General features: G+C 66.0%; 33 protein-coding genes. 23 read left to right on the top strand and 10 right to left on the bottom strand.

Annotated features, from left to right (window positions below; all coding sequences use genetic code 11):
* The coding region (locus JS533_RS07390; RefSeq protein WP_241513798.1) for an NADP-dependent phosphogluconate dehydrogenase at positions 1-712 on the top strand (712 nt) is incomplete at its 5' end.
* Positions 713-782: 70 nt separating this feature from the next.
* Here the strand turns inward: JS533_RS07390 and JS533_RS07385 are convergent.
* Positions 783-2,420 carry a DNA polymerase III subunit epsilon gene (locus JS533_RS07385; protein ID WP_420838636.1) on the bottom strand — a complete coding sequence of 546 codons (1,638 nt, stop codon included), beginning with the start codon at positions 2,418-2,420 and terminating at the stop codon, positions 783-785.
* Positions 2,421-2,524: 104 nt separating this feature from the next.
* A complete protein-coding gene (locus JS533_RS07380; protein ID WP_241513796.1) occupies positions 2,525-3,442 on the bottom strand; it encodes a LysR family transcriptional regulator in 918 nt (305 codons plus the stop codon).
* A gap of 160 nt (positions 3,443-3,602) precedes the next feature.
* Here JS533_RS07380 and JS533_RS07375 point away from each other — a divergent pair, with 160 nt between their 5' ends.
* Positions 3,603-4,952: an MFS transporter gene (locus JS533_RS07375; protein WP_241513795.1), complete on the top strand. Its 1,350-nt coding sequence runs from the start codon at positions 3,603-3,605 to the stop codon at positions 4,950-4,952.
* Between the two features lie 310 nt (positions 4,953-5,262).
* Here JS533_RS07375 and JS533_RS07370 read toward each other — a convergent pair whose 3' ends face one another.
* Complete coding sequence (locus JS533_RS07370) at positions 5,263-5,790, bottom strand: NAD(P)H-dependent oxidoreductase (protein ID WP_241513794.1); 528 nt, start codon at positions 5,788-5,790, stop codon at positions 5,263-5,265.
* Positions 5,791-6,112: 322 nt separating this feature from the next.
* Here JS533_RS07370 and JS533_RS07365 point away from each other — a divergent pair, with 322 nt between their 5' ends.
* Entirely contained in the window at positions 6,113-6,511 is a 399-nt protein-coding gene (locus JS533_RS07365; RefSeq protein WP_241513799.1) for a cupin domain-containing protein, read from the top strand.
* 93 nt (positions 6,512-6,604) lie between these two features.
* Here the strand turns inward: JS533_RS07365 and JS533_RS07360 are convergent, their stop codons facing one another.
* Entirely contained in the window at positions 6,605-7,279 is a 675-nt protein-coding gene (locus tag JS533_RS07360; protein WP_274619201.1) for an NADPH-dependent F420 reductase, read from the bottom strand.
* Positions 7,280-7,558: 279 nt separating this feature from the next.
* Between JS533_RS07360 and JS533_RS07355 the strand changes: the two genes are divergently transcribed.
* Both JS533_RS07355 and JS533_RS07350 read left to right on the top strand, forming a co-directional pair.
* Positions 7,559-8,083, top strand: a complete 525-nt coding sequence (locus tag JS533_RS07355) for a PadR family transcriptional regulator (protein WP_241513792.1) — start codon at positions 7,559-7,561, stop codon at positions 8,081-8,083.
* Positions 8,084-8,166: 83 nt separating this feature from the next.
* Positions 8,167-9,672 (top strand): DHA2 family efflux MFS transporter permease subunit, encoded by a 1,506-nt coding sequence (locus tag JS533_RS07350; RefSeq protein WP_241513791.1) that lies wholly within the window; start codon positions 8,167-8,169, stop codon positions 9,670-9,672.
* Positions 9,673-9,676: 4 nt separating this feature from the next.
* Here the strand turns inward: JS533_RS07350 and JS533_RS07345 are convergent, their stop codons facing one another.
* A complete protein-coding gene (locus JS533_RS07345) occupies positions 9,677-11,098 on the bottom strand; it encodes an MDR family MFS transporter (protein WP_241513790.1) in 1,422 nt (473 codons plus the stop codon).
* Between the two features lie 426 nt (positions 11,099-11,524).
* Between JS533_RS07345 and JS533_RS07340 the strand changes: the two genes are divergently transcribed.
* Entirely contained in the window at positions 11,525-12,625 is a 1,101-nt protein-coding gene (locus tag JS533_RS07340) for an aldose 1-epimerase family protein (protein WP_241513789.1), read from the top strand.
* Between the two features lie 198 nt (positions 12,626-12,823).
* Here JS533_RS07340 and JS533_RS07335 read toward each other — a convergent pair whose 3' ends face one another.
* Entirely contained in the window at positions 12,824-13,495 is a 672-nt protein-coding gene (locus JS533_RS07335) for a TetR/AcrR family transcriptional regulator (protein WP_241513788.1), read from the bottom strand.
* 306 nt (positions 13,496-13,801) lie between these two features.
* Here JS533_RS07335 and JS533_RS07330 point away from each other — a divergent pair, with 306 nt between their 5' ends.
* From JS533_RS07330 to JS533_RS07320, 3 genes are read left to right on the top strand one after another with little or no spacing between them, the layout of a single operon-like run.
* Entirely contained in the window at positions 13,802-14,503 is a 702-nt protein-coding gene (locus JS533_RS07330) for an ABC transporter ATP-binding protein (RefSeq protein WP_241513787.1), read from the top strand.
* Between the two features lie 14 nt (positions 14,504-14,517).
* The gene (locus JS533_RS07325) at positions 14,518-17,373 is read left to right on the top strand and encodes an ABC transporter permease (RefSeq protein WP_241513786.1); all 2,856 of its coding nucleotides are present in this window, start codon (positions 14,518-14,520) and stop codon (positions 17,371-17,373) included.
* A 59-nt stretch (positions 17,374-17,432) separates the two neighbouring features.
* Positions 17,433-18,005 carry a TetR/AcrR family transcriptional regulator gene (locus JS533_RS07320; protein WP_241513785.1) on the top strand — a complete coding sequence of 191 codons (573 nt, stop codon included), beginning with the start codon at positions 17,433-17,435 and terminating at the stop codon, positions 18,003-18,005.
* 91 nt (positions 18,006-18,096) lie between these two features.
* On the opposite strand, the gene JS533_RS07315 is transcribed toward JS533_RS07320, so the two are convergent.
* Complete coding sequence (locus JS533_RS07315; RefSeq protein WP_241513784.1) at positions 18,097-19,053, bottom strand: DUF3737 family protein; 957 nt, start codon at positions 19,051-19,053, stop codon at positions 18,097-18,099.
* A gap of 316 nt (positions 19,054-19,369) precedes the next feature.
* On the bottom strand, positions 19,370-20,377 hold the full coding sequence (locus JS533_RS07310) for an aldo/keto reductase (protein WP_241513783.1): 1,008 nt from the start codon (positions 20,375-20,377) through the stop codon (positions 19,370-19,372).
* 298 nt (positions 20,378-20,675) lie between these two features.
* Here JS533_RS07310 and JS533_RS07305 point away from each other — a divergent pair, with 298 nt between their 5' ends.
* The 4 genes from JS533_RS07305 (at position 20,676) to eda (ending at position 24,947) form a co-directional block, all read left to right on the top strand.
* Positions 20,676-21,758: an AEC family transporter gene (locus tag JS533_RS07305; RefSeq protein WP_241513782.1), complete on the top strand. Its 1,083-nt coding sequence runs from the start codon at positions 20,676-20,678 to the stop codon at positions 21,756-21,758.
* Positions 21,759-22,000: 242 nt separating this feature from the next.
* Complete coding sequence (locus JS533_RS07300) at positions 22,001-23,011, top strand: hydroxyacid dehydrogenase (protein WP_241513781.1); 1,011 nt, start codon at positions 22,001-22,003, stop codon at positions 23,009-23,011.
* Between the two features lie 199 nt (positions 23,012-23,210).
* Positions 23,211-24,212, top strand: coding sequence for a sugar kinase (locus tag JS533_RS07295; protein WP_241513780.1), 1,002 nt, complete (start codon positions 23,211-23,213; stop codon positions 24,210-24,212).
* Positions 24,213-24,281: 69 nt separating this feature from the next.
* Complete coding sequence (gene eda / locus JS533_RS07290; protein ID WP_241513779.1) at positions 24,282-24,947, top strand: bifunctional 4-hydroxy-2-oxoglutarate aldolase/2-dehydro-3-deoxy-phosphogluconate aldolase; 666 nt, start codon at positions 24,282-24,284, stop codon at positions 24,945-24,947.
* Positions 24,948-25,125: 178 nt separating this feature from the next.
* Here the strand turns inward: eda and JS533_RS07285 are convergent, their stop codons facing one another.
* The gene (locus JS533_RS07285; RefSeq protein WP_241513778.1) at positions 25,126-26,223 is read right to left on the bottom strand and encodes a LacI family DNA-binding transcriptional regulator; all 1,098 of its coding nucleotides are present in this window, start codon (positions 26,221-26,223) and stop codon (positions 25,126-25,128) included.
* A gap of 232 nt (positions 26,224-26,455) precedes the next feature.
* Here JS533_RS07285 and JS533_RS07280 point away from each other — a divergent pair, with 232 nt between their 5' ends.
* The 4 genes from JS533_RS07280 to JS533_RS07265 all read left to right on the top strand — a co-directional run bounded on the left by JS533_RS07280 (position 26,456) and on the right by JS533_RS07265 (position 33,651).
* On the top strand, positions 26,456-28,591 hold the full coding sequence (locus tag JS533_RS07280; RefSeq protein WP_241513777.1) for a glycoside hydrolase family 36 protein: 2,136 nt from the start codon (positions 26,456-26,458) through the stop codon (positions 28,589-28,591).
* A 63-nt stretch (positions 28,592-28,654) separates the two neighbouring features.
* The gene (locus JS533_RS07275; RefSeq protein WP_241513776.1) at positions 28,655-31,063 is read left to right on the top strand and encodes an alginate lyase family protein; all 2,409 of its coding nucleotides are present in this window, start codon (positions 28,655-28,657) and stop codon (positions 31,061-31,063) included.
* Between the two features lie 19 nt (positions 31,064-31,082).
* A complete protein-coding gene (locus JS533_RS07270) occupies positions 31,083-32,750 on the top strand; it encodes a glycoside hydrolase family 43 protein (protein WP_241513775.1) in 1,668 nt (555 codons plus the stop codon).
* A 13-nt stretch (positions 32,751-32,763) separates the two neighbouring features.
* On the top strand, positions 32,764-33,651 hold the full coding sequence (locus JS533_RS07265; RefSeq protein WP_241513774.1) for a sugar phosphate isomerase/epimerase family protein: 888 nt from the start codon (positions 32,764-32,766) through the stop codon (positions 33,649-33,651).
* Between the two features lie 318 nt (positions 33,652-33,969).
* Here JS533_RS07265 and JS533_RS07260 read toward each other — a convergent pair whose 3' ends face one another.
* Positions 33,970-34,935 (bottom strand): YdcF family protein, encoded by a 966-nt coding sequence (locus JS533_RS07260; RefSeq protein ID WP_241513773.1) that lies wholly within the window; start codon positions 34,933-34,935, stop codon positions 33,970-33,972.
* A gap of 309 nt (positions 34,936-35,244) precedes the next feature.
* Between JS533_RS07260 and JS533_RS07255 the strand changes: the two genes are divergently transcribed.
* The 6 genes from JS533_RS07255 to JS533_RS07230 all read left to right on the top strand — a co-directional run.
* Entirely contained in the window at positions 35,245-36,591 is a 1,347-nt protein-coding gene (locus JS533_RS07255) for an ABC transporter substrate-binding protein (protein WP_241513772.1), read from the top strand.
* A gap of 139 nt (positions 36,592-36,730) precedes the next feature.
* Positions 36,731-37,675 (top strand): carbohydrate ABC transporter permease, encoded by a 945-nt coding sequence (locus tag JS533_RS07250; RefSeq protein WP_241513771.1) that lies wholly within the window; start codon positions 36,731-36,733, stop codon positions 37,673-37,675.
* Between the two features lies 1 nt (position 37,676).
* On the top strand, positions 37,677-38,564 hold the full coding sequence (locus tag JS533_RS07245) for a carbohydrate ABC transporter permease (RefSeq protein WP_241513770.1): 888 nt from the start codon (positions 37,677-37,679) through the stop codon (positions 38,562-38,564).
* Between the two features lie 37 nt (positions 38,565-38,601).
* Positions 38,602-39,438 (top strand): alpha/beta fold hydrolase, encoded by an 837-nt coding sequence (locus JS533_RS07240; protein ID WP_241513769.1) that lies wholly within the window; start codon positions 38,602-38,604, stop codon positions 39,436-39,438.
* 84 nt (positions 39,439-39,522) lie between these two features.
* Positions 39,523-40,656 carry a LacI family DNA-binding transcriptional regulator gene (locus JS533_RS07235; protein ID WP_241513768.1) on the top strand — a complete coding sequence of 378 codons (1,134 nt, stop codon included), beginning with the start codon at positions 39,523-39,525 and terminating at the stop codon, positions 40,654-40,656.
* Between the two features lie 90 nt (positions 40,657-40,746).
* On the top strand, positions 40,747-41,418 hold a 672-nt coding region (locus tag JS533_RS07230), incomplete at its 3' end, for a GH39 family glycosyl hydrolase (protein ID WP_241513767.1).

Raw genomic sequence — 41,418 nt, 5'->3', positions numbered from 1 at the left:
CGGCACGCCCACCGAATCGACGATCGCGCGGCTCGGCGAACTGCTCGAACCCGGCGACATCGTCGTCGACGGCGGCAACTCCAAGTACACCGAGGATCGCGAGCACGCGGCCGCGCTCGCCGAACGCGGCATCGGATTCCTCGACTGCGGCGTCTCCGGCGGCGTGTGGGGCGAGGCGCGCGGCTACGCGCTCATGATCGGCGGCTCCGACGCGGACTACGAGCGCGTGCGCCCGATCTTCGAGGCGCTCAAGCCGGAAGGCGAATACGGCCTGGTGCACGCCGGCCCGGTCGGCGGCGGCCACTTCGCGAAGATGGTGCACAACGGCATCGAATACGGCATGATGCAGGCGTTCGGCGAGGGCTTCGCCACGATGATGCGCTCCGAATACGTGACCGATCCGGCCGCGACGATGGACTCGTGGCGCGAAGGCTCCGTGGTGGCCAGCTGGCTGCTCGACCTGTTCGACAACGCCACCGAACACGATCCGTCGCTCAAGGGCGTGCCGGCCGTGGCCAACGAGTCCGGCGAGGCGCGCTGGATGGTCGAGGCGGCGCTCGAACTCGGCGTGCCCACGCCGGCCACCGCGGCCGCCCTGTGGCAGCGGCAGACCTCGCGCGGCGGCGCGGACGACATCCTGCGCGTCGTGACCGCGCTGCGCGCCCAGTTCGGCGGGCACGTCACCAAGGTCGACGAGATCGCCACGCACTGAGCGGGCGGTCTGACGACAGGGCGGTCTGTCGGTCGGGCGGTCTGCCGGCAGTCTACCGGCGGCAGACCGCCTACCAGCGACGGCGCCGGCGGTAGTTGACGATGCGCTTGCCGCCGACGCCCGCCTTGCCGCCCGGACCCCACGGTCCGCGCGCCTCGGCCTTGAGCTGCGTGAGGTGATGCTTCATCGCGAGCAGCATGATATGCGTGTCCTCAAGGCCCAGATGGCGTTCCGCGTCATCCTCGCGCAGCGCGCCCTGACGCTTGGCGTACGCGTCGAGCGTGTTGTCGCCGTCCGGATGGCCCTCGCAGGGCACCGAACCCTCGTCCCACAGGCGGCTCATCGGCAGCGTGTCGATGATCGTCACATGCCCGTTGCGGTACGCCTCCGCATAGCCGGCCACGTTGAGCATGAAGAAGCTGTGCTCGAACGTGGCCATATGCGCCACGAACGGCTGCGTGGTCAGACGCCTGAGCAGGTCGGCCTGCGCGGCCGGATCCTCGTCGAACAGCGGGAACCCGGCACCCGTGCGCTGGCTGATGTCGATGCCGGTCAGCTGGATGATGAACTCATTGCCGTGCCGCGCCGCCTCGGGGGTCACGCCGAACGAGAAGCGGTGCTGGTCGTACGCGTCGCCGGACTCGTAGTAGTCCTTGTCGTACCGGTAGTCGTCGGGCAGCTGGGTCGGGCGCGACGACTTCATGTTCATGTATTCGAAGCCGACGTCGATGATGTACGCGCGGTACGGTTCGGTGCCGTTTGTCTCCAGGTCGATGCCCATCACGTTGTCCACGTCGCGGCCGGGCAGATACACCTCGCGCCAGTAGTCCTTCGGCGCGGCGGCGGCCCGCGCGGCCACATGCTCGGCCGCCGCGTGACGCGACTTCTCGTAACGCATCTCCGGCACCGCGGTTTCGTCGACGTGCTCCTGTTCGACGTTCGGCACGGCCGGATTGTCGTCGTTGATGACCGGCTGTCCCTCGATCAGATAGTCCGGACTGCCCGCGTCCGAACTCGAATCGGCCGGCGCCGACTCGTCCGGGCCGGCCTCGACCGAACCGTAATGCTTCTCGTCCGCCTCGAACAGCGCCATCCGGCGTTCGTGACGGGACTCCTCGCGCTTCTCGCGGTCAGCCTTGCGCTTCTCCGCACGCGCGTTGACGATCTCGGCCGTGCGATCCTGCACGTCGGCCAGATCGTCGTCGGTCAGTCCGCTGCCGTCGGCCGCGTGCAGTACGGGCACGGTCACGCGCTCGCGATCCTCGTCCGTCACCGTCCACAGTCCCTCCGCGACGCCGCGGTCGCGCAGCAGGTCGATCTGATCGGTGAGCCGACGGTCCGCGTACGCGAGCGCGCGCGGCAGCTCGTACGTCTTGATATGACGGTCGAAATCGCGCATGAACACCATGCTCATCTTCGCGATGATCGCCTCGAGCCGGTCGCGGATCTCCAGATCGGCCTTGAGCAGGTCATGCACGCCGATCGCCGCGCCCGGCTCCAGATCGGCCGCGGTCGCGACGCCGATGCCGTGCTCGAGGTCGAGCGAACGCACCCAGTCCCAATCGATGTCGTGGTCGTCGGCGTCGCGCAGCATGATGTACGCCCACTGGCCGATGGTCTCCTTGGCCTTGGTCAGCCACGCGCGGTCGACGCCGTTCGCGTTGTTTTCGTTCGGATTCTGCTGATTGTCTTCTTGTTCGCTACCCATATTATTCATCTTCATGATCGTCGTGATCGTCATGGAATCATTCCCCACGACTTCTATGGTAGCGCTCACAGCCGATGGCGTTTCCGGCTGTTTCGACGGTCCGATCACCGGCCGGGCATCGACGCCGCGAACCGCCGGTTGAGTTCGGCGATGCGGGCGACGAACGCGGCGACGGCGGGGGAGGGATCGAGCGGGTAGAGCAGGCCGTACGAGAGCTCGAGCGGCGTGGGCCAGTCGACGGGAACGTTGACGAGCTGGGGGTGCACGTCGTTCCACATCGGCTTGGAGATGAGCAGGTCGCCGGACTGCGCGCAGTCGTTGAGCGTGTCGAGGTCGTAATGGTCGATGTCGACCAGCGTGATGCCGGGATATGATTCGAGCAGATCGCGCGTCGCGTCGTTGCCGCCGTGATGACGGCGGATGGTGCGGATGCGCTCGCCGGCGAGATCGTCGAGCGTGAGCCGCGCACGGCGGGCGAGCGGATGATTGCGCGGGACGGCGACGCACAACGGCTCCCGGTCGAGGATCAGCGTGCCGCACACGCCGTTCCAATAGCCGGCGTCGAACGCGGTGGAGACCATGTCGATGCCGTCGCCCAGATGGTCGATGATGTCGTCGATGGCGGTCGTGTCGTCGGGGATGGGGACGAGCTCCAGCCTGAGCTCCGGATGATGGCCCGCGTCTCGTTGCCACAGGTCGAGGATGCGACGGCCGGAGCGCAGGATCGAAACGCCGAGACGGACGACGTCGATGTCCGATTCGGCGCCGCGCCGGCGTGCACGGCGCATGATCTCCTCGCATTGGCGTACGATCAGGCGGGCGTCGTCGATGAACTCCTCGCCGGCCGGCGTGGGCGCGACGCCGCTGCGCGACCGGACGAACAGCGTGAGGCCGTATTCCCTCTCGAACGTGTTGACCTGTTTGGCGAGCGCGGGCGTCGAAATGTGCAGCCGGCGTGCGGCCTGCGCGAAACTGCCGGTGTCCGCCGCGGCGATCACCGCGTCAAGCCTGCGATCGTACATGCGTGCCCCCTTCGTATCAACCAACGGTTTATACAGAATAAACCATAAGCACGCGCAAACCCAGTCACGGCAACGGACCGCCACACTATCATGTACTGCGCAACAACTAAGAGATCACGCATCGAGATCACGCATCGAGTCACCCATCATGGAGCAGCACGTGTCATCCGAATTCTCCTCGGCGACGCCCATCGCCGCCACCGCGGCCGCGGCCATCGCCTCGTTCCTCGCCGGCATGGACGTGCTCATCGTCAACGTCGCCCTGCCCACCATCGCGGCCGACCTCGGCGGCGACATGGCCGTCCAGCAGTGGGTCGTGGACGGCTACACGCTGCTGTTCGCCGCGCTGCTGCTGCTCGCGGGCAGCCTGTCCGACCGGTTCGGCGCCAAACGCGTGTTCCTCATCGGCGCGGCCCTGTTCGGCGCGGCCTCGCTGTTCTGCACCTTCGCATGGTCGATGGGCGCGCTCGTGTTCGGACGTTGCGCGCTCGGCGTCGCGTCCGCGCTGATCCTGCCGGCCTCGATGGCGCTCATCAACGAAGCCAACCCGAATCCGCGGCGGCGCGCGTGGGCGCTCGCATTATGGGGCGCGGGCGGCGCTTCGGCCTCCGCCGTCGGCCCGCTGCTCGGCGGACTGCTCACGCCGATCCACTGGAGCTTCGTGTTCGCGATCAACGTGCCGTTCTGCCTGCTCATCCTCTCGCTCGCCCCACGCATCGCAGCCTCGCCGCGCCGGCCGATCCGCTTCGACTGGATCGGTCAGACGCTCGCGTTGATCGGATTGAGCGTACTGGTCGCCGGCATCATCGAAATCGGTTCGATCGGACTGGCCGCGCCGGCGACGCTCGTGCTGCTGGAGGTCGGCGTGGCGGCGCTCGTTCTGTTCGTCATCAGCCAAAGCCGGGTCGCGGCTCCGATGATGCCGCTCGGCCTGTTCCGCATCCGCGGCATGCAGGTCGCGCTGCAGATCGGTTTCATCATGATCTTCAACTGGTACGGCATGGTGTTCATCTGCACGATGTTCCTGCAGAACGAGCTGCACATGGGCGCGTTCGCGGCCGGACTCGTATTCGTGCCGTCCGCGTTCGTCACGATCGCCGGCAACCTGCTCGGCGGGCGCATCATCACCGCGCACGGCGCGCGCTTCTCGATCACGCTGGGACTGTCGATCATGATCGTCGGATTCCTGTTCGAATTCCTCACCCCCGCGCCGATCCCGGTATGGGTGATCGCGGCCGGGCTGAGCATCGTCGGCTTCGGCGCGGCCATCACCACGCCCGCCGCGGCCGGCGTCGTGCTGCGCTCGGTCGACCCCGCGCAGGCCGGCATCGCCTCCGCCATGTTCAACACGTTCCGCCAGGTCGGCGGTGCGATCGGCGTGGCCGTGTTCGGCGTCATCGCCACGTTCCTGCCGTCGCTCACCGCGGCGCTGCGATCCGTCTTCCTCGCCTCCGCGCTGCTGCTCGCGTACGTGCTCGTCTTCGAGCTGACGCGATGGCGGGAACGGTAGCGGCGGCAGAATAGTCAGCAGGAAACCATAGGGAAACCACGGAAACCCCGGAAATTCAAGGAAAGGAACCGCCATGGCCGTCATCGCCGCGCTCGACACCGGCCATAGCTGCTTCGGCGGGCGCAACGACGGCTACAGCGTCGAATCGTTCCTCAGCATGGGCGAGAAGTGGCGCCGCTGAGCCGCCGCCGAATTGCCGGAAAAGCGAACAGGGTCCGGTTTCCGGGACGTCCAGACGACGATCCCGGGAACCGGCCCCTGCGTATATGCGTATGCGTGCGCGTCGCGTCCTTGCGGACGTGCCGCCGCGTTACTTGGCGAGTGCCGCCTGATAGTTCTTCGCGGCCTCGGCCAGCGCCTCATCGGTGATGCCGAACGCGCCGAACGTGACGAACGGCTTGACCCACGTCGCGCTGATGTAGTTGGCGGTGCCCTGGAACGGGACCAGCACCTGGTCGATCACGAACTTGTTCGCGCCGTCCGGCTGGTAGTTCGCCTCCGGGGAGCCGGTGGAGACGGCCACCTGGAACTCCTTGCCCTCGAACGCGTGGCCCTCGGAGCCGTACGCCCAGCCGTGCTGCAGCACCTCGTCCTCCCAGGTCTTGAGCAGCGCGGGGGAGGAGAACCACCACAGCGGGAACTGGAAGACGACGCGGTCGGCCGCCTCGATGGCCGCCTGCTCCGCGGCGACGTCGATCTTGCCGTCCGGGTAGAGCGCGTACTCGTCGCGCACGGTCACGTTGTCGAGCTCCGCAGCCGCGTCGGCCAGCGTCTTGTTGACATGGGACTGGGTGTTCAAGCCGGGGTGGAACACGAGCACCAGGGTCTTCTTGGACATGATTTGCGTCTCCTTGTTATTGGGTTATTGGCGTGGTCTTCCGGTCCGGAATTGCTTCCGGAATACCGCCGGAACGACACCGGATCGCTGCCGGAGTGCGACCGGAATACCACGAAACGAGCTATATCTATCGGTATTACTTTCTCAGACGACACGCCGTTGCGGCAAGCGTGTACGTTCTGGGCGAACGTGGCGGCTCATTGGTCCGCGCATGTTCGCGGACGTGCGTTGACTTCGAGCGCTCGAAGTTCGTAACGTCGGTGATGAACCCGCCGATCGACCGATCGGCCATCGGTACGGAACCATCATGGGAGGAGTCATCATGGACAATCCGAGCGCATTCCCGCTGGGCGAGCCGAACGACGCGTTCGCGCAGTACTTCGACGGCCAGAGCTATCTCGCGCCGCTGGCTGCGGACGATCAGGTGTCGGTCGCGAACGTCACGTTCGAGCCGGGCTGCACGAACCACTGGCACATCCATCACGGCATCTGCCAGATCCTGCTCGCCGTGGGCGGGCGCGGCTACTACCAGATCGAAGGGCAGGGGCCGGTCGAGCTCAAGCCCGGCGACGTGGCCTACATTCCGCCGGACACCAAGCACTGGCATGGCGCGGCGCCGAGCGAATCGTTCGCGCACGTGGCCGTCATGCCCAAGGCCGAGGGCGCTTCGACCGAATGGCTCGAGCCGGTGGACGAGGACTCCTACCGCGCGCTGGCGTGAGTCGCTGTGGGCGACGTAAGGCCGTAGGTCGGCATGATCGTTCGATCGTGCCGACCTACGGCCTGTTTGTTGTCTGAGCCGTTACTTGACGGCCTACTTGACGACCTTGAAGCCGCCGGTCCACGGGGTCTGCTCGGTCACGCCGAGGATGATCTGCAGCGCGCCGTAGCCCTCGAGGTACTGCGCGCGCTTGAGCGGGCCGGCGTCCACGGTCTTGAGCCCCGCGGCCTCGATGAACGCGGCGACGGCCTTCTTGGCGTCCTCGCCGTCGGAGGCGAGCTGCACGACGGTCGGCGCGCCGTCGTTGACGCCGGTGGCCAGCGTCGCGGCGAACGTGGTGTTGAAGCCCTTGACGACGGTGCTGTCCGGCAGCTTGGCGGCCACGTATTCGGCGGCCGACTTGAAGCCCTCCGGCAGGGCGAGGTCGAAGGTGGTGAAGTCGATCGGGTTGGACACGTCGACCACGGTCTTGCCGGCCAGCTGGTCGGCGTAGGCGGCGAGGACCTCGTCGTAGGCCGGGAACGGCAGGGCGAGCACGACGATGTCGCCGTTGATCGTGGCCTCGCCGAACTTCGCGCCGGTGACGCCCGTCGCGGCCGCTGTGGCCTTGTCGGGGTTGCGGTCGATGACCTGCACGCTCGCGCCGGACTTGACGGCGATGCCCGCGACCGCGGAGCCGATGTTGCCTGCGCCGAAGATGGTGATGGTGCTCATGGTGGTGTTCCTTTCGGTGTGTGCCTGCGCCGCATGCCGTGTGTGGTGTGCCATGTGTGGCGTGCCGTGCGCGTTGGCGGTTGGTTGCTGGTTGGTCGGATGGTTGGTTTGTTTGTTTGTTGTTACGACCGCCGCGGTGGAGGTTCGTGGTGCCGTTGCGTTCGCGTTGATGCCAGTATGCACCTCGGTACGAGATATTTCAAACTGAGATATATCGGAAAGATTTATGATGCGTGCGTGATCGTTGGAATTCCGGCGATTGCGCGTCGTTGTGCGCCGGCCGAGCTCGGCGTGTCGTTCCGAGATATCTCGAATTGAGATATCATGGTCGATATGATGAACACGATAGAACTCATGACGCTCGGCTTCCTGAGCGAGGAGCCGTTGTGCGGATACCGCCTGCGCAAGAAGATGGAACAGCTGCAGGGCTACATGCAGGCCGTCTCCGACGGCACGCTCCACACGGTGACGAACAAATTCGTCAAGGCCGGCTACATCGGCGAGACCTTCAACGTGGTCAACGGCCGCCGCCTGCGCGAATTCCACCTCGAACCCGCCGGCCGCGAAAAACTCGTCGACGAGCTCAAAAACACCAGCGGCTACATGCTCACCAACATCACCAAATGGGCCGTCGTCATGTCGTTCCTCTCCGTCATCCCCGACGAGGCCGACCGGCGCGCCGTGCTGCGCCGCCGTCTCGACCTGCTTGAATCCGACGTACGCCGGCTCTACAGCGACGGCGAAGGCCCGATCGACAACGATCAGGTCACCGACAAGTACCGCCGCGCGATCATCACGGTCCACGACGCGGAAATCGACGCCGAACGCCAGTGGCTCAGGCAGGAACTCGGCGAGTGAGTTTCGTGTAACATTCGCCGGTACGATGGCACCTTGTTTGATATGCAACAATCACCGATGCCGCCGGGAAATGGAGAACGCGCATGACGGGACAAGACAGGGAAGCCGCAGCCGGCGAACGACAGGAGCGAAACGGTGCGGGAGCCGCGGCGAAGACGCCCCCGGCCAACGGCAAACGCCCCGTACCGGTCTCCATCGTCATCTGCGTGGTCGCGCTCGCGATCCTCACCTTCCTCGGCATCCTGTCCGAAACGTCGCTCAACATCGCCTACTCCACGCTCATGCAGGAGTTCTCGGTCGACGCATCCACGGTGCAATGGCTCACCACCGGCTACCTGCTGCTCCTGTCGGTCGCGATCCCAAACTCGCCGTTCATGGTCCGCCGCTTCGCCACCAGAACCTTGTTCGTTGCGGCGGTCGCGATCTTCACCGTCGGCACGCTGATCGGCGCGTTCGCCGTCAACTTCCCGATGCTGCTCGCCGCGCGTCTCGTCATGGCGCTCGGCACCGGCATCTCATTGCCGCTCATCACCAACATCATTCTCGACAAGGCGCCGCTCGAACAACGCGGCGCGATGCTCGGCATCGTCAGCCTCGTCACCTGCGCCGCGCCGGCCATCGGCCCGGTGTTCGGCGGCGTGGTCATGGAATGGCTCGACTGGCATTGGATCTTCTACACGATGCTGCCGTTCCTGGCCGTCTCGTTCGCGCTCGGCATGGCCACGGTGCCGGAGATCCGCCACCCCGGCGACCGCGAGCAGGCGACGATCAGCGTGCCGTCGCTGCTGCTGGTCGCGGTCGGACTCGCCGGCCTGATCGTCGCGGTGAGCTTCTTCGCCGGATGGAACGGCGACTGGCGGTTCTGGCTGACGCTGGCCGCAAGCGTGGCGGTACTGGCCGTGTTCGCGATCGTGCAGCTGCGCATGACGCGTCCGCTGGTCGAGGTGCGCGTGTTCGCCTACCCGGGATTCTCGCTCGGCATGCTGATCCTGCTCATGGCGTCCGGCGGCGTGCTCGGCCTCAACTTCATGCTGCCGATCCTGCTGCAGCGCGGATTCGGCATGGGCAGCCTCGCCGCCGCGCTGACCCTGCTGCCGGGCGCGGCGGTCGGAGCGATCGCCGCGCCGATGATCGGCGGGGCGCTGAAGAACCATTTCCCGCCGAAGTTCATCGTGATCGGATTCTCGGTCGTCACCGTGATGGACGTCGTGTTCATCGCGGCCTCCGGCAACGTGGCGGCGGTGGCCATCGCCTACGCGGTGTTCATGGCGTTCTCCGGATTCGTGCTCGTGCCCGACCAGACCCATGCGTTGAACCAGCTGCCCGCACGGCTCAACGCGGACGGCTCGGCGGTGATGAACACCGTCCAACAGCTGGCAGGCGCGATCGGCACGGCCGTGGCCAGCGCGCTGCTGTCCGAATTCTCCGCCGCCGCGGCCCGCTCCGGCGCGGGCGAGGCCGAATCGTACCTGCAGGGCTTCTCGTCGAGCATGTGGGTGCTCGCCGGCATGGCCGTGGTCGGCGTCGTGCTTGCCGCGCTCATGTTCCGCTTCTCCACACGTCGCGCTCCCGAACTCAAGGAGGCGTAGCGCGTCAGCGTCGCCCGTCGCGCACGAACAGCGACAGCGCGAACGCGACGATCGCCACGCCGGTCGAGACGACGAACACCGCATCCACGCCATGAGCGAGACCGGCCGCGGCCGATCCGGCAACAGAGGCGGGCAGCGTGTGCGTCGTCATGATCGTGAAGCAGATCGCGATGCCGATCGCCGCGCACGTCTGCCGCAACGTGTTGTTCATCGCCGTGCCGTGCGGGATCAGCGGGCCCGTCAACTGGTTGAGCGCGGTCGTGGTCAACGGCATCAGGCAGAACGCGACGCCGGCCATCATCAGCGTGAAGAACACCGCCGGATACCATGCCGGTGTGGCCGCACCCATACGCGACAGCGCGAACGAGGCCGCCGCGACAACGGCGATCGCGGGCGGCGCGATGCGACGGATGCCGAACCGGTCGAACAGACGGCCGGCGACCGGATTGAACACGCCCTCGGCGATGCCGCCGCCCGCCAGCAGCAGGCCGGACTGCAACGCGGTCATCCCCAGCGAATTCTGGATGAACATCGGCAGGATGTTCATCGTCGAAATGAACGTGACGAACACCAGCACGATCACGATCATCGGCAGTGTAAACATCGGCTTGGCGAACACGCGGAAGTTGAGCAGCGGGCGCGGCAGGCGCAGCTGTCTCGTGATGAATGCGACCAGCGAGACCGCGCCGACCGCCAGCGAACCCAGCGTGCCGGCGGACGTCCAGCCGGACTGGCCGGCCAGCGAAAACCCGAGTAGCAGGCCGCCGAAACCGAGCGTCGACAGCGCGACCGACGGAACGTCGATCGTCGGATCGGTCTGCGGCGTGACGTTGCGCACGGTCGGGATCGCGGCGGCGAGCACGGCCACGGCGATCACGACAAGCGGGGCGAACAGGAATCGCCACGGCAGCAGGTCGATGATCAGGCCGGACAGGGTCGGGCCGATCGCCGGCGCGAACGCGATGACCATGCCGAACCAGCCCATCGCCGTGCCGCGCTTGCTCGGCGGGAACGTGAGGAACAGCACGGTCTGCAGCAGCGGCATGAGGATGCCCGCGCCGGTGGCCTGCAGGACGCGGCCGGCCAGCAGCACCCAGAAGCCGGGCGCGAACATGCACACGAGCGTACCGAACAGGAACATGCCGATCGCGTAGAAGAACAGCTGTCGCGTGGTGAAGCGCTGGATGAGGAACGCGGTGATCGGGATCATGATGCCGTTCGTGAGCATGAACCCGGTGCTCAGCCACTGCGCGGTGTTGCTGGTGACGCCGAAGTCGAGCATGAGATGGGGGAGTGCGCTCGTCATGAGCGTCTGGTTGAGGATGGCGGTGAACGAGCCGACCATCATGATGACGATCGGGAGGATCGGGTGGGCGGATGACGGTTCCGCGGACGGAACGGATCGCGTTGCGCGCGAGACGGGCATGGCTGTTCCTTTCAGCTGCGATGCGAATGGTGGTTCCCAGCCGATTTCGGTCAACGTCATGATGCGCGGATGCCCGTCGGACGATCCGATTCGGATTATTTGGGATATTGCCGATGTGGAATCCGTGGAATCCGTTGCGCGACGCCGTAGCCCCTGCCGGTCGATGTCACCGACAGTCTACCGGCGGGGCGGACAACCATCGTTTGCGGGTTCTCCATGGTGTCGTTGTGGTGTCGCGGTACCGGTCCTTGGCTGTGCCTGCCGGGGTGATGTCCATGAGACGGGCTGAGGATGGTCGTGCCGCGGTGTTGGTCGGGGTGCTGCATTGGCGCGGCACGTGGGCGGCACGCCGCGGAAAGCGTTTGCTTACAGTTCGTGGCCGTGTACAGTGTGGGGAGGAAAAACACCGTTACAAGGAGGTACACCATGCTCGTCAACCGAGACAATCCCGCCCGCGCCGATATGCTCGCCCACATGGGCAGCCTGCAGCAGGCCGCCTACACGCGCCCGGTCGAATACCAGGAGGGCCGCTCCCACGGCCTGCGCGGCATCGAGGTGAAGAACGGTCCGCTGCGTTTCATGTCGATGGCCGACCGCGCGCTCGACATCGCGCAGATCGAATACCGGGGCGAGAACCTCACGTTCCTGTCCAAGCCGGGCCTCAACGGCCGCAACCAGTTCGACACGAACGGCGCCGAGGCGCAGCGCTCCATCATGGGCGGCCTGTTCTTCACCTGCGGGTTCGAGAACATCTGCGCGCCGTACGTGACGCAGGAGGGTTCCAAGTATCCGGCCGGCAGCTATCCGATGCACGGCCGCATCCGCACCACGCCCGCCGAGCACGTCTCCTCCGACGCGTATTGGGACGAGAACGGCCGGTATGTGCTCGAGGTGTCGGGCGAGATGCGCGAGGCGGAGCTGTTCGGCGAGAACATGGTGCTGCGCCGCCGCATCACGAGCGTGTACGGCACGTCGACGATCACCGTTGAGGACGAAGTGACCAATGAGAGCTTCCGCACCGAGCCGCTCATGTGGATGTACCACTGCAACTTCGGCTGGCCGCTGCTGGCGGAGGGCGCCCAGGTCGTGATCCCGAGCCGCAAGGCCACGCCGCGCGACGAGACGACCGCCGCCGACGAGACCCCGTGGAGCGAGATCGGCGCGCCGGTCGACAACAAGCCGGAAAGCGTGTACCTGCACGACCTGGCCGCCGATGCGGACGGCCGCAGCTTCGCCGCGGTCGTCAACCGCAAGCTGGGCCTCGGCGTCGTGATCGAGTTCGATGCGGCCGACTTCCCGTACTTCATGGAATGGAAGTCGATGGGCTCCGGCGACTATGTGGTCGGACTTGAGCCGTCGAATTCGAGCGTGCACGGCCGCGGCTGGCACGAGGAGCGCGGCGACCTGCACACGATCGCGCCGCAGGCCACCGAGCGCAAGGTCGTCACGTTCACCGTCATCGAGGGAGACGAGGAGATCGACGCCCTCATCGCCCGCCGCGACGCGCTCGTCGGCTCTGCGCGATAGCAGTTCGACGATTGAGAGGCGGAAATCGGCCTTGGTAGAGGTCAGTTTGACGATTGAGAGGCGATCTTGCGCGCCGCAAGGTGCCATACGAGTGCATACGCCCTTGTTTTCCGGGCGTGTCGCCGAGGGGATGCCAGGGAAGTAGCCTCTCAATCGTCAAACCGACGTTGACGGACGCGGATTTCCGCCTCTCAATCGTCAAACTGATGCCGTGCCGGCCTGATGCGGTGCGGTATTCCCCGGTGACGGTTCGTCGGAGTCGCCGCCATCCCTGAGCGAGTTGATGAGCTGGGAGATGACGTTCGGCAGGATGGATCCGCTGAGCCATTCGACGTTCTCGGCGGTGAACAGGGCGGGCGCCTTGGCGAGGATGCCGAGCACGCCGCTGGAGACGAATTCCAGCAGGATATGCTGGCCTGGGTTGAGCGTGGCGGAATCGCGGCCGAGCGCCGCCATCCAGATGTCGATGACGCGCGTCTTGAGCTGCGCCGCAAGTCCGGCCGATCCATGCGGTCCGGCGATGAGCGAGAGTCGGCGGACGTTCGCCATGCGTTGCGGCGAGGCCACGTTGGCGAGCGCGAAGGCGCGGATGTCGTCGATGGTGCCGATGCCGCCCGTGGCATCGCGTTGCCTGACGATGCTCGTGATGAACGCGATGATGTCCGGCTCCTCGTAGATCGCCGCGATCGCGTCGTCGGCCAGTTCCGGGATGTTGCCGTAGTGGTAGTAGAACGCGCTGCGGTTGAGCCCGCTGACGCGCGTGATGTCGCTGATGGTGATCTGCGCGTATGGCTTCTGCTCGAGCAGCAGCCAGAACGCCTCCTGCATCTTTTCCGGTGCGCTGCGCTCGCCGGCCCTCGGTCTTGTCATGTTTATGCTCCCTGACTGTCGTGCATTGTCGGGTTACGTCTCGTGATAACTCGACATCGTATCGTGTTTTTGCCGGAATGCCACGGTCCTATCGTGGTTTCGCCCAAACAACCCGACACAATGTGGAATTGCGTGGATTTATTTACCCCACATGGTGATGTATTTCTTGGAAGCGCAATGCACCGGAACCCGACACGACGAAAGAAGGCATTGCCGTCGCGGCCGGGATGCTTCTGAGCCATTGGGCCATGCGCGGACGAGCGTCGCGACGCCGCGCAGGCCACCGCAAGAGAGGACCGAACCACCATGAGCTTCCTTGAATTCCACGACGTGGTACGCCAATACGGCACCGGCCAATCCGCCGTGCTGGCGCTCGACCACGCCACCTTCGACATCGAACAGGACGAACTCGCCATCATCCTCGGCGCGTCCGGCGCCGGCAAATCCACCACGCTGAACATTCTCGGCGGCATGGACCGCGCCACCTCCGGCACGGTGAAGATCGACGGCAATGACATCACCAAGGCCGACGAGGCGCAGCTGACCGACTACCGCCGCTTCGACGTCGGCTTCGTCTTCCAGTTCTACAACCTCGTGCCCAACCTCACCGCGCTCGAAAACGTCGAACTCGCCAGCCAGATCTGCCCCGACGCGCTCGACGCGCGCGAAACCCTCGAAAAAGTCGGACTGGGGGAGCGTCTGAACAACTTTCCCGCGCAGCTCTCGGGCGGCGAACAGCAACGCGTCTCCATCGCCCGCGCGCTCGCCAAGAACCCGAAGCTGCTGCTGTGCGACGAGCCGACCGGCGCGCTCGACTACAACACCGGCAAGGAGGTGCTCCGGCTCCTGCAGGACGCCTGCCGCAACCGCGGCATCACCGTCGCGCTCGTCACGCACAACTCCGCCCTCGCGCCGATGGGCGACCGTCTGATCCGCTTCCGTTCCGGCAAGGTCACCGAGATCACGCGCAACCCGAACCCGATGCCGATCGCCGACATCGAATGGTAGGGGAGGAGCCTGCGATGACACGAACCATGCAACGCCGCGCGATGCGGGCGCGCCGACGCACCGCGATGTGGAAGGACGCCTGGCGCGCGATCCGCGGCAACGGCAGGCGTTTCGCCGCGATGCTCGTCATCGTCGCGGTCGGCGTGATGATGCTCGGCGGACTGAACACCGTCGGCCGCGACATCCGCGCCGGTCTCGACGAATTCTTCGACGGGACGGCCATGCACGACATCTCGATCGTCTCCACGCTCGGCTTCGACGATGACGACGTCGCCGCGCTGCGCAAGGTCGACGGCGTCGCGGACGCGGCCGGCGAGCGCAGCGCCTCGGTCACGACGAGAATCGACGGCAAGAGCGCGTCGGCCACCGTCACCGAGCTCAACGACCGCGGCATCGACAGCCCGTACGTCAGCGACGGCCGGCTGCCGAACGCCGCCCGCGAGATCGCCGTCACGCGGCAGTATCTGGACGATGCCGGCAAGAAGATCGGCGATACGCTCGAGTTCTCGCCGGATGATTCGCTGACGTCGACGGCCGCGGTCGCTACGTCTGCGACGGACGCCGACGCGGCGTCGGATGCGTCTGGTGACGCGACCGACTCGTCGACCACGACCGGCACGTTCGCGGACGGCGAGTACACGATCGTCGGCGAGATCATCGACCCGAACGACATCGTGAATCCCAACGGTCCGCTCGCGCTCGTCTCCGGCGGCAAGACCGTGTATCCGATGGTCGTCTCGTCCGACTCGCTCGCCGAAGCCGACACGGCCGACGCGCCGTATACGTCCGTCGTGGTCACGGCGGACGGCGCGGCCGCGATGAACACGTACGACGACGACTATCTCAACACGGTCGCCGACGTGCGCGCCGCGATCGAAGCCATCCAGTCGACCCGCGAACAGGCGCGCACCGACGCGGTCCGCGACGCCGCGCTCGACAAGGCAATGGCCGCGCTCGACGCGCAACGGGCGCAGATCGACGCGCTGCCCGACGGACTGCCGGCCAAAACGGCCGCCGAGGCGAAGCTCGCCGATGCCGAGACCGCCGTCAGGGAACGGGTCTCCGCGATGCCGGAGGCCAAGTGGATCATTCGCGACCGCAGCGCCGTCACCAGCTGGCAGGACGTCAAGACGCAAAGCGACATGGTCATGCGCCTGGGCACGATGTTCCCCATCCTGTTCCTCGTCATCGCGCTGCTGGTGAGCCTGACCGCCGTCACGCGCATGGTCGAGGAGGATCGCGGGCTCATCGGCACCTACAAGGCGCTCGGCTACACGCGCCGCGAGACCATGCTCAAATACCTCGTCTACTCGGGCGCGGCCTGCCTGTTCGGCGGTCTGCTCGGCGATGCGCTCGGCCTGATCGGTCTGCCGTTCGTGTTCACGCGCCGGCTGATCTCGCGCATCTACGTGCTGCCCGGCTATCCGCTGCTGGTCGACTGGCGGCTCGCGGTCGGCGGCGTGCTGCTGTTCGTGGTCGTGATCACCGGCGCGGCCGCGGCCGCCTGCTCCGGATCGCTGCGGTTGGAGCCGGCCGAACTCATGCGTCCGAAGGCGCCGAAGGCCGGCCGTACGATCGTGTTGCAGCGTATCGGGTTTGTGTGGAACCATCTGAGCTTCCTCGGCAAGGTGACCGCGCGCAACCTGTTCCGATACAAGTCGCGTGCGCTCATGGTCATCATCGGCGTGCTCGGCTGCACCGCGCTCATGACCGCGGGCTTCGGCATGGGCGGTTCCGCATTGACGCTCATGCCGCGGCAGTTCAGCGAGATCGCGCAATACGACGTGATGGCCGTCACGTCTGCCGCCGACCATGATCAGGCGCAGCATGATCTGGACGATGATGCGGACGTGGAGGCGACGCTGCCGGTGCATCTGGAGAGCGCGACGCTGTCCGTGGCCGGTACGTCCGGCGACGGCGATGACGGCGACACGAGCGGCGCGAGCGGTACGTCCGGCGACGGCACCGCCGACACCAAGCTCACCGTGCAACTCATCGTCGTGCCCGACGATGCGTCGCTCGACGGCTGGCTCGATCTGCACACCGTCGACGGCGAGCCGATCGCGCTCGCGAGTACGAGCGACGGCGACTCCGGCCGGCCCGCCGCGATCGTAACCGCCAACGCCGCCGACACCTTCTCCCTGAAGGCCGGCGACACGGTGACCGCGGTCGACGCCATGATGGACTCCGCCGACGTGACCGTGCTCGGCGTGGCCCAGTACTACACGGGCAACGTCATGGTCATGACCGCAAGCGCCTACCGCGATGCGTTCGGCACGTCCGACGCTGGCACGTCCGGCACCGGCTCGGACGATGACGCGCTGCAGCTCAACGCCGATTACATCAAGGTCAAGGGCGACGCGGACGCGCAGATCGCCTTCGCCGACCGGCTCGCCTCGCAGGACGCCTACCTGTCCGTGACGAGCGCCGCCAGGCAGATGCGCGACTTCTCGAAGAGCTTCCTCATCTTCTTCGTGATGATCGGGTTCATCGTGGTCATGGCCGCGGTTCTCGCGATCGTGGTGCTCTACACGCTCGCCAGCACGAACATCTCCGAGCGCGAACGGGAGCTCGCCACCATCAAGGTGCTCGGCTTCCGGCGGCGCGAGGTGCACGGCTACGTGAACAAGGAGATGCTGCTGCTGGCGTCGATCGGCATCGCGGTCGGCCTGCCGTGCGGGCGCGGGCTGCTGGGCCTCCTGCTCGGCAGGCTCGATCTGCCGGGCATGAACATCGTGCCGAACGTGGCCTGGTACTGCTATGTGGCGGCGGCCGCGCTCGCGCTCGCGTTCACCGTGGTCGTCGAACTCGCCACGAACCGTTCGCTCGACCGGATCGACATGGTCGGCGCGCTCAAGAGCCCCGAGTGATCCGCCGTGCGGCGACGTATGATGTACGTTCGTACGCCGCGACGTGTATGGTCGGCTCCATGAACGAAGAGCAGACGCAGGAGTCCCGCCGCGCCGATCCGGACCGCAAAAGCCGGATCATCGACGCATGCCTCGACGTGATCGCCGAACGCGGCGTGGCCGGCACGTCGCACCGCGTGGTCGCCGCGGCCGCACACGTGCCGCTCGGGTCGATGACTTACCATTTCCGCGGCATGGCCGATCTGCTGCATCAGGCGTTCGACCGGTACGCGCAGCAGTGCATCGACCGGTTCGACGAACGCATGGCCGCCGTGCCCGCCGGCGACAAGGCCGCGGCCTGCGAGGCGATCGCGCGGCATGTCGAGGGCGATCTGGTCAGCACGCAGCGCGACCTGGTCATCAACCTCGAGTTCTACACGATCGCCGCGCGTGACCCGGCCTACCGCGACATCGCCGAGCGGTGGATGGCCGCCAGCCGCGCGCAGCTCGAGCGCTTCTTCGACAAGCCCACGGCCGCGCTGCTCGACGCGATGGTCGAGGGGCTCACCTTGCACCGCGCGCTCGGCACGCACGCCGAAGCGCACGATCCGCAGGTCGTGCGCGACGGGATCCGCCGCGTCGCCGGACTGTGACGGCCGGCCGACGAGCGATCGGTGATGCAGTCGGTGATGCGGTCGTCACGCGTTCAACGCGAGATGACCAGTGCGATGGTCGGCGTGACGGTCAGCGCGTGACGATCGTCGTCTTCGCCGGGTCGATGCGGTCCGCGTCGAGCGTGAGCTCGCCGATCCGATCGGCGCGGATCACGCCGGACGTCGGATTGATCACGCTGTCGATCGTGCCGGTCGCGTCCACGTCCACCGTCGAATACTCGAACGCGAGCGTCGTGTTGACGAACCGGCAGTTCCTCATGACAAGGTTGTCGATGTAGCACAGTCCCTGCAGGCTTTCGATCGTGCAGTCGACGAGCGTGACGTTGCGCGAGTTCCAGCCGAGATACTCGCCGGAGATATACGAATGCTCGATCGTCACGTTCTCGCAGTTCCAGAACGCGTCCTTGGAGATCAGCCGCGAATCGCGCACGGTCACGTTGCGCGCCCCGTCGAACGGATAGTTGCCGACCAGACGCAGGTTGGTCGCCGTCACGTCCTCGCAGTTCATCGCCAGATAGTCGCCGCGCGCGACGACGTTCTCAAGCGTCACGCCGGTGCAGTTCCACAGCGTCTCCTCGGCGTGCGTCAGATCGACGTTGCGCAGCGTCACGTCGGAGGTGCGGCGGAAGTTCTTCGGGCCCTCGACCGTGCAGTCCTCCACGAGCAGATGATGCGTGTACCACACGCCCGCGCGCGCCATCTCGAACCACGTCGAATCGCGCACGGTCACGTTGTTCGCGTACCACAGCGGATACTTCCACTGGAACGAACTCGAGACGACCTCGACGTCGTGCACATGCTTGAGCGGCGACTCGCCGTCCGCGAAGAGGCAGTCCACGTAGCGGCGGTCGTGCGCGAAGAACTCCGCGCGCTCGCCGGTCAGACGACGCTGGCGCACCTCATCCATGCCGTTGGCGTCGCGGCCTGTCGGCTGTGTCAGGCTCCCGGACTCGGCCTCCGGTCGGGGTGCGCTGGACGCGTTGACGCTGGCCATGGTTGTGCCGGTCACGTTGGTCGTCCCGGTCATGTCTGCTCCGGACACCTCTGCAAAAGCGTTCACTGTGATCTGATCTCCTCGTGGAATCTCTCCTCGGCTGTGCCGCGTCGGTCGTTTCGGGCCGGCCACGTCGCCATGATTGCCGTACGGGAACGACGATAGGAACTTCGAGCACTTGAAGTCAAAACAGGGAACCGCCGTTCCGCTCTCGGCGCACGGTCGGCGTTGGACCATGGTGCGGCGGGCGGGACGGCGGTTCGTCTCACGCTTTCGTCTCATGTTTCGGGCGTGCCCCGGGCGTGCTTCGGGACTCCGGAATCGACGGGCGCGACGTCCGCGTCACGACTCAGCTGAGCGCGATCCTGTCGATCGCGGCGAGCTCGTCGTCGCTGAACGTCGTGTTCTTCAGCGCGCCGATGTTGTCGAGGATCTGCTGCGGCTTGGACGCGCCGGCGAGCACGCTGGTCACGGTATCGTCGCGCAGCAGCCACGCGAGGCTCATCTCGGCGAGCGTCTGGCCGCGCTGGTACGCGATGTCGTTGAGCGCGACGATCTTGCCGTGCACGCGCTCGACGCTGTCCTTGTGCAGGAAGCGCGGGTCGTGCGCCACGCGAGAGTCGGCCGGGATGCCGTTGAGATAGCGGTCGGTGAGCAGGCCCTGCTGCAGCGGGCAGAACGTGATCAGGCCCTTGCCGAGGCGCTTGGCCGTATCCTTGAGCCCGTCGCGTTCGACGCGGCGGTCGAGGATGTTGTACTTGTTCTGGTTGATGACGAACGGCACGTGCAGCTCGTCGAGGATCGCGGAGGCCTTCGCGAGACGCTCGCCGTCGTAGTTCGACAGGCCGACGTACAGCGCCTTGCCGCTGGCGACGATCTGCGCGAGCGCGCCCATCGTCTCCTCGAGCGGGGTCTCGTCATCCGGGCGGTGATGGTAGAAGATGTCCACGTAGTCGAGGCCGAGGCGTTCGAGGCTTTGGTCGAGGCTGGAGATCAGGTACTTGCGGCTGCCGCCGTCGCCGTACGGTCCGGCCCACATCTCATAGCCGGCCTTGGTGGAGACGATCAGCTCGTCGCGGTGCTTGGCGAAGTACTGGCGGATGAGGCGGCCGGCGTTCTTCTCGGCCGCGCCCGGCTCCGGGCCGTAGTTGTTGGCCAGGTCGAAGTGCGTGATGCCGTGGTCGAATGCGGTGAAGACGAGCGACTTCATCTGCTCGTACGGCGTGATGTCGCCGAAGTTGTGCCAGAAGCCGAGCGAGATCGCTGGCAGCTTGAGGCCGCTCGTGCCGCAGCGGTTGTAGCGCATCTCGCTGTAGCGCGTGGCCGCGGGTGTGTAGTCGTTGGTGGGTTCGAACATGATGCTCCTTTGTCGGTAGTGTTCGTTGACGTCGATGTTTTCGTTACCATCCGTTGTTGGCTCCATCATCGTTCCTCAAGCGCACTTGAATGCAAGCCGGCGTGTCGTCTCCGCGTGTCGCGACGGGCATATCATGGTCGGTTGGACTGTTGGCCGGACCGGCGCGGGTTGCGCACGATCCGTGTGCGCAGGACGGATGTGTTGAGGACCTGCGGACGACGGGTGAATGTGCTGCGTACCGTGGCCCGCGACGGACAGCCTTCGGTGGACAGCCCTCGACGGACGGAAAGGAGCGAATGTGGGACAGTTCGGGGTGATGGTGGGGCAGCTGGTCGGATTTCTGATCATGCTGATGGTCGGCTACGGGTGCGTGCGGCTGCGCTTCTACGGCAAGACCGCGCTCGACGGCATGTGTTCGCTGCTGCTCAACGTGCTCATCCCCGTGCTCGTGTTCGCCAATGCCGTCGACGGCGCCACCCGCGCCCAGCTCGCCGCCAACTGGGGCGTGATGCTCCTGACCGCGGTCATGTACGCGCTGCTGGTCGTCGTCTTCCGGCTGCTCGCATGGGCGCTGCGGCTACGCGGCTCGCGATCGCGCGTCTTCCAGGCGTCGCTCGTGTTCGGCAACGCCGGGTTCATCGGCATCCCGCTCATCATGGCGCTCTTCCCCAAGGAGGGCGCGATCTACGTGGCCCTTATGTCGATCATCGACCAGACCTTGCTGTGGACGTACGGCGTCTGGCTGTGCGAGCCGGTCGAGAGTGCCGCGGCCGAGGCCGATCGAGCGGCGGGTGCGACCGGCCGTGCGGGCGTGGCCGGTGCCGTGCGTACATCGGCCGGCGGCTCGTCATCCGCGACGCCGCACCCGGCCTCATCGCATGCAACGCGCACCCTTGGCGAACGCGCGCTCGGCCTGCTGCGCAGGTTCGTCAACCCCGCGTTCATCGGCGTGATGATCGCGCTCGCGCTCATCCTCGCCGGCGTGCGCGTGCCCGGCATCATCCTCAAGCCGTTGCACACGATCGGCAACATGGCCACGCCGATGTCGCTCATCTATCTCGGCGGCCTGTTCGCGCTCACCCGCTGGTGGACCGTGCTGCGCCGCTACGAACTGTACGTCGGGCTGATCGCGAAGATGATCGCGTTCCCGCTGGCGCTCTACGCGTTGCTGTCCGCCGCGACCGGCGCGCTCGCACCGCTGCCGTTCACGCATGACATGATCCTGACGATCAGCGTGATCGCCGGCCTACCGACGATGACCACGATCGCCATGTTCACCGCGCGGCGCAACAACATGCCCGAATATGCGGTCGGATTCGTACTGGTGAGTACCCTGTTCTCGCTCGTCTCGCTCGCCCTCGTCTCCGCCGTCATCTTCTGAATCTTCTGACCGCTCCATATGGACGCGCCGCATTATTGATGCAAAGGGCCAGAAAAACCGGTAAGAGACTGGTAAGGGCTTGCTGTATTGCCGTGATATGAGTGCGTGCGCAGCCGTGTGCGGCGCATGATCGACTGCGCTGGATGTTCCTGATTTTCCAAATGCTTTCCGTGTGTCGTGCCGGAGCGTGCTACTATATTGAAACCAGCGGTAAGCGTTTTCCAAAGGAAGGAACGAACATCATGACCGAATCAAAGCCGAAGGTCATCCTGACCATGCAGCCCCCGGAGCTCGTGAACAAGCTCATGAACAACGAGCAGTGGGCCCGTCTCGACGCCGTCGCCGACGTCGACCGCAACGTCATCCCCGACTTCCACGCGGACGGCGTGGCCGAGCGCCTCTCGGGCGTCGACTACATCTTCTCCGGCTGGGGGCCGAACGGCCGTATCGACGCCGAGACCCTCGCCAAGATGCCCAACCTCAAGGGCGTGGCCGCCGCGGCCGGCAACGTGTGGCCGCTGTTCACCCCCGACGCGCTCGAGGAGGCCAAGAAGCGCGGCATCCTGCGCGCCAACTCCGGCTACGTCAACGGCATCCCGGTCGCCGAATTCTGCATGGCCATGATCCTCATGGCCGACAAGGACTTCTTCCGCGCCGAGCGCATCTACCGCGAGCGCCGAGAATACATCAACCGCGAGGTCGAATTCCCGACCGCCGGCAACTACCACAAGACCGTGGGCCTCGTCACCGCGTCCTCGCGCATCGGCCGCCATCTGATGGGCCTGCTCAAGGGCTACCGTCTGCGCGTGCTCGCCGAATCCCGTTCGATGGACGAGGCGGAGACCGCGTCCTACGGCGCGATCAAGGCCGATCTGGAAACCGTGTTCCGCGAGTCCGACATCGTCTCGCTGCACACGCCGAACCTGCCCGCCACGCACGGCATGATCGACGCCAAGTACTTCAAGATGATGAAGGACGGCGCATGGTTCCTCAACTCGGCCCGCGGCGGCGTGGTGAACGCCGACGACATGATCGCCGAGCTCAAGACCGGCCGCATCAACGCGATCCTCGACGTGACCGATCCGGACGAGCCGCTCAGCCCCGATTCGCCGCTGTGGGACATGCCGAACGTGATCCTCACCCCGCACATCGCCGGCTCCGAAGGCGGCGAGCTGCAGGCCATGGGCGAGAACGTCGTCAACGAGCTCACCCACATGATCAAGGGCGAGCCGCTCGACTACGGCGAGCGCTGAGTTTCCGCCTGGGTTTCCGTCCCAATCGTGCGGCGGCCCCGTGCAAGGGAGGGGCCGCCGCATTCTTTCCGGCTCGGCCGGCAGCCGTTATCCGTCGGCCATTTGCCGTCATCCGTTGGCTGTCGGCCATTGCCGCAATCCGATGCAACAAACGGCAAAAAACTGTTCGCCTGCGCACACATGGGATAGGTTCACGAGTATGACCAATGACGATTTCAAGGTTCCCGGCATCCGTCCGGGCAAGGTGCTGCTTTCCGGCGAGGCCATGGGCCTGTTCACCGCCGGCACGGAGGGTCCGTGCAGTCGCGTGGGCGTGTTCCAGGCGTCCGTGGCCGGCGCCGAACTGAACGTGGCGATCGGTCTGAAGCGTCTCGGCGTCGAGCCGCTCTACCTGACCAAGCTGGGCGACGACGTGCTCGGCGAACGCATCAAGTACTTCATGGACGACAACCGGCTCGACGAATCGCTGGTGACGTACGACGCCGACCATCACACCGGCTTCATGTTCAAGTCGAAGGAATCGCACGGTGATCCGAAGACCTACTATTTCCGCAAGGACTCCGCCGCGTCCACGATCGGCGCCGACGACATCAAGGCGCTCGAGACGACCGGCAAGCTCGACGATGTGACCGTCCTGCACCTGACCGGCATCCTGCCGCCGCTGTCCGAGGCCACGCTGGAGGCCAGCCATGAGCTGATCCGTCTGGCCCGCCGTCACGGCATGTTCGTCAGCTTCGACCCGAACCTGCGCCCCGCGCTGTGGAAGAGCGCCGACGTGATGCGCGACACGCTGCGCCGCCTCGCCTCCCAGTCCGACCTGGTGCTGCCCGGCATCGGCGAAGGCCGTGAACTGTTCGGCGTCGAGCAGGTCGAGGACATCGCCAAGGCGTTCCTCGACAACGGCGCGAAGGCCGTGGTCGTCAAGGACGGTCCTCGCGGCGCGTATGCGGCCGACTGCAACGGCAACGCGGCCCGCGTGCCCGGATTCGTCGTCGACCACGTGGTCGACACGGTCGGCGCAGGCGACGGATTCGCCGCCGGCGTGCTCTCCGCACTGCTGGAGGGCGGGAACGTGGCCGAGGCGTGCGAGCGCGGCTGCGCGCTCGGCGCGATCCAGACCCAGTTCGTCTCCGACAACGAGGGGCTGCCCACTCCGGCCGAACTGGCCGAATTCACCGCGTCGCACAGGCGCGCCGAATAGCCGAGTAGCCGTAAATGGCCGGGTGCGATTCACCGACGAAACAGAACTTTTCAGAAAGGAACCAAGAACATGAGCGATAAGAACGATCAGGAGCTTCACTACCTCGAGCAGCTGGGCGTCGTCCCGCTGGTCACCCTCCACTCCGTCGAGGAGGCCGTGCCGCTGGCGCAGGCCCTCGAACGCGGTGGCGTGCCGGTCGCCGAGGTCACCTTCCGTTCCCCGTACGCGATCGAAGGCATGAAGCGCATCCGCGACGAGGTCCCGGGCGTCACGCTCGTGGCAGGCACCGTGCACACGGTCGAGCAGGCCAAGGCGTCGATCGAGGCCGGCTGCAAGGGTCTGGTCACCCCGGCGTTCACCGAGGCGATCGTCGACTACGCGCTCGAGAATGACATCCTCATCCTGCCCGGCACCGCCGTCCCGTCCGACGTGGACAAGGCGTACCAGAAGGGCCTGCGCTACGTGAAGTTCTTCCCGGCCGAGGCCTACGGCGGCGTGAAGACCCTCAAGGCGCTTGCCGGCCCGTTCGCCGAGATGAAGTTCCTGCCGACCGGCGGCGTGAGTCTGAAGAACGCGGCCGACTACATCGCGCTGAAGAACGTGTTCGCCATCGGCGGCTCGTTCCCGGTGCCGTCCGCCGCCCAGAAGGCGCACGACTGGGATGCCGTCGCGCAGGCCTGCAAGGACGCGCGCGCCATCGTCGAGCCGATCATCGCCGCCAAGGCCAACGACTGATCGCGCCTGACGGTCCGTCGGGCGCAACCGGCCGGACCCAAACAACACATACTTACCCCTGAACTCCTTCCTCCTGCAATGAGGGGGCTGCCCGTTCGCCAATAGCGGGCAGCCCCCTCATTTGTTGTTCATATGGGTCCGTCGCATCATGCCGACCTGTCGGCGTCCCAGCGCGTCCTCACCGCCGCGGCAGCGACTCGCGCAGCACGATGTCGGGGGCGCTTTGCACGAAGATGAGACGGCTGCCCGCGTCGGCATCCCCGTCGGAGGAGGCGAGCACGCGTTCGACGGCCGCCTGGCCCATTTCGGTCAGCGGCAGATGCACGGTGGTCAGCGACGGGTGCACGTCGGCCGAATAGGGGATGTCGCCGAACCCGGTCACGCCCATATCCTTGCCCGGTTCGATGCCGTTGGCACGCAGCGCGCTCATCGCGCCGATCGCCATCACGTCGTTGAGCGCGACCACGCAGTCCACGCCCTGCCCGTCATACGCCGCATCCGCACCGCTGGCCGCCGTGAGCCGGCCGAGCCGTGCCAACTGCATGATCGCCGCGTAGCCTTCGGTGCGGCTGAACCGTCCGTTCGCCACGGCCTTCGGGTCGACCGTGATGCCGGCCTTGTCGAACACGGCCATCATGCCGGCGAGACGCTCCTTGGACGAACGGTAGTTGTCGTCGCCCTTGAGGATGGCGGGCCGGCGGTAGCCCGAGTCGACGATGAGCTTGGCGATGGCCCGCGCGCCGACTTCGTTGGCCACGTCGACGGCGGGGAACGGCAGATTGCGGTTGAGGATGAACACGGCGTGTCCGCCGGCCGCCTCGTAGCGTTTGAGTTCGGCTTCGAGCTGGGCGCGTTCGGGTGCGTCGATGCGTTCGCTTTCGGAGATGATGATGCCGCGTGGCCGGGTGGCGGTCGCCTTGCGCACCGCCTCGAGCTCGGATTTGGCGTCCGGCGCGACGCCGATGGTCACGGACACGCCCTGTTCGCCGGCGGCCTTGACGACGCCTTGGGAGACGGCCGCGAAGTACGGGTCGGAGATGTCGGAGACGAGCAGCACGATGTTCGGCGCGGTGCCCTTGGCGACGGCCTGCGCGTAGGCGTTGGGCCGGTAGTTGAGCTTGGTGGCGGCCTCCATGACCTTCACGTATGATTCGTTGCGCACTTTGCGCGCGCTGCCGTTGAGCACGCGGGAGGCGGTGGCGATGGACACGCCGGCCTGGTTGGCGACGTCCATCAGCGTCGCGGGGGAGGGATTCTTGTCGTTTTGCTCAGCCATCGTGGTTGCCGTCCTTCTTCGCACATCTGGAAAACAGCATGAAACGCTTACCAGTATAGCGTCTTTGCTGTGTGTGTTGTTGTGCGAGTTTCGCTGGAAAAGTTATCGGTAAGCGCTTTCCAATCTGGCGTGTCGCGCGGTAAGCTGTATCGCAGTGACATACAGCCGCCGGGCACGGAGCGCCCGCGGCCGCGACCGGCAGGCCCCCGACGACGGGGACGGAAAGGACATCATGCGAACCGTACTGGAAAGCGTAAGCTGCGGCGATCTGACCGCCGTCTACCGCCGCGACGCGGACACGGGCGTCGTCGAGCTCGTCCTGACGCCGACCGGTCATGCGGACGCGATCGTGCGCGACGACTGCGCCGCCGAGCCGCTCGTGCAGGCCAAGGTCATCGGCGACGACTATCCGTTCGGCTTCAGCCAGGGCCGTACGATGCGCAACGCGACGACCGTCACGCAGCACATGACGTATGGCGAGCCGCAGGTCACGAGCGATCCGGCGACCGGTTCGGTCGCCGTCACGACCCGCGTCGCCGACGACCGCGGCTGGCACTACGAGCATGTGCTCACGATGACGCCGGCGAGCCGCGCCGCCGAAATCCGCACGTCCGTCATCAACGACTCCGCCGAACCCGTCACGTTCGAAATGCTTTCCAGCTTCACGCTCGGCTCGCTTTCGCCGTACGCCACCGGCTTCGACCCGGAGAACCTGACCCTGCACCGGCTGCGCAGCACCTGGAGCGCCGAAGGCCGCGTGCTCTCCCAGCCTCTCGAGGATCTCGAACTCGAGCCGAGCTGGCAGAAGTACAGCGCGAACTCCGTGCGATTCGGCTCGATCGGCAGCTTCCCGGTACGCGAATGGGTGCCGTTCGTCGCCGTGACCGACCGCCGCGCAGGAGTGACTTGGGCGGCGGCGACCACGCACGCGTCCAGCTGGCAGATCGAAGCGTACCGCCGCGACGACGGGCTGAGCCTGTCCGGCGGCATCGCCGACCGCGAATTCGGCCAGTGGACGCACGTCGTGCGGCCCGGCGAACGCTTCGACGCGCCGTATGCGGTCGTCACGGCGGTGGACGGCGGCGTGGACGAGGCCGCGCAGGCCGTGGCCAACGTGCGCAAGGACCTCAATGTGCCGTCAAGCGAGGACCATCTACCGGTGATCTTCAACGAATTCTGTTCGACCTGGGGCTGCCCGAGCGAGCGGAGCGTCATCGAACAGCTTGACGCGGTCAAGGCGCTCGGCGTGGAATACTTCGTGATCGACGCCGGCTGGTTCGACGACCAGGCGTTCGAGGCGGCCAGCAGATTCGGCAAATGGGAGGTCAGCAAAACCGCGTTCCCCAACGGCATGAAGCCGGTCGTCGACCGCATCCACGAGGCCGGGCTCAAGGCCGGCATCTGGTTCGAGTTCGAGATCGCCGGCCGCGAGGAGCCCGACTGCTTCAACAAGGCCGCATGGCTGCTCAAGCGCGACGGCTTGCCGATCACCTCCGGCAACCGCCGTTGGTGGGACATGCGCAACCCCGAAGTGCAGGAGTATCTTGCGCACAAGGTCATCGACTTCCTGCGCGACAACGGCTTCGACTACATGAAGGTCGACTACAACGACACGATCGGCATCGGCTGCGAGACGCCCGGCGACCCGGACGCGTCGCTGGGGGAGGGACTCTACGACCAGATCCAGGCGTCGCAGGCGTTCTTCCGCCGCATCCGCGCCGAACTGCCGGACCTCATGATCGAGATCTGCGCGTCCGGCGGCCACCGGCTCGTCCAAAGCTTCATGAAGATCGGCGCGATGGCCAGCTTCTCCGACGCGCACGAATGCGACTACATCCCCGTCGTCGCCGCGAACATGCATCGCATGATCCTGCCGCGCCAGTCGCAGATCTGGGCCGTCGTGCGCGAGGAGGCCCCCGCCGACAAGCTGTACTACCAGATCTGCTCCGGCCTGCTCGGCCGCCTGTGCTTCAGCGGCGACGCGAACGGCTTCGCCGGGCGCAAGAACGACATCATCCGCGAAGGCGTCGCGTTCTACCATGAGGCCGCGCCCGTCATCGACCGCGGCGAGACGCACTGGTACGGGCCGCATCTCGGCAGCTACAGCCGGCCGACCGGCTGGCAGGCCATCGTCCGCGACGGCGAGGCGGACACCGCGGCCGACAGCCGCACGCTCGTCGTGCTGCACACGTTCCACGACGCGCCCGCGACGATCACCGTGCCGGTCAAGGACGCGGCCGGTGCGGCCGTCTCGATCGTCCGCACGTTCCATCGCGACGGCCTGACCGTCACGCTGGACGACGGCATGCTCACCGTTTCCGGCCTTGCCGACTTCGACGGCGTCGCCGTGCTGCTTGCAACGAAATAACGTGACTTGCGCCGCGCCCGGTCCGCCGAAGGAGCCCGGGTGCGGCATCGGAAAGGAGACGACATGGTCGGTCGCACCGCAGACAACGACTATCCGACCCGCGAAAGGACCGTCGAACGCATCGTGCGCATCCGCACCGGCGAAGGCGACTGGGTCGCGCTCGCGGCGGACGGCAGCCTCACCGTCACCGCCGACCGTGACCGCGCCGAACGGTTCGCGCTGTACCGTTCTGCGTACGCCATCGACACGACCCTGCCGCTCGACGGCGCACAGGCGACGTGGTACGCGATCCGCAGCCTCACGAACGGCAGGTATCTGACGATCCAGAACTACTACGTCGCGCCGGGCGCATCGCTCGAACGCACGTCGGCGATCGTCGCCGCCGAATTCGACCGGCAGCCGTCGTACTACGTCAAGCGCGGGCTTACGTTCGTCGTCGCCGCATCCGCGCCGGACGCGTACTGGAACGAACGGTTCACGATCGAACCGCAGCCGGACGGCTCCGTGATCATCGGCAGCCACGCCGACGACCTGCGTGACGAGCCGGACTGCGCCGCGTACCCGATGCGCGTCACGCTGTACGGCGCATACGTCGACTACGGCAACGTCGCCGTGCAGCGGTTGTATCTTGAGGATGCCGCGGCTGCGACGGTCGAAACCGCGACGACGGATGACGGCCTTGCCTCAGCCGACGCCGCGTGCGCCGCGTCGTGCACGGCCTCGGACGGGACCGGCGAGACCAACGGGATTCCGACGACGCTGACGGTCGGCAATGGCAGTGTGCTCGCCGTACCGCAATCGTTCGCGCACCCGGGCGTGAACCTGTCCGCCGCGCAGCTTGCGGCCATACGTGACCACGTACGCAACCGCGAACAGCCGTGGTACGCCGACTGGCTGAGGCTCACGACCACCGTGCCGAACGACATGGCGTGCGAACGCTACCAGCCGACCTTCCGCGAGGGCGTCGGTCGCGGCGATCCGGAAGGCTCCGGTCACATCGACGACTGGGAGATGTCGTGCGCGGCCGCGTACTTCAACGCGCTGCGCTGGGCGGTCACCGGCGAGGACCGGTACGCCGAGACCGTCACACGCATCGTCGACGGCTGGGCGCGCACCCTGCGCGTGATCGACGGGCGTGACCGCATCCTCGGCGCGTCGCTCGCCACGATCAAACTCATCAACGCGGCCGAAATCGTCCGCTACTTCGACGGCGGCCACGCGAGCATGACGGACGCGATCTTCGCATCGTTCCAGACCATGCTGCGCAACGTCGTCTACCCGGTCGTACGCGACGGCGGCGCGCCGATGAACGCGAACGGCAACTGGGACGTGGCCCCGATGACCACGCTGCTCGCCATCGGCGTCGCCACCGACGATCCGCGCATCTTCGCGCGCGGCCTCGCCATGTACGTGAGCCCCTACTGCAACGGCTCGGTCGTCAACTACCTGACCGACTGGGGGCAGAGCGTCGAATCGGCGCGCGACCAGGCGCACGGCCAGCTCGGCATCGGCGCGATGGTCGACACGTGCGCGATCGCCGAACACCAGGGCGTCGACCTGTGGGGGCTGTACGGCGACCGGCTCGCCAAGGCCGTCGAATGGTGCGCGCGATACAACCTGTTCAGCGGCGAAGGCGAGCTTCGCGCCGTGCCGCTCTCCGGCATCTTCGGCTACTTCGACGACATCTCCTACTGGGATCACATGGAGGAGCAGGGCGTCTACCGCGGGCAATTACGTCCGATCTATGAGACCGCGCTCGCGCACTGGCGCGGCGTGCCCGGCGTCGATATGACCTGGACGGAGCGCGCGGCCAACGCGATGCGGCCGGAAGGACTCGTCCACTTCGACAACCTCAACTTCTCGACGCTCACCTGCTACAACGGGCCGGTCTGCTCGGAGTCGGCCGGCGGGAACGTCGCGCCGCGCGTACGGCTGCGCACGATGATCGAACCGTGGTACCAGCGCACGTGGGCCGCGATCCGCGCGGCCGGTCCGGTGCCGTCCAACGCGCTGACCGACGGCGTGGTGCCGGCCGGACTGGAAACGGAGACGATGCCGTCGTACTTCGCCGTACAGCCGGACGGTTCGCTCGCCGTGACCGCGCGACGCCGCGACGCGAGCGTGCTGCGCGTCGTCGACCACGGCGACGGCACGGTGTCGCTGATCGACACGGCCGACGGACGTGCGCTGACGGTCGCCGACGGACTGCCGGACGGCGGACGCGCGCTGCGCATGACCGACGTCGCGGGCGACACGAACGGAGATCTGCCGCAAGCCGCACGATTCGCGCTGCGCAGCTGGGGCATCGGACCGATGTATCTCGCGTGGGACGGCCGACTGGTCGAGATCGTCGCCGACGGCGACGGCGGCGATCCTGAGCACCGCACGCTGCGACTGCGCCTCGGTACCACGCCGGAAGGCCGCAACACCGACACCACCCCATCCAATTGGCTGACGTTCATCTACGCATGACATCAAAGGAGCTGAACCAATGACGACGATGATCAAGAACCCGATCCTGCCCGGATTCCATCCCGACTCGAGCGCGCTGCGCGTCGGCGACGACTACTACATCGCGACGAGCACGTTCGAATGGTGGCCGGGCATCGACATCTACCATTCGAAGGACCTCGTCAACTGGGAGTGGGTCGCCTCGCCCGTCAACCGCGAATCGCAGGTCGACCTGCGCGGCAACTACGACTCCGGATCGCTGTGGGCGCCGCACCTGAGCTACGCGGACGGCAAGTTCTGGCTCGTCTACACCGACGTGAAAACGTACGCACCGTTCAAGGACACGCTCAACTACGTCATCACCGCGCCCAGCATCACCGGTCCGTGGAGCGAACCGCACTTCCTGACCGCGTCCGGCTTCGACCCGGCCATCTTCCACGACGACGACGGCCGCAAATGGTTCCTCAACATGCTCTACGACTACCGTCCCGGCCACACGATGTTCGCCGGCACCGTCATCCAGGAATTCGATCCCGTCACGATGAGGCTCATCGGCGAACGCAAGCACTTCTACAAGGGCACCAAGCTTGGCGTATGCGAAGGTCCGCAAATCCTCAAGCGCAACGGCTGGTACTATCTGCTGTGCGCGGCCGGCGGCACCGGCTACATGCACGCCGCCACCGTGGCCCGCGCCCGTTCGCTCGAAGGCCCGTTCGAGGACAGTCCTTATACGCCGCTGATGACCACGCGCGACGAGCCGACCAACCCGTTGCAGAAGTCCGGCCACTGCTGCTTCCTCCAGATCGGCGACGAATGGTACGTCACGCAGATCTGCGGCCGTCCGCTCACCGAACGCGGCAACTGTACGCTCGGCCGCGAAACCTCCATCCAGAAGATCTACTGGACCGAGGACGGCTGGCCGCGGCTCATCAACAACACGATCAGCCCGGACCTGCTGGTGCCCGCGCCGGCCGTCGCACAGGGCGTCGTGCAGAAGACCGACCATTCCGAACGCATCGACTTCGCGCCGGACGCGGCCGCGCAGGCCTGCGCGCCGCTCACGTCCGTGACCGACCCGGCCATTCCGCCGAGTCTCAAGACGCTGCGCGGCGCGTTGGATGCGGAGAAGGACTATTCGCTCACCGCGCGTCCCGGCTGGCTGCGCCTGTACGGCGACCAGTCGCTGCGCTCGCAGCATCATCAGGTGCTGTTCGCGCGGCGTTGGGAGGCGTACGATTTCGACGCGGACACGGTGATCGACTTCGACCCCGCCAACTACCAGCAGACGGCCGGCCTGATCCTGTACTACGACACGTGCAACTGGATCTACGCGTATGTGTCGTTCGACTCGGAAGGCACCGACCGACGGATCCTGCAGGTGCTGCGCTGCGATCATGAGGAGCTGACCTACGGTTCCGAGGCGGTGGTTTTGGATGATGGTCCGGTGCGGGTCAAGGTCGCGGTGCGGCATGCCGTGGCGAACTTCTCCTACGCGCAGGGCTCGGGTGTGACGGACGGTTCCGCCGAACCGGACTGGCGGCCGCTTGGTGGCGACCAGCCGGCCGACCACATCAGCGACGACTACGTGGAACGCACCATCAAGGGCTGCGCGTTCACCGGCGGCATGGTCGGCATCTGCGCGCAGGACATGGACGCCAAGCAGTCGCACGCCGACTTCAAATACTTCGACTACCAGGAACAACACTGAAAGGACAACAATCATGACATGGGAACTGGCCGCGTCGACCCTCGGCGCACCGTACGACACGATGGACGAACTCGCCAAGACCTTCAAGGCGACCGGCGTCAAGCGGATCGAGGTCGCCGTCGGCGACGAGATGAAGTTCACGATGGCCTCGACCGACGACGAGCTCAAGGCCATGCGCGACGAACTCGCCGAGAAGGCCGGTGTGTCGATCTTCGGCGTCGACTCGCGCGTGCAGGTGTGCAACACCGACCGTGAGGACGACGAACTGGTCGAAAGCCTTGAACACTGCCTGCACATGGCGTCCGTGCTCGGCGCGAAGTACGTGCGCGTCTTCCCGACCGCGCCGCTCGAGCCGAGCTGGGATCCGGACCGCCTGCCGGGCATGGTGCTGCCCAAGGGCATGAATCTCGCCGGCGTGTCCAAGCGCGGCGCCGAGATCATCGCCCGTGCCCTGCCGACCGCCGACAAGCTCGGCGTGCAGCCGCTCATCGAAACGCACGACAGCCACACCAACGGCGAACGCAACGCGATCATCCACTACTATCTCGATAAGATCGCGCCGGGCAACCAGGCCGGCTCCATCTGGGATATCGCCCACCCGTGGCGCGTCGGCGAGGCGCCGGCCACCACGTTCGAATACCTCAAGCCGTATCTGGTCGGCGGCCGCGGCGTCGTGCAGATCAAGGACTGCGCGTTCCCCGGCGACCAGACCCCGGTGCTGCAGGGCACCGGCCGCGTGCCGCTGGCCGAATGCTGCAAGCTGCTCAAGGACGGCGGCTACACCGGCCCGCTCTCCCTCGAATGGGAGCGCCGCTGGTACCCGCAGGTCGAGCCGCTCGAGGAGGCGCTCGTCGCCGCCCGTCGCGCGATCGAGGCGCTGCCCGCCGAATCACAGCTCTGATTCGGCATTGTGGTCGATCCTGCGCCCGGTGGACTTTGAATCCCCGGGTGCTATTGGCGGCCATATCCCCACGCCAGTAGTCCTCTGAGCGTTGGTTTGTGGAGAGAACCATCGGGTTACTCACCGGAAAGCCACGCTCAGAGGCATCTCAGCGTTGGTTGGTGGAGAGTAGGGCAAAACCGCTCTCCACAAACCAACGCAAACCACGCCCTCAGCGTTGGTTTGTGGCTATATCGGCGTGGGTTTCTGGCGATATTGAGTCTGCGTTCCCGCCCGTCGACAGGAATCTGGCCGTCTCAGGGGATGATCGAACGTCAGTCAGTGGGAGGCGAAGGCGGGATCGGCCTCCCTTGTGGCCAGGCCGAGGATGCCGCTCAGCCGGGCGTGGGCCGATGCGACGGATTCGGGAATGTCCTCGTGCGCGATGTAGCCGCGTCCGGCCGGGCCGTAGCCGTTCGCGTCGTCGCGCAGTCGCGGGATCTCGCCCATGAGCAGCGTCAGATACCGGTTCATGTCCCACATGCCGGCGGGTGGGTCGAGATACCGCAGTCCGCAGCTCGGCGATGATGGGCCGAGCGCGTCGGCCGTGCCGGATGCACCGGATGGGCCGGCCATGCCGGCTGCGCCGAGCGAACTGTCCATGCCGGATATGCCGGCTGCATCGGCCGTGTCCGCCGGCACGACGGTCGTGCGGTACGCCGCATAGTTGACGATGATCGTATCGGGCGCGTGCCGGCGCAGGCCGGCGGCCATGCGTCGCTGCATGGTGGCGTCCTGGATGAGGATGACGCTGCGGCACGGCTCGCCGTGCGCCCGCAGCAGGTCGAGCATGTTGGTGATGTTGTTGCCGCAGTTCGTCGACTCGCGTTCGAGATAGTCCGGTTCCAGTCCGTGGCGGATGCGCAGATAGTCGGCGAAGATGTCCGCCTCGCAGCGTCCGTCGGTGTCGATGTCGGGATGGTGCCTGTGCATGACGTCGCGTAGCGTCTGCGTGGTGTGTCCGGCGCCGCCGACGATCATGGTCCGTCGCGCCACGCCGTTGCGCATGCCTTCGGCCAGTATGTCGCTGCCGGCGATGATGCTGCCGCCGAACAGGACCATGACGTCGGCCTGTTCCAGTCCGGTCGCCTCGGACAGGCTCGGCCCGTCCAGCCGTGCAAGGTCGCGCGGACCGCAGAACGCGGCCAGTCGGTTGACGTCGTCGGCGATGTCGGCCGGTGTGGCTGCGTTCGGATAGGTTGCGTTTCGATCGTCTGCGATCGGGATGCTCTTGTTTGTCGTCACTGTTCCATCCTATGCGAACGGGCGATCCTCGAGGGCAATCGACGTTCCCGCGCCGCCGTTGCCGGGATCGTCGACGTTGCGGATGGCAAGTGAATGCGACACGCCGAATGTGCGGTTGTAACCGGTCGATGAGTGGCCGCATGTCTTGGGTTCCTTCTTTTTTATTAACTAGTTTTATCGCTGAAGATGCTGGGATATGAAAAGTCTGATATAGTGATGTTGTCGTCAAAAAATAAACTAGTTAACCAAAGATGGTTGACCAAAAACAACACAACCGGTAGTCACGAATCACAACCAAGGAGGGTTCTGATGGCAACTTCGCATCGCTGGGCAAAGGTGGCCGTGGCGGCACTTGCATCGGTAGGCATGATCGTCCCGTTGGCCGCATGCGGATCGGAGTCGGGCGGCTCGGACGGCGCCGGGAGCGGCGAATCCGCCGCGTCGGATGGTCCGGTCACCATCGAATGGTGGGGCGCCGACCAGGGGCAGCAGGAGCAGGCCGACCTGTTCAACAAGTCGCAGGACAAAATCAAGGTCGAATACAAGAAGATGGCCAACGGCGACAAGACCGAGGAGAGCGTGGTCAATGCCGTCAAGGCAGGCAACGCGCCCGACCTGTTCACCGCCAACATGGACTCCTCGATCTCGCTGCTCGCCGACGGCACCATCCAGGACATCGCCCAATACAAGCCCGACCTGTCCGATCTCAACCAGAACGTCGTCGACTCGTTCAAGGTCGGAGACCAGCTCGCCGTCATTCCGTACAAGGCCAGCCCGCAGTTCATGATCGTCAACCAGAAGACCTTCGACGACAACGGCGTCACGGTGCCGACCACGTGGGACGAGCTCATCCAGGCCGGCAAGGACCTCAAGGCCAAGGACCCGGATGTCAAGATCCTCAACCTCGCCGGCGAGGACCCGTCGACCATCGTCCTGCTCGCCCAGCAGTTCGGTGCGAAATGGTATTCGATCAAGGGCGACAAATGGGTGATCGACATCAACGGCAAGGAGTCGAAGAAGGCCGTCGACTACCTGCAGCAGGTCGTCGACGACGACATGTTCAGCCGCAAGACGTTCATCGAATGGGATGCGCTCATGCAGTTCTTCCAGTCCGGCGACCTCGCGATCATCCCGACCTCGACCTGGCAGCTGTCCGCCTATCAGGCGAACTTCCAGAACTCGCTCGGCGACTGGAGGGCGTACGACTGGCCCAAGGAGAGCGCCGACTCCGACGTCGTCTCCCCGCTGAACGCCACCGGCAACGCCATCCCGAAGGGTGCGAAGCACCCCGAGGCGGCCGTCGAGTTCGCTACCTGGCTGGCCACCGATGACGACGCGCTCAGGATCGCCGCCGACCCGGATAAGGGCTCGGGTGCGTTCCCGGCCGTCAAGGATCCGTCGGCGTTCGTCGAGGGCACGATTCCGGACAAGCTGATCGGAGACAGGGAGGGTGCGGCCAAGGTGATCGAGAAGTCGGCCGAGACTGTCGCCCCGTACTCCACCGGCGTGAACTGGGCTCCGATGTTCAAGCAGCTGACCGACCAGTGGGCCAAGTTCCTCAACAAGGAGGTCACGGGGGAGCAGATGCTCGACGCCATCCAGAAGTGGACGCTCGACGACCTCAAACAGAAGGGCATCAACGCCGAGGCCGCGTGAGCGGGTCGCCTCCGGCCGGTCCGGCCGTCGGTCCCTCTGAAGCTGGGCGGCGGATGGGGCGCGGGCCGGCCGTGGGCGCCTGCGCCCGTCCGGCGGCACATCAACACCAACACGAACTTTCAACGGATCGGAGCATATCGTGGACATCGCAAGCGATTCCGGGCGCGCCGGCATCAGGGAGAACCTCACGCCGCGGTGGAAGAAGCGCCTCGGACACAAGGGCATGATGTTCGGCATCCCGTTCTTCGCCCTGTTCCTCTTCTCGTTCATCATCCCGTTCTTCTATGCGCTGTGGGAGAGCCTGTACGTCAGAAAATCCAGCGGACTGGGCATCGGCACCGCCGCCACGCATTTCGCCGGCCTCGAACAGTATCTGCGCGTGATGAAGGACGGTTCGTTCTGGGCCGGCATGGGACGCGTCGCGGTCTTCACCTGCGTGGTCATGCCGCTGATCATGATCTTCGCGCTCGTCGAGGCGCTGCTCATCGACTCGGCCAAGGCCCGAGCCAAGAAGGCGTACCGCTTTCTGCTGCTCATCCCGTACATGGTGCCGTCCATCGTCTCCACGCTGATCTGGGTGTACCTGTACTCGCCCGGCATCGGCCCGCTGCGCAGGATGTTCCTCGCCATCGGCCTTGACGTGAACTTCTTCAGCCCTCAGATGCTATGGGTGTCCATGGCCAACCTGCTGATCTGGATGAACGTCGGCTTCAACATGCTGATCCTCTACGGCTCGCTGACCTCCATCGACCCGGTGCTCTATGAGAGCGCGAAGGTGGACGGCGCGGGCGAACTGCGCATCGCATGGTCGATCAAGATTCCGATGGTGCGCGGCACGCTCGTGCTCACCTGTCTGCTTTCCATGATCGGCATGCTGCAGCTGTTCGACCAGCCGCTGCTGTTCCGTTCGGCCTCGCCTGAGACCGTCACCGCGAACTTCACGCCGATCATGACGATCTACAACTACACGTTCACCGCGGGCGGCGACTACAACTACGCGGCCGCGCTGTCGGTGGTGCTCGCCATCGTCATCGGCGTCATCTCCGCCATCGTCTACGGAGTCTCCAATCGGAAGGAGCGGTGACATGAACCGCAACGCAGCCCCCATCCGTCCCAAGGCCAACGGGCCCCTGTCCAGATGGAGCCGTCCCGGCGTGCTCATCGCGCTGGCGCTGATGGCCTTCTACGCGGTCGCACCGCTGTGGTGGCTGGTCGTCTCCGTCACCAAGAGCCGCATCGAACTGTACAATACGAGCGGCATGTGGTTCGGCGCCGAAAACCACCTGCTCGAGAACTTCCACCAGCTGTTCGCCTACGAGCACGGCCTGTTCTTCCGTTGGCTCGGCAACTCGGTCCTCTATGCGGGCGTCGGATCGGTCGTATGCATGGTGATCTCCATCATGGCCGGCTACTCGCTGAGCAAATTCGAGTTCCGCGGCCGCGGGTTCCAGATGGGGCTGATCATGTTCTCGTTCCTGATCCCGACCGCGCTGCTCACCCTGCCGCTCTACCTGCTGTTCTCCGGACTGCATCTGACCGACACGGTCTGGTCCGTGCTCATCCCATCGTTCGTCAACGCGTTCGACGTGTACCTCGCCAAGGAGTACATCGACGGCGCGGTGCCCGACGAGCTGCTTGAGGCGGCGCGCATCGACGGCGCCGGCGAGATCCGTATCTTCCGGCAGATCGTGCTGCCGTTGCTGCCCACCCCGGCCGCCACGATCTTCATCCTCACGTTCGTGGGCCAATGGAACAACTTCTACCTGCCGATCACCATGCTGCGCGGCTCCGACAAATGGACGCTGTCGCTCGGCCTGTTCAGCTTCATGCAGACCAAGCAGAACACGCTGTTCGACCCGACCACGATCGCCCTGGCCGGCGCGGTCGTCTCGATCATCCCGCTCGCCGTGGTGATGATCGCCATGCAGCGCTACTGGAGGTCCGGCGTGGCCCTCGGCTCCGTCAAGGGTTGACCAGCACGCCAATCATCAACTAGGGGAGTGATGAACGATGAGCGAACACATCGACGCGATGACGCCCGACATGACGGCAGCCGACGCGGATGGCGGCGCGAACGCCTACGTGGTCACGGTCCACGGATGGGGCGGATCGGGACGTTCCTTCGACGCCGTGCAATGGCCGGCCGGATGGCGCGTGCTGCCGTACGAGATGCCCGGCCACGGCGACCGCCGCGACGAGGGGCCATGGGACATCCGTTCGGCCAGTGAGGATCTGGCACGGTTCATCGAACGGCATGCGACGGCGCCGATCCCCGTGATCGTCGTCGCGCACTCGATGGGCGGGCAGCTTTCGCTGCTGCTCAACGCCGACCATCCCGACCTGCTGGACATGGAGGTCGTGATCGACCCGGCCTACGGGGCCGACGAGACGCCGGCGGATCTCATCCGGCACCATCGCACGTTCGAGCGGCTGCGGGAGCGCCCGTACGAGACGATGACGGGATTCGTCGACGGATCGCGCTCGCCGTATCTGAGCCGGTCCGCCCACGACACGATCGTGGCCGACGTGCGGCGCGCCAACGCCAGGGCGCTCGCCGACTACTACTGGTCGGAGTACCTCGCCGACGACCAGATCGGCGGACGGTCGAGGACCATCACTGTTGCCGCACGGCGCGTCAAGCCGTCGTTCGGCATCTACCGCACCGAGGACCGTGCGCGGTTCGAGCTGGAATGCGGCAGCTTCGCCTCGGTGTCGTGGGGCGAGGATCATGGGCATTACCTGCAATGCGAGATGCCGCAACGGCTGTCGCGGACGGTGACTGCATGGGCGAGCCGGTGCGGGATCCCCTCGGTAGCCTCCGCCCCTGCCGTGGGGCAAACCGTATGAAGCCTATAATCGATCTGATCGGCATCGCCCCGTCATGCCGGGTGCGGACGGCCGATGGGGACATGAACGGAAACGAGGTGCGCTATGCATGACGGCCATGACGCGGGGACGCCGATGAACGGCGATCCGCAGGCGTCCGCGGAACTGCTGGCCGCGAGGCCGTCGCGCCGTGGCCCGGCCAAAACCGGCAAGGTCAACATCCGCGACATCGCCGAGAAGGCCGGCGTCTCGTCGGCCACGGTGTCGAATGTGATGAGGGGCGCGCCCAACGTGTCGGAGCGCACGCGCAAACGGGTCATGCAAGTGGTGGACGAGCTTGGCTATGTGCCCAACGCGCACGCGCTCGCCCTGACCACGCCGCCGAACTCGGTGACGCTCGTCGTCCGCGCGATCGCCGGCGGCACCTATGCGGACATGATGTCCGGCGTGGAGCGCGAGGTGACCAGCCGTCACATGACGTTCCGGCTGATCTCCACCGGTCTGGCCCAGCACACCATGGACCAGGTGGTCAACGACCTGCTGTCGCAGCGTCCCAAGGTCGCGGTGGTCAGTGCCGACTCGGGGTCCGATCAGGAGCAGGACGTCAAGCTCGCCGGCAATCTCCGGCAGTTCGACAACGTCGGCACGAAAGTGGTGGTGCTGGGCCGTCCCCGGCTCACGCTGCCCGAGCGGATCGGCGTGGTCGACTACACGAACGAGCGGGGCATGTACGAGATGACCAGGTACATGATCTCGATGGGGCATACCCGGTTCCTGTACATGGGCATCATGCATGCCTCAAGCGTGTTCCATGCGCGGTATCAGGGGTTCCTGCGCGCGCTGCGGGAGGCGGGCATCGAGCATGACCCGCAGTATGACACCGAACGGTTCGGCGACCGCGCCGACAACGTGTCGGATCTGCTGTCGCGCTACCATGCCGGGGCGCGGTTCACGGCGGTGGTCGCCGCCACCGATTCGATGGCGTTGGATGCGATCGTGGCGTTGCGTGGGCTCGGATTGTCGGTGCCCGATCAGGTATCGGTGTCGGGCTTCGACGACATGCCGTACGCCGAGGATCTGTGCGTGCCGTTGAGCACCGTGCATGTGCCGTTCCTCGAGATGGGTCGTGTGGCCGTGCGCATCGGCATGGGGGAGCGCGAGAACGATGTGATCATGCCCACCGAGCTGGCGATCCGCCGTTCCATCATGCCGCCGGACCCCTCCGTGCTGGAGCGGTAGTTCAGGGTTCCGCCATTGCCGTTGGGCAGTCGCGCGGCAAAATTTAACTAGTTAACTCAAGTGGGGCGATCCACACGTAAAGGAGCGATCATGACCGAAGACAACCCTGTCATCACCGTCGACGCCCGCACCCAAGGCGAGGCGTTCGACCATTACTGGAGCACCTGCGTGGGCGCGGGCCGCGCGGCCGAGGGCCTGCGCGCCGACTGGCAGGCGCAGCTGCGCCGCGCCGTGCGCGACTGCGGCTTCAGATACCTGCGATTCCACGGCTTGCTCTGCGACGAGATGGGCGTCTACCGCATCGTCGACGGCAGGGAGCGATACAACTTCGCCTACATTGACATGGTCTACGACGCGATGCTCGACGCCGGCATCAAACCGTTCGTCGAATTCGCATTCACTCCGCAGGACCTCGCCAGCGGCGACGGCACGCAGTTCTGGTGGAAGGCGAACGTCACCCCGCCCGAGGACACCGCCGCATGGGCTCGGCTCGCCGCCGCGTGCGTGCGCCACTGGATCGAGCGTTACGGGCCGGACGAAGTGCTCACCTGGTACTTCGAGGTCTGGAACGAACCCGACCTCCACGCCTTCTGGAACGGCACGAAATCACAGTATCTCACCATGTACGCGGCGACCGCGACGGCGATCAAGGACATCGACCCGCGGCTGCGCGTCGGCGGGCCCGCCACGTCGAACTTCGTGCCGGACGCGCGGTTCGACGGCGAGGTCGAGGATTTCAGCAGACATCTGACCAACAAGGTC

This window comes from Bifidobacterium amazonense, from assembly GCF_018555435.2.
GTDB lineage: Bacteria > Actinomycetota > Actinomycetes > Actinomycetales > Bifidobacteriaceae > Bifidobacterium > Bifidobacterium amazonense.
This window is presented reverse-complemented; position numbering and strand designations above follow the sequence as displayed.

Coding starts and splice junctions, on each gene's coding strand:
- JS533_RS07360 (WP_274619201.1), bottom strand. CDS start 7,279: ATGGCACACCACACACGGCATGCGGCGCAGGCACACACCGAAAGGAAC.
- JS533_RS07295 (WP_241513780.1), top strand. CDS start 23,211: ATGACCAATGACGATTTCAAGGTTCCCGGCATCCGTCCGGGCAAGGTG.
- eda (WP_241513779.1), top strand. CDS start 24,282: ATGAGCGATAAGAACGATCAGGAGCTTCACTACCTCGAGCAGCTGGGC.
- JS533_RS07380 (WP_241513796.1), bottom strand. CDS start 3,442: ATGTACGATCGCAGGCTTGACGCGGTGATCGCCGCGGCGGACACCGGC.
- JS533_RS07245 (WP_241513770.1), top strand. CDS start 37,677: ATGAACCGCAACGCAGCCCCCATCCGTCCCAAGGCCAACGGGCCCCTG.
- JS533_RS07265 (WP_241513774.1), top strand. CDS start 32,764: ATGACATGGGAACTGGCCGCGTCGACCCTCGGCGCACCGTACGACACG.
- JS533_RS07300 (WP_241513781.1), top strand. CDS start 22,001: ATGACCGAATCAAAGCCGAAGGTCATCCTGACCATGCAGCCCCCGGAG.
- JS533_RS07235 (WP_241513768.1), top strand. CDS start 39,523: ATGCATGACGGCCATGACGCGGGGACGCCGATGAACGGCGATCCGCAG.
- JS533_RS07325 (WP_241513786.1), top strand. CDS start 14,518: ATGACACGAACCATGCAACGCCGCGCGATGCGGGCGCGCCGACGCACC.
- JS533_RS07350 (WP_241513791.1), top strand. CDS start 8,167: ATGACGGGACAAGACAGGGAAGCCGCAGCCGGCGAACGACAGGAGCGA.
- JS533_RS07345 (WP_241513790.1), bottom strand. CDS start 11,098: ATGCCCGTCTCGCGCGCAACGCGATCCGTTCCGTCCGCGGAACCGTCA.
- JS533_RS07315 (WP_241513784.1), bottom strand. CDS start 19,053: ATGACCGGGACGACCAACGTGACCGGCACAACCATGGCCAGCGTCAAC.
- JS533_RS07370 (WP_241513794.1), bottom strand. CDS start 5,790: ATGTCCAAGAAGACCCTGGTGCTCGTGTTCCACCCCGGCTTGAACACC.
- JS533_RS07275 (WP_241513776.1), top strand. CDS start 28,655: ATGGTCGGTCGCACCGCAGACAACGACTATCCGACCCGCGAAAGGACC.
- JS533_RS07330 (WP_241513787.1), top strand. CDS start 13,802: ATGAGCTTCCTTGAATTCCACGACGTGGTACGCCAATACGGCACCGGC.
- JS533_RS07270 (WP_241513775.1), top strand. CDS start 31,083: ATGACGACGATGATCAAGAACCCGATCCTGCCCGGATTCCATCCCGAC.
- JS533_RS07285 (WP_241513778.1), bottom strand. CDS start 26,223: ATGGCTGAGCAAAACGACAAGAATCCCTCCCCCGCGACGCTGATGGAC.
- JS533_RS07355 (WP_241513792.1), top strand. CDS start 7,559: ATGATGAACACGATAGAACTCATGACGCTCGGCTTCCTGAGCGAGGAG.
- JS533_RS07340 (WP_241513789.1), top strand. CDS start 11,525: ATGCTCGTCAACCGAGACAATCCCGCCCGCGCCGATATGCTCGCCCAC.
- JS533_RS07335 (WP_241513788.1), bottom strand. CDS start 13,495: ATGACAAGACCGAGGGCCGGCGAGCGCAGCGCACCGGAAAAGATGCAG.
- JS533_RS07385 (WP_420838636.1), bottom strand. CDS start 2,420: ATGGGTAGCGAACAAGAAGACAATCAGCAGAATCCGAACGAAAACAAC.
- JS533_RS07365 (WP_241513799.1), top strand. CDS start 6,113: ATGGACAATCCGAGCGCATTCCCGCTGGGCGAGCCGAACGACGCGTTC.
- JS533_RS07280 (WP_241513777.1), top strand. CDS start 26,456: ATGCGAACCGTACTGGAAAGCGTAAGCTGCGGCGATCTGACCGCCGTC.
- JS533_RS07320 (WP_241513785.1), top strand. CDS start 17,433: ATGAACGAAGAGCAGACGCAGGAGTCCCGCCGCGCCGATCCGGACCGC.
- JS533_RS07240 (WP_241513769.1), top strand. CDS start 38,602: ATGAGCGAACACATCGACGCGATGACGCCCGACATGACGGCAGCCGAC.
- JS533_RS07255 (WP_241513772.1), top strand. CDS start 35,245: ATGGCAACTTCGCATCGCTGGGCAAAGGTGGCCGTGGCGGCACTTGCA.
- JS533_RS07310 (WP_241513783.1), bottom strand. CDS start 20,377: ATGTTCGAACCCACCAACGACTACACACCCGCGGCCACGCGCTACAGC.